Origin of the sequence: Xylanibacter rarus, assembly GCF_001275135.1 — a bacterium.
Classification (GTDB): Bacteria; Bacteroidota; Bacteroidia; order Bacteroidales; family Bacteroidaceae; genus Prevotella; species Prevotella rara.
Window position 1 is genome coordinate 1 of the sequence record NZ_LFQU01000028.1, and the last position, 42,512, is coordinate 42,512.

A 42,512-nucleotide genomic window follows, 5' to 3' on the forward strand; every position below is an offset into this window, starting at 1 on the left:
AAAGATAATAATAAAAAAATAAATGATAATCTAAATTTATCTGTTATCTTTCAATTAATCATGCAATCGTTTACACAAACCTGTCTGCATGCCCCCACCATGCTCTATTTCAAAGATTTACAAGAAGCGTAAATCCGTTGGGCATAACAGCTACATCTACGTTTTTCTTTTTCTCTCCCGTTATCAGGTCGCCAAGCCTGTAGCCGGCTTCAACAGACAGCACGCCAATGGCAGCACCTGCCACCACGTCGCCCCAGTGATGGCGGTTGCGCCTCACGCGGTCTACGGCAGTAACGGTGGCCACGGTGAATCCTGCCACGCTTATCCACGGACTTACCTTGCCAAACTCCTTATGCAGTATGGCGGCCCCGCAGAAGGCTATCGACGTGTGGCCCGACGGAAACGAATGGTCGTCGGTACCGTCAGGGCGCGTAGAATGTATGGTGTGCTTCAGCGCATAGGTTACGCCGGCGTTGATGACAAACGACGTAGCCGAATTGACAAGCAGACGCTTCCACGAACTCTGGGCGTCAACCCCTGCTGCCTTGAGCACATAGGTTGATGCCAGCGGTACATACTGCAGATATTCGTCGATGCCGTCGCCATGATAGCGCTCATACTGCTGCTGTGCGTTGCAGGCCGATGACATAAAGACTGCAAAAACAATTATTATCAGTTTGCGTAGCATGGGTGCAAAGATAGTGAAAGGTGAGAGCAATACAAAATAAAACTTGCTTTATTTTTATTGCCGAACCGCATCCTATATTATTCAAAGATAGTGAAAGGTGAGAGCAATACAAAATAAAATTTACTTTATTTTTATTGCCGAACCGCATCCTATCTTATTCAAAGATTGTGAAAGGCGAGAGCAATACAAAATAAAATTTACTTTATTTTTATTGCCAAGCCGCATCCTATCTTAAGTATCAGGGTCTGCAATCCGAAACTCATACTTAAAGTATACATAGGAAGCAAGCGGATTGAAAATTAGCTTCGCTGACCGTTGGCTCCTTATACTTTATTACGGATTTTCACTATGCTCATCAACTTGCATAAATCCGTCGGAACAATAGCATTGTTGCCATATATCCGGCATAACGGATTTCCGGCATTATGAGTAAATAATTTTGTCAGGATTTTGTGATTACGTCTATTATGCTTATCTTTGTGAACAGTGATAAAGATAATGATGAAAACTGCGATTTGCCTGGCTCTTCTTACGGCAACGCTGATATCCTGCAACGACAAAAAAGACCTAACCATATTTCCGGCAGGATGCGAGCTAAAGACGGGAGACATTGTGTTTCGCCGGGGAGGAGGCATAAGCAGTCATGCGGTGATGATGGCCGACAGAAACGGACGCTACTCGCATGTGGGCATAGTGGTCGACTCGGCCGGCAAAAAGATGATTGTGCATGCCGTGCCGGACGAACCCGACTTTGAGGGAGACCCGGACAGGGTGAAGATGGAGACGCCCGAGAAATTCTTCTCACCGATAAACGCCAACGCCGGCGAGGTGAAAAGACTGAAGGGCGACACCATTATACCGCTGAAGGCAGCAGAATATGCCATGCAGACCTACCGCCGCAACACGCTCTTTGATCACGACTATGACGACAGCGACACCACGAAGATGTACTGCTGCGAACTCGTGGAGTTTGCCTACGCCAAGGCAGGACTGACGCTGGCCGGAACGGAGCGCCACGACATAAGTCTGCCGGGCATGAAAAAAATAAGGTGCATGCTGCCGTCTGACATCTGTAACAACAAGTCGCTAAAAAAGATTATTGCATTTTAAACCTATTATTAACAAACAAAAAATTTTTGAACCATGAAAAAATTAATTGGAATTATGGCTCTTATGGCAGCCTTGTTTATCATGACATCATGCGGTGGCGGCGGAAACACTCCTAAAGCCGTGGCAGAAAAGGCTGTTAAATGCTTGCAGGACAAAGACTACGACAAATTTGCCGACCTCGTTTATATGAAGGTTAAAGAGGGCGAAGACCCTGAAGCCGGAAAGAAGATGCTGTCGGGCATGATGCAGGGCAAGGCAGACAAGATGTATGAGAAAAAAGGCGGTATAAAGTCGTATGAGGCGCTGTCTGAACAAATAGACGAAAGCGGCGAGAGCGCAGTTGTTAAGATGAAGATTATGTATGGTGACGGCTCTGACAAAGAAGACGACATCAAGCTCAAGAAAGACGAACAGGGCAACTGGAAAATAGACATGGGCAAATAATAACAGAGGCTTAATCATAATAAAAGACAGGGGGCAAGATGCTGATACATCTTGCCCCCTGTCTTTTATTATCCCCTATCGGTAATTATACCGTATATGGCTTTATTATCTTGCGTATACGTCTGAAATATAACGCCCGACAAAGGTTTATCCTTGAATGTTATTCTGTGATGTCAAGCCGTTACTTCACCACAACCTTCTTGCCGTTAACGATGTAAAGGCCTTTGGCTAGTCCGCTTACAGCCTCGTCGGCCGTAGCACCTCCCGACGTATGGCGCACGAGGCGTCCGTCTATGGTGTAGACACCTGCAGAGGTGCGTCCTTCGGCTTTGTCGGCCACGATACCGCCGATGCTTGTGGCATACTTGTCGGTAACATCGTCAACCTTATACTTGCCGCCCTCAGAGGTTGAAGAAATCTCGAAGTAGCTGTCTTTGCTGACGTTGTTCACGTCAACAGTCTGAGGCGAACCGCTCGCGGTGCTGAACACGAAGCACACGCAATCGTCCGACGAGTTCATCGTGTAGGTCTGATAATACCATGTCTTGCCGCCAACGGTCTTTGTAGTTGTAACGTTGTCGCCGGGCCATGAGCCGTTCACGGGCGAATGTGTGCCGTCGCCGCCCCACGACCAGAAGTTTACGCGGCTCCATCCTACTTTGTCGGCATTGACGCATACGGTTATCTCATGTGGCTGGAATGCCGTAACGGTGTAGTGGCGTGTTATCATGCCGCTCACTGCGCCGCCTGTCAGCAGTGCAGCCTTGAGGGTTGTGGTGGCGTCGATGCTCACTGTTGCGCCGCTGCTGACCTTCGTGCCGTTAGATGCCGTTGGTTCGCTGCCGTCCGTGGTGTAGACAATCTGTGCGCCGGCATCGGTTGTGAGTGCGCTGAGAGTTACGCTCACGCCGTTGTCGTAAGAGCCGGAAGGAACATCGGCCCATACGCTGCCGGCATTGCGCGAGATATAATATGCAAAGTTCTGCCCCTTGTCAACGAGCTGATAGTCGGCCTCCTTTACGGTTGACGAAGGCCATGAGGTTGAGCCCATAATAACAACCACCGACTTGCCGTCAGTGCCGTTCACCTTGATGGCATACTGCGCAGCTGTGCGGTTCATGGTCTCAAATGTGCTCTCGTTGTTTATGCCGGCCATGTTGCGCGCATATATCATCTGCTTTATGTCCTGCTTATATTCCTTCCAGTGAGGCAGGAAGACGCACGGAGTGCCCGGCGCAGCCAGGATGAAGGCGTTGGCAGCCAGGATGTTGGCCTTCACCTCGCCGTCGTTGCCGCGGCCATAGGTGTCGTGGTTGTCAACGAAGGTTACGGCATAGCGGCGATAATACATGTCGTTGGCCAGACAGCTGCCGCCCAGCGTACTCCAGTTTGAGGACGAGTTGCAGCAGTCGCGCAGCAGATATTTCAGCGGGAAGTCGAACGCGGCCGACTGCTTTGCGCCGTTGGCTGTGGTGCCGTCTATCCAGCTCTTTATCTGCGACACGCCGTCCCAATACTCGCCTACCGAATACTGCGGGTTGGCGGCCGTGTTGTATATGCCCGTAAACTCAGGCGCATAGCCCTTCACCATGTCGTAGCGGAAGCCCGTATATCCAAGGTCGTTGAGCAGAAAGTCGAGATATGCCTTAACCATAGCCTGCACGTTGGCGCTGTTATGGTCGAGGTCGCGCGCTCCGTCGAAGTCGTCGCCCGTGTCGGTCTGTCCCGTAGGCTTAACCTCAGCCTGCGCAGCCGTCTTGCCTCCGTCGTCGTTAGAGCAGATGTCGGCAGCCCCCATCGTGTAGGTTACGCCCTTGTAGGTCTCCTCGGGGAAGCTCATCCATGTGCCTGCCATCGACGAGCGGTGGTTGATAACCACGTCGGCTATAGTGCCCAGCCCCTTGCTCTTGAAGGTGCTGATCATGGAGCGCAGCTGCTGCTCGTTGCCGAACGTGCTCGTGTAGTTGTTAAACCAGTAGAGGTCGTTGTATCCCATGGAGTTGCCCGAGCCGCAGTTGCCGCTCTGAGGTATCCATATCAGTTTGAAAAACTCAGACAGCTCGTCGGCCTGACTCTCGAGGTTGGTCCACTGTGTGTCTGAGAACGAGTCCCAATAAAAGCCTTGCAGCATCACGCCCTGCCAGCCCGACGGCCATCCCTGTGCCGAAACCGACAAAGCCATAAGTGACGATACGATTGTGGTAAATAATTTTCTCATGGTATAAAAATGTTTTTTCACGGTGTAAAATTAAAGATATTATGAACATCTTGTTTACACGCCGCCACAAATATCAGCGAAACTTCTGTGCAAACGTTTGTCTTGAGAACTGGAATGAATAATATTAAATCATTATACCATTTGACAAACGCCAAACCAGCCAACAAATTACAATTTATCAATAAGGTAACGTTTAAACCACGACGGAATATATTCAACCCCGTCAGCCATTGTCAGTTCACCGTCATTTACCGATGCCAACAACAAAGGCTTTGAACTGCTGTTGTCAAAGATATATGCTCTATCTGACAACCGAATTGCACTCAACATGAGATTAAGACTACGGTCATAGCGTTCAACTACCTTATCATCAGGTACATCATGTCCACCCAATTTTACACGCGCCTGCACACGTTCACGGTTCAAAGAAGGATTTTCGAGCGCCACAAAATACAGATAAACACGGAAGCCTTTACTCCGCGCCTTGCGGATATACTCCAACTTTGAAGGATGAGACATCACAGTCTCAAATGTAAACTTATCACAATTATCCAATAAAGCCTCACGCAGATATGCCGACAAAAACGAAGTAAAATAATCATTCACTTCACACCTGAAATGCATAATACAACCATCCACATAACATGCATTACACATATCGTCACCTCCGGCCTTAATGAAAAGTGACGATTCCAAGAAGCTTTGCTTGAAATGAGATTCATCAAAGGTTTTTAAATAATGGCTAAAGTCGAAAGTTTTTGTTGCATTGATAATTTTCTTCATTTCGTCTGCGTTCACATAAATGCCAAGACTTACACCAGCCTCACGCACTATAGACGTAATCGTTGATTTGCCAGAGCCGTTTGGCCCTGCAAAAACACGCAGCCGTTTAACATTCATAATATTCCTCACTTCAGCTTATAAGTGTTCTGAGTCACCCGATAACGAGTCTGACCAAGCTCTTCTATTACAGAAACATCGCCACGTCCGTTAACACGACAGATTTTGTTGCCACGAAGCACAGTAGCCTCTCCACCTTGTTTTAAAGTTTCGTTATAAGCCCTGCGTCCGAATCGTTTCAGTCCGGCAACAATACGCTCTTCTTCAGAACCTGCACTGAGCAATTCTGAAACAGAAGTATTACGGTATGATGTCTGATTCTTTTTCATGTTGCTTTTAATTTAGATTATCCGTTTACAAATATAACAAATTTTCGTGATAGCATCTATAATTTCCGACTAATTTTTCATCTATAAAAAAGCATAATTCATACATGTCTGCCTCACGTGCCACCGGATGTGTTACCACAAGGCATTAGGATTTTTCACTCTTCACTTTTCGTTTTTCACTTATGTCAAAGCACGTCGAGATATTTCTCCAGAGGTATGCCGCGGTTCTTGTCAGTGTTGTCCTTGTTGAGGTCTATCAGCTTATACACCACGTCCATGGCCTTGCGCGTGCTTGGTTTCAGTTCCTTTCCGCCCAGCAGATAGCCTATGAGCACGGCTGAGAATATGTCGCCTGTGCCGGGGAAATGAACGGGTATCTCGGTGTAGGGCTGTGTGAAATACTCGCCGTTGACGTGGTTGTAGCCAACAACTGACGGCTGGCCGTCTACACGTATGCTCGTTATCAGGGCCGACTTTGTGCCTAACTTCAGAAGTGAGTCGAGCAGGCGACGGGCACCTTCGGCTGTTACTCCGGCAGCGTCATATTGGCTGTCGGTGAGATAGCAGGCCTCGGTATAATTTGGAAACACAAGATGGGCCACGCTGACCATCTCGCGCATGCTCTTTATGGCCTCATCGGTAACGCCGTTATACAGCTTGCCCTCGTCGCCCATTATCGGGTCGACATACACCACCGTGCCGTTCTCTGCCTGTTCGCGACAGTAGGCTGCTATGATGCGCGCCTGAGTCTCCGACGCCATGAAGCCTGTGGCTATGGCATCGAACGAGAAGCCAAGTTCACGCCATACGGGGAACACGCCCTTGATATACTCTGTTGTCTCGAGTATGTTGAACTTTCCGTAGTCGAGCGTGTTAGACACAAGTGCCGTGGGCAAATTATATGTGGGATGTCCCATATACGACAGTATAGGGAGCATGGCTGCCGTGGCCACCTTTCCGTAGCCTGCCATATCGTTTATGAGCAATATCTGTTTCTTTTTCATAACATTCTAAGTTTCGGCTGCAAACTTACATAAAACTGACGAATTAACGCAAACAAAATTGAAAATATGGTCAGGCACAAAGCATATTTATATGACAAGCACAAAATGAAAACCGCCAAGCCCCAGCCGGCCGTCATACCGCATACTATGTTATACACAACATAAGGCAAAGACACAGGCTGAATCATAACGCCATATTTCAGTTAAAGCCCTGCCGGATATCAGTCGTTCAATGCGAAACCATCTTCAGTCCAATTATTGAGGCTATCAGTGTGGTGATAAAGAACAGGCGCAGGAATGATGCCGGCTCATGAAAGAAAATGATGCCCAGCAGCACCGTGCCAACGGCCCCGATGCCTGTCCACACAGGATAAGCCGTGCCTATGGGCAAAGTCTGCACCGCCTTGGCAAGCAGCACCATGCTCAGGACAAGACACACAAGAAAACCGACGCACCACAGATACCACTCCGTGCCGGAGGCTTCCTTCATCTTGCCAAGACAGAAGGCAAAGCCCGACTCAAAAAATCCGGCAATAACAAGAATAATCCAATTCATCTGCTTTTATTTTTTCTGCATATACAAAATCGCAAACAAAGATACGAATTTTAATCTAATACTGACATTAAACCAACAAAATTACAAGACATAACATACCTCCACCATAACACTCACCTCGTCTCCTGCAGCCCCACTCGCCTACCAAGTATTTTTCATGCCGCGCTATTTCATTTCTGCAATATAAAACAAATTCCGGGTATCTTATACATAAAAACATAAAGGCGCTAAACCGTGGTCAGGATGTTAGCATGAAAAAGTAAAAAGTCAGGACAAAACATTTTTTCAATCTAGAAAATCAACATATAACGGATGTTAAAGAGTATGCATTGCTGCAGCAAAATATTTAACATCTGTTTGCTTTTCTCATGCAAAAATGGCGCAAAAACATGGATTTTCAGAACTAAAACGGCTGTTTTTGTGATGCAAAAGGGCAACATCCGAACGGTAAACCTATCGGTTTTGAGTGAAAAGTGGCCGAGTAATATTTTTTAACCATTGCGTTTTAGTTCCGCGAAATGTATAAAACTCTATAAATCAATGCCTTAACAAAAATGTGCAAAATCAGCCATTTTTCACGCTAAACCACGAAACTGTGATGAGCATGGCGATTCTGGAGGCGTTAAACGTTCAATTTAGGAGATATTTTTTTAGGAGTTAAAGTCAGATGCATTGTAACTTAAAAACAAACGGCATATACCAACAAAGCTAATGTGCCGGCTGATTTGTAATCTGCCGGAACTGAATATAAGGATTTTTTTATCCGCTTGCTTCCTATTTTTTGATTAAATAGGTATGAGTCTCGGATCAAAGATCCTTATACTTAATGCTGTCGGATAGCATATCCGACAGAACAATAGCCTTGCTGATTCTCTACGACAATTCCATACAAAATTTTGCATCACCACAAGGCATTTGGATTTTTCACTCTTCACTTTTCGTTTTTCACTTACACATGTATAGCATATACAACAAAAAAATACCTTGTGGATTCATAACAATGACAGAATCCACAAGATATTTGTTTTAAATCTTTAAATAAGAAGATTCTAAAGTTCAACCCTGCCGTCTGACGGATACGTGAAGTTGATTTCGTGGAGCGTGTTGTGGCTGTTTATCACGAGAATATACTTGCCGGCCTTCAACGGTCCAACCTCGTAAGAGACGTCAAAGGGACAGATGCAGTTGCAGCTTGTGTCGGTCTCCTTTTCAACAACGCTTATGCGGTTGCCTGTAACGGTCAGCGTAACGTCTATTTTCTCCGAACAGCAGTTGTAAGACACATTAGCGTGGTTGATGTAGACATAACCGTCGCTCTTGCTCTTATACTCTACATACTCTGTATCAAACGGACTGCGTGTTGTTGCGGAGCCGGCCTGTGAGGGCTGTCCTTCGGTCTTACATCCAGTAGTGTAGACATTACGGACGTTTACCGTTGTCGTTCCTTCGTCGTCGCTGCTGCATGACGAAACAACGAACGCCGCACACATAGCGGCAAGACATGAACAAATTAGATTTAGCTTCATAGACTAAGGCTTTTTAGTTGAAAAACTCTTGTTGGCTGTAACCTCAATGCACCGCCTTGAGCGCTGACCTGAGGCGAAAGACGCCGACCGCAGCATGGGTCTTTACAAATACTGACGCCGGCGAGAGAATGATGTGGCCATGAAAAATGCGCCGCAAAAAATCAAATGCGCCACGCACTTTGTATTTAAACAAGGGTGCATGGCGCATAACACAAAATCTGATATTATTCTGCTAAGAATACAAATTCAGTGGTAATGTCGTTGAAGTAGACGCTGTAGGTACCAGCCGGAACTGTCATGTTGCCGCCGTTATAGTCGGCTTTGCCATAATAGTTGTCGGCAATGTTGGCACCGTTGCCCCAGCTGTCAGCCCAGTCGTGTCCTGCACGGAACTTGAGTCCGCCGTCAGACGGGATGCTGACCTTGGCATACCAGTTGTGAGGAGTAACCTGAGTGAGGTCTACGTCGCCGTTCCAGCTGTTGAAGTCGCCGATGAGCGAGATTGAGGTGTACTCCTTCGGAGCCTGGTCGCTGAGCTTAGTCCATGTATACTTCATGGTTGTCATGTCGATGGTGAAGGTGTAATACTCGGCAGAAGGAGCAGAGATAGACTGTGCGCCGGAGTTTACGATGTTGCCGGCAGGAGAATTGTCGCCATCAACTGCACATCCGTAAGCCTTGTCCCAGTTGCCGAAGTCGGCACCTGCCCAGAACTTCAGGTCGTAAGCACCCTTCCATTTTGTAGTGTAGCTCATCACGGTGCTTGTCTGCGGATAGAACAGACATGTCATGCCTGTAGCCGGGTCGTTGTTCCATCCCTGCAGGTCGCCCACCATGTAATACTCGCCGGCCATCTCTTCGATGGTGTAAGTATAGTCCATCATGTTGACGGTGAGCTTATAGAAGCCCTGCTTCTCTATCTTACCGGCCTTTGGAGCTGTGGTTACGAGCGAGCCTGTGAGACTCGGGTCGCCGTCAACGGCAACACCCACAACACCGTCTGTTCCCTCATGCCACAAGTCGCCAGAGTCGATGTTGCCCTGCGGAACAATCTTCCAGTAGCAGTCGGCCTTAGGTGTTGTGAACACTACAGAGAACACAGGATCCTCATATACATCGGCACCTGAATGTGAGAACTTGATAGCTGCATCGGCAGCCCATCCGCACATATCGCCAACAAGATAATAAGCGTCGGCAATGTAAGGAGCCTTAGGCGTAACTGAAATCTGAATCTTGCCGGCATCAACCAGGAACGACTGGCCGCCGATGACGATATCAGAATAAACCTGAGCATCGAACACGCGGGCTGCCGGACGACGTCCGTAGAACTCAACCACGGCGTCCTGAAGCGCAGTGCTGTCGAGCATGCCGTCGGCGGTTGCCTCAAGAGTTTTCTTTGTTGCAGAAGAGCCGTCAGCCGGCAACAGTTCTACACGTGTATGCTCTATCGTGGCACCCTCTGGCAGGGTTGCAGCCGAAAGCGTAAACGCCTTGACGCTCGTGCCGGGGTTAGCCAGGTCGATAGGGTCGGCAGCCGTTGCCGTATAGCCCGGCAACGTAACTGCTTCTTCCTGCGGATTGCTCTGCGGGTCGGCCCAGTCGTCATAATCGCCGTTACATGAAACGAACGTCATGGCTGAAAGCAACAGACCGCCCAAAAATAATATCTTTTTCATAATGATATTTCTGTTAAATGGTTTAGATTATTGGTTATTTTACTTCTCCTCTGTCGTAGTCGAAGTCTACATAGAGTTTCTGACCCTTCTCGCAGGTAACAGAATAGTCGCTGCCCACGTTCTGAGCCCAGTTGTCAGGAATGTCGCAGTCGCGCCAGTAGAGGTCGCCCTTATAGAGAGTGAACTCTGTGCGCCACCAGTCGAGACCCGGCACCTTGATGCTTGCGCGGAGCTCGCCGCCGGCAAGGAAGGCAGGAGATACCCACTGAGCAGAAGCATCGGCAGGAGCTGTAAGCTGAGTTGCAGCGTCATGTCCCCATGTAACCTGAGACATAACAGTACCGATGACATAAGCCTCGCCCGGATAAACAGTGAGGGCAGACTTAATCTGGTTGTTCTCAACCGAAACGTTCATAAACAGAACATACCATCCGCCGTTGGCCACCTGTATGCCGCCGTCAGCACCCTGAGACAAGCCTGCGCCGGCCTGGTCGTCAAACGAGTTGGTCAGTGCATAGCCCTTGTCCGGTGTGTCTGTGTCGCCCCACATGAATGTTGAGCCTGCAGCAAGATAAGCCATGCCGTAGAACTGGCCCTCGAATCCGTAGACAGCAGCAAGAGGCTTAGCCTCAGAACCGTTGCGGATAGAAGAACCTGCGATATATACAGTCTTAGGCATTGTTGCAACATAAGATACAACAACCTTTGGCAGAGTGATTACGTTAGAGTTGCACCAGCCCTTGTCGCTGTTGGCGATGTGGGCACGCAGACGCACGTAAACAGGCATAACTATGCCGGATGGGTCGGCGCCGTTGTTCTTCTCCTGATACATTCTTACAATGGCATTGTTCATTTCGGTAGCATTTACGTTTATGTTGGCCTGATTGTATGTGGTCTCAAGAGTTGTGTAAGTGGCAGCCTCCACCTTGGCTGCATCGCCAGAAGCGAAGTCTGGGTCGATAGAAACCTGCACCTGATAGGTGGTTACAACAGGGAAGCCATAGTCGGGCTGCGATGTCGTAAGGTTGACATATGTAGAGTTAGCCAAGTCGTATACATTGTCGTTGGCATGAGCCGGCACGTTAAGCACAAACGATTCGGGCTGATTTAATATAGGGTTGCTCTCGTCGTCGGTCTCACATGAAGCCATGAAAGGCAGCACGCCCAACACCAGTGCCGGAACGAACAGTTTCTTTATTATATTTTTCATAATCATTTTCATTTTAAAACTTTATTGCAAACTGATTGCCATGTTATCAATAACCGGGGTTCTGTGTAAGGTTGCTGTTGTTGAGCACGTCGGTTGCCGGTATAGGATAAACATTATAGTGAGAGTCAACGGTTGTTCCGTTAGCGGCTCCGCCCTTCCAGTCCCATAGATATTTGCCTGTCGTGAAGCAGCCAAAGCGTACGAGGTCGCTGCGGCGACGGCCTTCGAGATAGAACTCGCGGCACCACTCGTCGAGGATGTCCATGTCAGATGTGATAGAGCTTATCTGCTTTGCGTTGGCACGCTTGCGCAGCTCGTTGATGTCAGAAACAGCCTTCTCGGGCTGGCCTTTGCGATAATAAGCCTCTGCACGTGTAAGATAAACCTCTGCATAACGGAACAGCGGAATGTCTATGTCGGGATATTCGGTGTCGTGTGTGGGCTGGCCGTCTGTACGGAAGTTGTTCCACTTAACGATAGAAAGTCCGTCGTTGAAGCTTGATATAGCATCTGTCTGCAGCTTGCGTACACCACCGCCACGGCCACCGTAGAACAAAGCGCGGTCGTCGCCTGCCTTAGCCACAATCTGAGCTGTTGACGAACCGTCCTGCTGGTCGAGAGCCTTGATTTCGGCCTCTGTAGCTCCGGCAGGAGCCGGCTCTGTAGAAATCGGGCAGTCAGACAGTGTGGGGAAGAACTTCTTTACCATTGCTGCACGTGCGAAGATACAGCTCCAGCCGTTAGTTGTTCCCATGTCGGGCATTCCGGCAATACGTGTCGCGCTGACGAGCATGAATGAGCCGCTGTAGCTGCGGGTCTTCTGTCCGTCCTGACGGATAGGCAGGATAATCTCCTTCATAGCCTGCGGGTTCTCGTCGTTGTCGGCCATGAACAGCTGTGCATATCCAGAATAGCCGTTCTTGGCTGTCTTTGAAAGTTCGTAGGCTCCGCTGCCAATAAGCAGGTCGCAATAGCTGATAGCCTTGTCATAATCCTTAATCTCGCCCTTGGTGTAGATCTCAGAGTTGAGTGCCAGACGTGCATGCAGCATATAGGCAGCACCGCGGTCAGCACGGCCAAAGTTCTCAGAGTTGCAGTAAGCACCAACCTCGGCCATCTGCGGCTCAATCTCTGTCAGCTCCTGGTCGATCCATGTGTAAAGGTCCTTGCCGCTCTTCTCAACAGGAAGGTCGCTGATGTTGAAGTCGAGCTTGAAAGGTGACTTGCCGAACAGGTCGAGCATGTACCAATAATGGAGAGCGCGCAGGAAGCGTACCTCGGCACGGTTGAGCTTGTTGGCCTCGTCGTCTGGCACCTGGCTCAGGTAGCTGTTGAACAGAGTGATGTCGTAGGTAAGGCGTGTGTAAACCCACTGAGTACGGATACTGCTTGAGTTCCATGCAATGTTGGTAAGCTGCGGAATGTCAGTATCTGTCTGCCAAGCCCATACACACTCGTCAGAGGGAAGCTCCATGCAGTTGAACGTTGTACGGTAGAAACCCGACTCACCCTCGTCGTCGCTCAAGTCGCCATTGCCGGCTACACCTTTCTGACCGGTAAGTCCGAGAGTGGCATAGCATTTAGCCAGCAAAGCCGTAGGATCAGCAGACGGCTTGGTCTGCGGGTCGATTGAGCTTATGTTAAGGTCGTTGGCACAACCGGTCAATCCGGCTGCAAGCACAGCGACTGCCAATGTTCTAAAAAATATCTTTTTCATTGTTATGTCCTTTATTTATTACTTTTATATAAATGCACAACCATTAGAAATTAAGGTTAAGACCGATCTGAACGCTGAATGGACGTGGGTAAGGATTTCTGTCGATACCGCCTGCAACTTCAGGGTCGAGTCCCTTATATTTTGTAATGATGAACGGATTCTGCACAGTTGCGAAAATACGTCCTGAGAAGTAATCCTGTCCTGCATACTTGAGCAGAGCCGGGAACGAATAGCCAAGCGTGATGTTGGTACACTTCAGGTATGATGCGTTGCGTACGAAATAGTCGCTGAGATAATACTCAGTACCGTTTGTTCCGCTGAAGCCGAGGTCAACGGCTGCCTGTGTAGTGTTTGTGAATGCGCTGTTAGAGTAGAGTCCTGATGCGCTTACGGCTGCCCTGTTAGACAGGAAGTCATAGTAAACATAGTTGCCGAGAGATGCGCGGAATGCTGTGCTCAGGTCCCAGTTCTTGTATGTGAACTTCATTGTAAGACCCATGAACACGTCAGCTGCCGGGCTCTTGTAGAAGTAACGGTCATCGTTGTTGATGATGCCGTTGCCGTCGCGGTCAACATATACGCCTTCGAGCGGTTTGCCGTTCTCGTCGTAAACCTGCTGGTAAACCCAGAATGAGTTGGCCGGCTGGCCTACTGTGTGTGCCTGAACGTGAGTGCTGTTACCGCGTGAGATGGTTGAACCAGACTCAACATAATAGTCTTCGTCACCGCCGATAAGCTCTGTAATCTCGTTGTGGTTCCATGCAACGTTGTACTGAACGTCCCATACAAAGTCCTTAGTAACGATAGGCTTGGCTCCTACTGTGAATTCAACACCGTAGTTCTCAAGTGAACCAATGTTCTGTGCCATACGCTGACCGAAGTTCATAAGTGTAGGAAGAGTAACCTCCTGGATAAGGTCTGTTGTCTCACGATAGTAAGCATCGATGTTTGCAGTGATGCGGTTGTTCAGGAATGCGAAGTCAAGACCTGCGTTCCATGTTGTTGTTGTCTCCCATGTCAGGTCGGGGTTGTATTTGTTCGGACGCATTGTGTAATAGTATGTGTCGCCGAAAGGATACTGAGCATAAGAGTTGCTGTTTACATAGAGCGGAGTGTAGAGGAAGTCGTAACCGATGTCCTGCTGACCTGTCTGACCCCATCCGAGACGGAGCTTGAACTCGTTCCACCACTTGATATTCTTCATGAACTTCTCGTCATTGATCTTCCATGCAAGAGCTACAGAGGGGAAGTAGCCCCACTTGTGTCCGTCGGCAAAACGTGAAGAACCGTCGGCACGGATTGTGGCTGTAAGCATATAGCGGTCGAGCAATGTATAGTTGAGACGTCCGAAGTAAGACACAAGAGAGTTGTGTGTGGCCCACTCTGTCTCGTTTCTCAGAGCCGGGTTGTTGGCCTCGCCTGTATATGGGTCTGTACCCTGTCCGATGTTGTATCCGCTGCGGTGATAGTGTGACTCCTCGGCACCGGCCATCACGTCGATGTAGTGAGCGCCGAAGGTGTGTGTATACTGTGCATAGGCATTAGCCGTGATGCTGTATTTCCAATAGTAAGTACGGCCGTCCCAGCCATAATAGTTGTTGCTGTAACCGTAAGGAGAGTTTATGTCGCTCTGACGGCTTGCAGTATATTGTCCACCATAGCTTGCATGCAGGCGCAGGTCCTCAAATCCGTGAATCTTGTAGTCAACCTCAACGTTTGCCGTGAAGTCGTTAGAGTGAGCATAGCACTCGTTCTGCTCAAGATATGCAACAGGGTTCTGAGGAGCGTTAGGATTCTTGGTGTAAGCCCAAGAAGGATCGCTGAAGTTTGCCGAAACGATGTTCTGCCAGTAGCCGCCCAGCCACTTGTAAGGCTCGCTGTCGTCCATTACAGGGCGTGTCGGGTCCATTGAAAGCGCACCGCCAATGGCTGCGCCGCTGTCAACATAGCGGTCTTTCTCGGCCATGTACTTGGCAGTGATGTTGAAGTTAAGGTGATCGTCAAGGAATGACGGCGCAAGGTTAACAGAAGCGTTGAAACGGTTCATGAAAGAGTTCTTGATGATACCCTGGTCGCTCTGATAGCCGATAGACACGCGGTAAGGCATGTTCTTGAGTCCGCCGGTCATTGACAAGTTGTGGGATGTGCTCACTGCAGTGCGGAATATCTCGTCCTGCCAGTCGGTGTTTGCATTGCCGAGCATGGCAACGCCGCTCTCGCCGATAACCTTTCCTACGAGTGTGCGGTATTCGTCGCCGTTGAGCACTTCATAGCGTTTCTGAGTTGTTGAAACGGTTACGTCGCCGTTGTAAGAGAATTTAGGACCAGAGCCCTTCTTTCCTTTCTTTGTGGTGATGATGATGACACCGTTAGACGCGCGCGAACCATAGATGGCTGTAGCTGAAGCATCCTTAAGGATGTTGAAAGTCTCGATATCGTTAGGGTTGATCATAGCCAGCACGTTGCTCATACCTGTAGCGGTGTTGTTGTCGATGGTAAGACCGTCGATAACGAGCAGCGGGTCGTTGCTTGCATTAAGAGACGAACCTCCGCGGATGCGGATCTGAGATCCTGAACCCGGGGCACCGCCACTGGTGATAACATCCACACCGGCAACCTTACCGACAAGCATGTCGGCAGCGTTGTTGGTGATACCTTTACTCATATCATCAGGCTTCATAGCAGAAACAGAACCGGTGAGGTCGCCCTTCTTGACAGTTCCGTAACCGATAACGACAACGTCCTCAAGCAACTGTGAGTCGTCCTGAAGGGCTATCTTCATATTCTGCGATGCTGCCGTCTCCACCGTCTTGTATCCGATGTATGAAACCGACAGCATGCTGCCCGGCTCAGCCTTGATACTGAAGTTTCCGTCAATATCAGTTATCACACCGCCGCCCTGACCTGCAACACGGACAGTAGCTCCGATGATCGGCTCTCCGGAAGCATCTGTAACTTGCCCGGTAATAGTACTTTGGGCAAATGCTCCCACTGATAGGAACAGACCAAACAAGATGGCCAGAATCCTAATAGAGGTTTTCATTTTTACCTGCTTCATCTTCTTGTGGTTTTAAAGTTAACATTAATGATTTATTAATTAAATTGTTTATATTTGCAGTAGTTCAAAAAATAGAGCTTTAAGGTCATTTTTTCTAGCTGCAAAAATACGTTTAGATATGATAAAATTATCTTTTTTTTAGCTAAAAAATACGTTTTGCTCTGTGCAAACGTTTACACAAATAAAACGATATAATAATAATAATGTGAAAGACAAGATAATTGTGTTTTGACTACTTTTGCTTTGTAAAATAAAATCCGATGCCAGAAAAGAACACACCCATAACGATGAAAGACATTGCCAGAGAACTTAAGGTTTCTGTGGCAACGGTTTCGAGGGCACTGAAAAACAGCCCGAGAATCAGCGCAAAAAGGCGCGACGAGATAAGACGATATGCCGAGGAACACAACTTCAGCCCCAACATAATCGCCGAGTCGCTGCGCAACAGACGGGTTATAAAAGTCATTGGAGTGATTGTACCGCAATTCACCCACTTCTATTTCTCGTCAGTTTTGAGCGGTATCGAAGAGGAGGCCGACAAATACGGCTACCGCATACTCGTGGCGCAGAGCCTTGAGCAGTATGACAGAGAGGTGGAAGTGTGCCGCTCGTTCTATGAAAACAAGGTGTGCGGCATACTTGTGTCGCAGGCTATCAACACATCAAAGTACGACCACTTTACCGACCTGATAAACAAGAACGTGCCGCTTGTGTTCTTCGACCGCATCTGCACGGGCATGAACACGTGCCGCGTGGTGGTGGACGACTACATGGGAGCGTTCTCGGCCGTGGAATATCTCATCAAGACCGGATGCAGGCATATAGCCTACTACGGCTCGAGCATGAACCTCGAGATATCGAAGAACAGATACAACGGATGGCACGATGCGCTGCGCAAGCACGGCATAGACCCCGACAGCTGCGTGAAAAGATTCTGCGACAACCGAGAACATGCCGAAAGGATTACGCCCGAGGTGCTCAACATGGAGGACAGGCCCGACGCCTTCTTCGCCGTCAACGACGACACGGCCATCGGCATAATGTACACGGCAAAGCACATGGGACTGCGCATCCCTGAGGACATCTCGGTGTGCGGATTCACCAACGGACAGCGTGCCATTGCCTGCGACCCTATGCTCACCACGGTCGAACAGAACGGAAAAGAGGTGGGCAGACAAGCTGCATCTATTCTGATAGGCAAGGCCGAGGGCAGAATACCGCTCGACAAGATTGAGAAAAGAGTGGTAAGAACAAGACTCGTGGTGCGCGGGTCGACAAAATAACAGCTGAATACACTGACGACTGCGGCACATTAGCCGCGGCAACAGCAAGCATATAATAACATAAATAAAAATAAACGCCTTAAACTATGAGTTCTAACTTGAAGAAGAAACCCGACCTGAGTTTCGCAACGCTCTGGAATCTGAGCTTCGGCTTCTTCGGCGTGCAGATTGCCTACGCACTGCAGAGCGCCAACATCAGCCGAATTTTCGCAACGCTGGGGGCCGACCCTCACAATCTTAGCTACTTTTGGATATTGCCTCCGCTTATGGGCATCATCGTGCAGCCTATAGTGGGCACGCTGAGCGACAAGACGTGGTGCCGCTTCGGCCGACGCATACCTTATCTGTTTGTCGGCGCACTGGTGGCCGTACTCGTCATGTGCCTGCTGCCCAACGCCGGCTCTCTCGGCATGGCTGTCAGCACGGCCATGGTGTTCGGTCTTATATCGCTGATGTTTCTCGACACGAGCATCAACATGGCCATGCAGCCGTTCAAGATGCTCGTGGGCGACATGGTGAACGAGAAGCAGAAAGCCCTGGCCTACTCTATACAGAGCTTTCTGTGCAACGCCGGCTCGCTGGTGGGCTATGTGTTCCCGTTCCTGTTCACGTTCCTCGGCATAAGCAACGTGGCTGCAAAGGGCGTAGTGCCCGACTCGGTGATCTATTCATTCTACATCGGAGCCGCCATCCTCATCCTGTGCGTCATCTACACATCGGCAAAGGTGAAGGAGATGCCGCCGAAGGAGTATGCTGAATATCACGGACTAGACAAGCCGCTTAACGAAGAGAAGGTGAACGTCGTGAAACTGCTGCGCAACGCGCCGAAGGCTTTCTGGACCGTAGGTCTGGTGCAGTTTTTCAGCTGGGCTGCGTTCCTGTATATGTGGAACTACACCAACGGTGCCATAGCCGAAACATGCTGGCAGACCACCGACCCTACATCGGCAGGATTTCAGGAGGCCGGCAACTGGGTCGGCATTCTGTTTGCGGTGCAGGCAATAGGCAGTGTGGTATGGGCTATGGCTCTGCCGCGCTTCTCTAACCGCAAGATGGCCTACGCCCTCAGCCTCGTGCTAGGCGGCATAGGCTTCCTGATGATTCCTTACATCAGCGACCAGTATGTTCTCTTTATTCCTTATCTTCTGATAGGATGTGCCTGGGCTGCAATGCTGGCCATGCCGTTCACCATCGTCACCAACGCGCTCAACGGCAGCCACATGGGTGCCTATCTCGGTCTGTTCAACGGCACGATATGCATCCCGCAGATCATAGCGGCAGCACTCGGCGGCGTGGTCCTCACGCTTGTAGGCAGCGCACAGAGCCACATGATGATTGTGGCCGGTGTGTTCCTCATCATCGGTGCGGCATGTGTCGGAATAATTAAGGAGACTATAGGCGAAAGCGAATAACAAGGACATGCTGCGCCACGGCGCCGGCATGAGCCAAATAATCAGTCCGCGAATACTGCACATGGGGCATACATAAATCGTAAACAGCATTATTCGCAGGCATAAACAAAGCATTTCGCGATTTTGCACTAATCGCAGACAAAATCACCTTTTAGGAGTGATTATTCAAGATTTTGCCGGAGCCGACCTGCTGTTACACTGCATAAAAAGCATGTAGCAAGCAGACCTGCTCCGGCAAATTTTATATAATATCCCGAGGTTAAACTAAAGTCTGTCATCAGTATCAGGCAGGAATGCTCTCACGGCAATGCCGAACGCAGACACAACAGCCTGCATATGCCATGCCGACAAAGCCGGCGCGGCAGGGCTGTAACAGATAAAAGAATAAAGATGTTGCAGGGCTACGGCACATCAAAGGGCATCATCGTGCATCTGCCTGCCCTCGCTGTAACCCTCGTCGTAACCTTCCTCATAGCCATCTTCATAACATTCCTGAAACTTGCCTGAGTAGTCTGAAGCGTTTTCGCTGTAGTGAGTTTCGTATTTCTCGCCCACTTCGCCGTCTTCCATGCCGTCGTTATATCCGGCCTCCATTCCTTCGCGGCGTGCAGTTTCCTGCGGCGTCTCCTCTGTACGGGGCAATTGTCTTGTAGTTACGGCAGGCTTGTCTGCGGCTGCATTATGGCGCAGCTGCCCGGTGTCGCGCATGATTATCGACGACGGCTGCTGCTGATGCACACTGTCGCCACATCGGTCGAGCGCAAAGACAGACACCAAGACCACAACAACGGCTATAATCGCAATGGTTTCGCCAGTTTCTCCATACCACGGCTTGCGGCGTTTACCATTGCGCCCACGCGTTTCTTCGTCGGCATTATTATTTTTCATAGAACTGCATTTTAAGGTTTTGTCGGTGGCAAAAATAGTTATTTTCAGCAATATACGCAACCACTTAATATTAAAACATAGTTAAATGAGAAAACTTAACATATCCCGTATATGCATCATGGGATATAATCGGCAACGATAATCAGCAACCTTCAAAACGTAAATTTTAGTTAAACCGCCATCTTTTATATTAACACTTTTATGCCTACTTTTTCATTCCGGAGTCAAAACATCGGTTCAGGATACGAAAAAGTAGGTATAAATATCGTTTACACATAAGCACCTGTATATCAGCAATTTACAATAACAAAGCCGTAAATAAGAGTCGTCTAGAACCTGAATTTGCGCCTGAAATCATGCAAAAAGCCACGTTTCAGAGCGCAAAAGGGTACGTTTTACATCACAACTTAATGCCTTTTAGAAGCTAAAATAGTGCTTTTAATAGTGCGAATAGTATATGTAATCACAGCAACTATACTTATTCTCACATTTCAACAGGCAAAATTCATAAACAGAAAGCGCATTTTTTAATTTATTAGAGGAAAAATACTGTTCATCAAAATGTTAAATACAGAAAGAATAAAATAGCCTATATGCAAACTAACGTTAACAGAATTAGGCATCAACATAATGTTTATTTTACAAGAAAAAGCATGACGGCAGCACTAATGCGGACAAATTATGCCACACTGTACACCCGTGCCATCTGTACGGACAGAAGACCGGCACGGCACTAAAGGCAAAAAATAACCTTAAAGCATGGGCTTGTCTCAGTTTTTTTTAGTAAGTTTGCACAAAACAAACAGCCTCCGCCAAACCGGACGGCAGATAACATAAAGATAACGTAAAAAGAAAAATCAATATGCAGGAAACAAGACAAAACCGCATTGCAAGACTGTTGCAAAAAGAACTGAGCCTGATATTCCAGTCGCAGACAAGAGGCATGAGGGGCACGATGGTGAGCGTTACGCGCTGCCGCATCAGTCCCGACCTTAGCATCTGCACGGCATATCTGAGCATATTTCCGCCCGAGAAGTCGGAAGAACTGATAAAGAACATCACGGCTAACGAGAAAACCATACGCTACGAACTGGGTACGCGCGTGAGAAACCAGCTGAGAATTATCCCCGAGCTGCGCTTTTTCATCGACGACTCTCTTGATTATATCGAGCACATTGACGAGCTGCTGAAGAAATGAATTTTCCATTCTACATAGCACGCCGCTATCTCTTTTCAAAGAAGAGCACGCACGTCATCAACATCATCAGCGGCATCAGCGTCGTAGGTGTGGCCGTGGCCACAATGGCGCTGGTGGTAACTCTCAGTGTGTTCAACGGCTTTCACGACCTCGTGGCGTCGCTGCTGACATCGTTCGACCCGCAGATTGAGATTGTACCTACTAAAGGAAAGACAGCCCCGGCAGACGACCCTATACTGACAAAGATACGCAACCTGCCGCAGGTTGACGTGGCAACGGAGAGCGTGGAAGACCAGGCGATGGCCATATACAAGGGCAGGCAGGCCATGATTAAGGTGAAGGGCGTTGAGGATAACTTCAGCGAGCTGTCGCACATCAACGACATTCTGTATGGCGACGGCGAGTTTTCGCTGCATGCCGCCAATCTCCAGTTTGGCGTTGTGGGCATCCGCCTTGCCGATAACCTTGGCATGACGGCCGACTGGGACGGACAGCTGAAGATATATGCTCCGAAGCGCGAGGGACAGCTCGACTTGATGAATCCTACCGAAGGATTTGTTGAAGATTCGGTGATTTCGCCCGGTGTGGTGTTTTCCGTTAAACAAGCGCGCTACGACCGCGACTACGTATTGACTTCGATAGCATTCGCACGCAATTTGTTCGGTCAGCAGGGCATGCTCTCACAGCTTGAGATCAGACTCAAGCCGGGCAGCGATCTTGATGCCGTAAAGGCTGAGATGCAGAAAATTGCGGGCAGCAAGTATCGCGTTCTCGACCGTATGGAGCAGCAGGCTGACACGTTCAAGATTATGAAGATAGAGAAGTTTATCGCCTATATCTTCCTTACGTTCATCCTTGCCGTGGCTTGCTTCAACATCATAGGCTCGCTGTCGATGCTGATTATCGACAAGAAGAACGACGTGGTTACGCTGCGCAACATGGGTGCGAGCGACAAGCAGATAGTAAGGATATTCTTGTTTGAAGGCCGCATGATATCGGCAATCGGAGCCATACTCGGCATATTAGTCGGTCTGTTGCTGTGCTGGCTTCAGCAGGTTTACGGACTTGTTTCGCTGGGACGCAGCAGCGGCTCATTCATTGTGGATGCCTATCCGGTGAGCGTTCATCCTGAAGACATCATCATAATATTCATCACGGTGCTTGCCGTTGGCTTTGCCTCAGTGTGGTATCCCGTAAGATATTTCGCCAAAAGACTCATTCAATAAAAGATTCTACACTAAGAAAAAATAAAAAAGGAAACATGAATGTTCTGGATTTTTATACCTACATTCATGTTTCCTTTTGTTTATTGTCAATTATAAAGGTCTACTGTTATTTTATTTTTCCTGCTGTAAAGCCGGCAGCAACATTCCTTATGCGCCTCCGCGCTCGGCCCAGTCGCTCCTGTCGAGGTTACGATAGCTTATGGCTTCAGCCAGATGCTGCGGCAACACACGCTCAGAAGCCTCAAGATCGGCTATGGTGCGCGCCACTTTCAGTATGCGGTTATAGGCACGTGCCGACAGGTTTAGCCTCTCCATGGCCATGCGCAGCATCTCTATGCCGTCTTCGCCGGGCTCGGCATACTGGTGTATCATGCGCTCGCTCATCTGCGCATTGCAGTGAACTCCCTTGCATTCCCTGAATCTTTCCTCCTGTATGTGGCGAGCCTTGATAACCCTTTCGCGTATTACGTCACTGCTCTCGCCCGGTGCTGCACGAGATATGTCCTTGAAGGGCACGGGCGTTATCTCTATCTGTATGTCGATGCGGTCGAGAAGCGGACCGCTGATTTTGTTCATATAGCGCTGTATCTGTCCCGGCGTGCACACACAATGGTGGGTAGGATCGTTGTAATATCCGCACGGACACGGGTTCATCGAGGCCACAAACATGAACGAGCAGGGATATTCTATGGTGTATTTTGCTCTCGAAATGGTTATCTTGCGGTCTTCCAACGGCTGGCGCAGCATCTCAAGAGTTGACTTGTTAAACTCCGGAAGTTCGTCGGCAAAGAGCACGCCGTTGTGTGCAAGCGATATTTCTCCGGGCTGCGGATTCATTCCTCCGCCGACGAGTGCCACCTGTGATATGGTGTGATGCGGCGAACGGAACGGCCGCTGTGATATCAGCGACATGTTTTTACCCAGCTTTCCGGCAACAGAATGCACCTGCGTAGTCTCAAGACTTTCGGCCAGTGAGAGCGGAGGCAATATCGACGGAAGGCGCTTGGCCATCATTGACTTGCCGCTTCCGGGCGGACCTATCATTATCATGTTGTGGCCTCCTGCAGCCGCAACTTCCATCGCGCGCTTAACGTTTTCCTGCCCTCTAACGTCTGCAAAATCAAGTTCGAAATGGCTCTGATGCTCGTAAAACTCACGCCGCGTGTCGACAACGGTAGGCTTATAGTCGCCCTCACCGTTCAGGAAGTTCACAACATCCATTATGCTCTCCATGCCGTAGACGTCAAGGTTATTCACCACGGCAGCCTCTCTTTCGTTCTGTTTGGGCACAATCAGTCCCTTAAACTTTTCCTTGCGTGCCCTGATAGATATCGGCAAGGCACCTTTCACGGGCTGTATCATGCCGTCGAGCCCAAGCTCACCTACTATCATATACTCTGACAGCATATCTGGCTTCACCTTTCCGATAGCAGCCAGAATGCCTATTGCCAGCGGCAGGTCGTAGCTGCTGCCTTCTTTACGGAGATCGGCGGGAGCCATATTCACGGTAATGTCGGCAACGGGAAACTTTATACCATTATTCTGAAGGGCTGCCACAATACGGTCGCGGCTCTCCTTCACAGCTGTATCCGCAAGGCCGGAGAGATGATAAAGCACACCTCGCGACACGCTAACCTCAACGGTAACGGTTGTTACGTCGAGGCCATTGACGGCCGCACAATAAGTTTTTACAAGCATATATCACCAATTATCCAATTAATCTTGTGTCAATTACAAATCGAGTTAGCTGCGAAAAACCGCGCTAACTCTACAAATGTATTCATATAGCAATAATGTCTGTCGCTCAGAAACAGACAAAAGTTCATGCTGAAACTCCAACTGCCGGCATCACCAATGTCACAATTTCGCACCTCACAACAGGGTGCAGACAATGGCAAACGGCAAAAGCACAGCGTTAATTAAGCAGCACCTTGAGCTTAGTTTCAAGCTCATTGATGTTCAGGCTGCGCTCTACAATTCGTCCTTGCGCATTATATACAATGTTGTCTGCCACGCGTCCAAGGCCGAAGGTCTCAAGAAGCGGACTCTCAAACATAAGCTGATCGCATATTACAGGCGATGCCGTAGAGTCACTGCGCACAGCAAAACTGCATGTACGCTTGCTTGCATCAAGGCTTATGCCCATCAGCGCAAGTTTATTTCCATACTCATTTTTCAGTCTAAGCAGCCTGTCGCGCATGTTTCGGCTTTCATAGCTCCACTCTGCCCATGTATAGACAACGGCAACTTTACCCTGAAGATATGAAGCGGAAATATTCTTTCCGTTGATATCCTGTGCAGAGAACGACGGTATTCTGGCTCCACCCGCATTGTTTTTCATCATCTTCACATAACGCACAATGCGTGCAACCTCACCGTTCTTCGGCTGTGCCTTGTAAACTATATCAGCCAAACTTGCAGCCTTGTCAAGGTTTACATCTGGAACGAGGATAAAGTATTTCTTAAGAACATACACACTGGCAGCCGTAGCCGGATTGTTTTTCACAAAATTCTCAGCATAAGACATCTCCTCAGGAGGCGACGCCTTTACGAGCTGCTGACGGAAAGCCGTCATAAGTTCATTCTCCTTTGTACCTTCAATCTCAATTTCCTTAAGGTGTGATGCGTCACCCTTTACGGAAACAGACTTGCCCGGCTCGGCAAAGACCGGCACTTCGGAGAAGTTTGGAAATACGATGACGAGCGTGCCGCTCTCCTTGCATTGCGTCTCAAAAGTGAAGCGTCCGCCCTCAACCTTTATCGTGTCAATGCCGTCGAACACACCGTCAGGACTGTAAACATAAAACTCACCTTGGTTAAGGTTGAGTAATCGGCCATCCAAGTTGAAATAGCCTCTGCGTGTTCCGCAGGCAACCAAAACCAAGGTGAGCGTAAGATATATCAATCGCTTCATGCGTCAGCGATGTTTACTTGCTTATTTTAGCCAGCTCAAGATCGTTGTTTGCGTATGTTGCAAGTGAAGGATCTTTCTGCAGAGCGCTCTTCAGATAAGAAGAAGCTGCGCTGTCGTTGCCCTGACGAGCATTCAGGATAGCCTGCAGATAGTCTGTCATAGCGTCCTTGTTCTTGATGCTGTTCAGAGTGTTAGCTGCACCGGCATAGTTTTTGTTAAGAATCTGAGCCAAAGCAGTTGTGTTGCAGTTGATACCGTTGAGGTTCTGCTCAGCTGTAGCATAGTCACCCTTAGCGAGGTTCAGAGTACCGAGAACCTTGTTGTAGTCACCAGCTCCGTTAGCCTTAGCGATATAGTTTTCAGCCTCGCTTACGTTGCCGTTCTTCAGTGCCATCAAGCCAAGGTTAGCGTTAGTCTCAGCAGCATTGCCGTTGATTGACTGAGCCTTAGCCAGATAGTTCTTAGCTTCAGCGTCGTTGCCCTTAGCGAACTCGATAGCAGCAACGTTGTTGTAAGCACGGTAATCGTTAGGATAAACCTCGATAGTCTTCTTGTAGATAGCCTCCTGAGCGTCTACGTTGTCCTCAAGAGTAGCTGAGTAAAGAAGTTCGTCAACGCTAAGCTTTGTAGCGTCAGCCTTATACTGCTCCTTAATCTGCTCGTCGCTGCGGCCGATTGTCTCATAGTTGATGATCAGACGAGAACGACGGAGTTCAGGAAGAATACCGTCAGCGAGCTCACGGAAACCTGCAGACATGTTGCGGATCTGCTGCTCACGCTCTTCAGGATCCTGATACATAGAAAGAACTCGGAGGATTACGTCCTTGTCCTGGATGTCAGAAGCCTGAACAAGCTGCTGGAAGCCTTCCCAGTCCTGTGCAGTATATTTACCGGTAACGTCAGACTGAACCTTAGCGCTCTTAAGCTGTTTCTTAGCGTAGTCTACAGAAACATCCTGACGTTTGCTAGCCAATTTGTCGTTGAAGTCGAATCCACCATCAGGAGAAGCGTAAGCCAAAACCTCTACGTTCTTGATGTTCAGACCTTCCTTATCAGCGTTGATCTTCTTAAGCAGCTCAACAAACTCCTTAACAGAGTTGTTCTTCAGCTCGCTCTTGCGCAGGTTAGCCTGGTTGATGAGGAACTTAATCTGAGCAGCCTGTCTCTGATCTCTAACACGCTGGAATGTGTCGGGAGCGATGCAAGCGCCGCTTCCGGCGAGAGTATTCTTATAAAGTTCAGATGTAGCGATAACACCTTCAGCAACCTTAACAGCAGGAATCTCTACCTTCTTCTTCTTTTTGCCAACATAAGCATCGAAAGTCATATAAAGGTCGCTCTTCTGCATTTCGGGAACATACTTGAAGTTAGACTTCATTGTATAGTTACCTCCAGCCTTGTAAGCAATTGTCTGGTCGTTGCCCTCAACCTTTTCGCCCTGGAACTTAGCAGCCTGACCCTGTGCAGCCTGTCCGTTGCCATAACGCAGTTCGGGGATAACTGTAACCATAGCCTTTTTCTTCATGTACTTCTCGGGGAATGTACCATTGATTGTTACAGCCACCTGTCCACCTCTAGACTCGAGCGGATTAGGTGTAACATTGAAATTGTCAGCAGACAACTCTCCAAGCTTAGAAGAGCAAGAAGACAGTGCAATCACTGATGCTGCCGATAAGAATAAGATAAGATTTTTTTTCATAATGAAAGGTTTTAGATATAAGTGCCGCGAGCGGGACTCGAACCCGCACAGCCATTACTGGCCAAGGGATTTTAAGTCCCTCGTGTCTACCAATTCCACCATTGCGGCTCCACTAGAGCGGAAAACGGGACTCGGACCCGCGACCCCGACCTTGGCAAGGTCGTGCTCTACCAACTGAGCTATTTCCGCATTAGAGCAGTGCAAAGATAAGTTTATTTCTCGAAAGAGCAAACTAATTTACACATTTTAATACTCTCACTGCCCATTAATGACCGAAAGCACGCCTGTCGGGCCCGTTGTACTGCATCTGTAGCGTATAAGTTTGTCTCCGGGATCGCCGCTGGATATGATTCCGCCGTTGTTCATGTCGTACACGCGCTTGCAGCTCTTGCATGTCGCCTTGCCGGTTGTGTCCATCGTAAGTCCGTAGCGCGGCAGGTTACTCTCCTTGTAGCAGTTTGGGCACTGATTGTCGTAGGCATAGAAGATGGCCGGCGAGTTTAGGTTGCCGTAGCCCACGATAATTCCGCTCTCGTTATATGCCCCGAGGATTAGCGTGCGCTGCTCGTCGACGGCATTGAATGCCACGCGCTCGGTCTGTCCGGGAGCGGTGTTTGTGTTGAACACGAAATATCTTCCGCTCACTGCCGCATGGCAGAACACGCCTGGCGAAAGCGAATTCATGGCCGTGCCGAGCATAGGACTGCGGTTGGCGCTGTTGTCGAATATGAAGTAGCAAGAGTCGCTGCTGAACTCAAACTCGGCATCGTCGCACGACACGAAGAGTGCCAGAAGGGATATTATATAATAGGTGTACTTTTTCATTTCAGTAAGTTTTTCTCAGCATTTTCCATTTTCTCGAAGTGGAAACCGTCGAGACACTGCTCCATGAGAGCCTGTATCTTGTCGTTGCAGAGGTTTCCGATAGAGCCTTCGTGGGTGTGGTGTATGTTCTTGTCGGGCACGAACTGACCTGCCTCGATGTCGAGTCCAACCTTCTTGTAGGCGTCTCTGAAGGGCATGCCGGCAGCCGCAAGGCGGTTTACTTCCTCAACGGAGAACATGAGGTCGTACATCTTGTTGTCGAGGATGTTGCGGTTTACCTCCATCTTGTTGATGATGTAGGCAGCCATCTGCAAGCAGTCCTTAAGCTCGTCGAAAGCAGGAAGGAACGACTCCTTGATAATCTGCAGGTCGCGGAAATAGCCGCACGGCAGGTTGTTCATTATCAGCACAATCTGCTGCGGCAGCGCCTGCAGCTTGTTGCATTTGGCGCGTATCAGCTCGAACACGTCGGGATTCTTCTTGTGGGGCATGATGCTGCTGCCTGTGGTACACTCCTTCGGGAGCTTGACGAACGAGAAGTTCTGGCTGTTGAACATGCAGGCGTCGAATGCCATCTTGGCCACAGTGCCGGCTATCGACGCCATGGCAAATGCCACGTTGCGCTCTGTCTTGCCGCGCCCCATCTGAGCGTACACCACGTTATAGTTCATCGTGTCGAAGCCCAGCAGCTCGGTTGTCATGGTGCGGTTGAGCGGGAACGACGAGCCGTAGCCGGCAGCGCTGCCCAGCGGATTACGGTTGGTCATGCGCCATGCAGCCTGCAGGAAGAGCATGTCGTCGGCAAGGCTCTCGGCATAGGCTCCGAACCAAAGGCCGAACGAGCTGGGCATGGCCACCTGAAGATGGGTGTAGCCGGGCATGAGCACGTCCTTAAACTGGTTACTCTTTTCTATCAGCTCATCGAAAAGCACCTTGACGAGCATTGCGATGTCTCTGATTTCATGACGGATGAAGAGTTTAAGGTCTACCAGCACCTGGTCGTTGCGCGAGCGTCCGCTGTGAATCTTCTTGCCCATGTCGCCAAGCTTGCGCGTAAGCATGAGCTCCACCTGCGAATGAACATCCTCTACGCCGTCCTCAATGACAAACTCGCCGCGCTCGCACACGGCATAGATGTTCTTCAGTTCGGCCAGAAGTGCCTTAAGCTCGTCGCTGCCAAGCAGTCCGATCGACTCGAGCATGGTGATGTGTGCCATTGAGCCCAGCACGTCATACTTGGCCAGATACATGTCCATCTCGCGGTCGCGCCCTACGGTGAACCGCTCTATCTCTTCGTTAATTCCGTAATTTTTCTCCCAAAGTTTATTTGACATCGCAATACTAATTTTATCATAATGCCCCACTGCGGCCGGCGTCTGCGCGCCCGGCCGTAATGGGGCTGCATTTATTATATAAGGTATAAGCCCTAAACGCCGCGGCCTACTCGTAAGGAATGGCTGCCAGCGCGTCGGCAATCTTGTCAACGCCGTCCTGCAGCTTGCTGCCTATCATGGGCTTCAGGAACATGGGTATGTCGGCCTTAACCGTAACCTTCATCTTGCTTGTGGTGTCGGTTACGGGCAAGAGCTGTATCCACATGGTGAAAGGCACGGGCGAGTTGGCCGTCTCGAACTTTATGCACTTGGGTTCTTCGCGCTCGATGATGTTGAGCGTTATGCTGCCCACGGGCGGCACGCTCACCGACACGCTGTCGCGACTGAACGTCAGGTCGTTGATCTTGTCGGCCGGTATGCGGTCTTTCACCTTCTCGATGTTCTCGAGATTGCTAAGCCGCTCATAAACATTCTGCTGCGGATATGGTATCTGCTTCACTCCGCTCTCATACTTGCTGCTCATGTCTCTATTTGTGTTATCCACACCGCCGCTGTCTGCGGCGTATGTGCTGTTAGTGTTATTTCTTCCAGTTAGCAGGATCCTTGCGCCACTCGTGCAGCAGCTCTACGTCGGCCTCAGAGATATATCCTGTCTCAACAGCCTCAGCCACTACGTGCTCATAGTCGGTAAGAGTTACCAGCTCTACGCCGGCATCCTCGAACGCCTTCTGTGCAACGGGGAATCCGTAAGTGTAAGATGCAACCATACCTACCACCTCAACGCCTGCCTGGCGCAGAGCCTCAACAGCCTTAAGGCTGCTTCCGCCTGTAGATATAAGGTCTTCAACGACAACCACCTTTGCGCCTTCGGGCAGCTCACCCTCAATGAGGTTGCCCATGCCGTGGTCTTTAGCCTTGCTGCGGACATAAACGAACGGCAGACCGAGAGCATCGGCCACGAGCGCTCCCTGAGCTATGGCTCCTGTGGCAACGCCGGCAACGGCATCAGCCTGCGGGAAATGCTCAAGCACTGCATGCACAAGCTCGAGCTTCACATAGCTGCGCAGGTCAGGATACGACAGGGCCTTGCGGTTATCGCAATAGAAGGGCGACTTCCATCCCGAAGCCCATGTGAACGGATTGTTTGGCTGAAGCTTTATAGCCTTTATCTTCAGCAGCTTTGATGCAAATGCTTTTTTCAGTGTGTCCATATTTGTATTGTTTTTATTGTTTTAAATTATGCCGGGCGGCGCGCCGGCCTTCATGCCTTGTTTGCCGTCGTGCCCGGCTCACCGCCTTTTCATCCTGCAAAGTTACGTTTTTTTGGGTGCAAAACCAAATTATCCGGCCTTTTTTGCCCTAAACGTGCGCATCACGACTATGTTACGCCCCAGACACCGCTGCGCATCCGGCATCGCCGGAAAGGTAATTCAGAGCATGGTTTCCATCGTCTTTCATAACCGTCTGATATTCAACGCATTGCAAAAGGCCATGTTTTAGGCTCTAAAAGGCCGTCTTTTGCAGGCTAAAAGGTGCCCTTTTGCAACGCGAAAGGATACCTTTTAGAATACGCCCGATATTCTGTCGTCTGACAGCGTGCCGCGGCATGGGTATGTCATACACGTAGTACACCCGGCACAGGGACATAGTACACCTCATACACCTTATTATATTGCATATCGCACTACCAGCCGGCATGCCTCAGCATGGCTATTGCGGCTTCATTAGCGGTATTTTTCTTAAATTCTGTTTATATCCCCGCAATATTCAGCCACAGATTGCAAACAGACGTTAAAAATTGCACCTTAATTGCATTTTCTTGTCCAAATGCTTGGAAGTTATGTTTTATTAGTCTACATTTGCAGTGTACTAATAAACTAGTACACTATAAGACATTAACAGACAAACAATTATTGACAATTAAAGACATTAACAATTATGAGTACTATTATCACAACAGCAACAATCATGGCGATGTATCTTAACGCCGCCGGAAGCGCAAACTCGCAATATGCATATAACGCAGACATTGAGAACGGACAGGTCAGCACAATGTATGTAATGAACAAGAGCGGCAAAAGCCTCAGCGGAAAGCTGAAATACAGCTACACTTACGACGCCGCAGGACGACTGACAGCCAAGACGGCAAGCCGCTACAACAGTCTGACGGGCAAGTATGTGCCTGCCTTCCGCCTCGACTTCAGCTACACGGCCGACGGATATGCCGTTGAAAGATGCACATGGAACAGTCGCAGCAAGAGCTTCAACCGCCCTGACAGCCGCACCGAATACCGCCATGAAATGAGTAATGTGATGGCCGTTACAAACTATGAATGGAGCGACGCCGAGGGCAAGATGCTCGCCGTGGACAACATGCTTGTGATGACACAGACCGACGGCTATCTGCTGGCAAGCCTGCTGTAAGAGGAGCGCGCAGCGGCAGCAATAATCACCACCACTGCCCCATCCTTCCCATTACTTCCATCTCTCCCATTAACAACAAACACCCCATAAAATAAAAAGAAACGATATGATAGAAATAAGCAACCTTAAATACAGATATGCAGGCGCAAAGCAATATGTGTTCAACAACTTCAGCCTGTCTCTCAGCGAGAACAACATCTACGGACTGCTCGGCAAGAACGGCATGGGCAAGTCTACCCTGCTCTACCTCATCAGCGGACTGCTGCGCAAGGAGCAAGGCACGATAACCATAGACGGCATCGAGACCGACCGCCACGACCCTGCCGTGCTGAGCGAGATATTCCTCGTGCCCGAGGAGTTTGAGCTGATGCCGATGAGCCTCGACGCCTATGTCAAGATGAACGAGCCGTTCTATCCGCGCTTCAGCCGCGAGGTGCTCAACAGCTGTCTGAGCGACTTTGAGCTTACGCCCGATATCAACCTCAAGGAACTTTCCATGGGACAGAAGAAGAAGGTGTACATGAGCTTCGCCCTGGCAGCCAACACCAAGCTGCTGCTGATGGACGAGCCTACCAACGGATTAGACATTCCGTCGAAGAGCCAGTTCCGCAAGGTGGTGGCAAACAACATGAGCGACGACCGCACCATGATAATATCAACCCATCAGGTGCACGACGTTGAGTCGCTGCTCGACCACATCATGATACTCGACCACTCTGAGCTGCTGCTCAACGAGTCGGTGGCCGACATCTGCAGCAAGTACAGCTTTGAGTTCCGCTCAATGGGCGAGCCGGCCGACGACGTAATATACGCCGAGCCGTCGCTGCAGGGCAACGCCGTGATAACACGCAGACGCGAGGACGAAGACGAAACTCAGCTCAACCTCGAACTGCTCTTCAACGCCGTAACAAAGAAGCTGCTGCCGGGCGAATAACAGCCTATGCAGCGCAAGACACACATAGAATATAAGACTAAAAACGATTCAAGATGAGCAACTTTAATACAAAACGATTCATACAGACGCTCAAATGGTCGGCCATGGCCACCAAGAAAGAGATTGCAACCATAGCCGGATGCATGTTTTTCCTATACATGGTGCCGTTCATAATGTCGGTTATAAGCACACAAGGCGAGCCCGACATCGTGGCAGACGCAAGCATAGAAAACGCCACCTTGGTATGCACGTTCTTCTTCGGGGTGTACACAATGATCAGCGGATGCTGGATTATGAACAACATGAAGACCAAGGAGCAGCGCATAACGTTCAAGATGCTGCCGGCATCCGACCTCGAGAAGTTTATCGTCCGCGTACTATACATCACGGTGGTATGGATGCTTATCGGCGTCGTAGCGTTCTGTCTGGCCGACTTCTGCCGCATGCTGATTTGCTTCATATCAGGCTCTCACGGAACCTACAGCACCATACCCGACGTGCTCAACATGTGGTTTGGCCCGGCAGACACACACTCAATGCGCATGACAGCCTGGGGGCTGGACTTTATAGCAGGCGTTATGGCCGTCAATGCATGGGCATTTTGGGCTCACTCGTTCTACGTTCTGGGCGGAGCCTTCTTCCGTCGCCGCCAGTTTATACTTACCTCATGCGCTCACTTCGCGCTCGGCATACTGTCGCTGATAATAATATCCTATATTCCTTTGTCAGCCAAGGAAGGTTTGAAGTTCGTGAACACCATTGCTTATGTTTATACGGCCGTCGCCATAATGGTCGGTCTGCTAAACTGGTGGCTGACCTACAGGCTGTTCAAGCGCTCGCAAGTTATCAACAATAAATGGATCAATCTATGAGCAATTTCAACTATAGCCGTTTCGGCATCACATTCAGATGGATTGAGCGATACTCACGCAATACAATGATAAGAGTATTGTTCCTCGCTCTCGCAGTATATCTGTTTATTCTTCTGATGAACACCGTCACTGCAAGCTACAAAGGCATTCCGGCCGACATGCAGCAGCTTACGCTGATAAGGGCGATAAGAAGCTGCGGCATGGCCTACTTCTTCTGGGTTATCATCAGCGGAACATGGTTTTGTCAGAACATCAAGACCAAGCAGCAGCGCATAACGGTAAAGATGCTGCCGGCAACAGCCCTTGAGAAGTTTCTCTCTCACATGGCATGGCTCGCCATACAGCTTATAGGCATGGCCCTGATGTTCTGCCTTGCCGACGTGATACGCGTGGCGCTGTTCGCCGCATTGGGACTCGACTGGATACAATGGGGCATCCCTGTGTTCTTCAACATAAGCCGCGTGGCCGGCGACATGTACATCCTTGGCGTCAAGTCGGCAGCCGTCTATGCGGCATGTGCGGCATGGCTGCTTTGGGCACAGTCGCTCTATGTTCTCGGAAGCATATTGCTAAACCGCTACAATAGCGTCATCGTCTCAGCCATACACGTCATACTCATCGTTGCACTGGTATGGATTGTATCCAAATCCAGCAGCGGTACGGCAACAGCAGATATTACAATGACGGCAGAAACCGCGGCATATACAGCAATGACGGCATTCGCCCTATTGGGCATATTCAACTGGGTTATGGCCTACAGGCTATACAGCCGCATGCAGGTGATAAACAACAAACTGATTAATTTATGAAGTTCAACAACGACAAAGCCATATACGTACAGATAGCAGACCGCCTTTGCGACGAGATTCTGACCGGTAAGTATAACGACGACGAGCGCATTCCGAGCGTACGCGAATATGCCGTGCTGCTCGAGGTGAACACTAACACCGCCGTAAAGTCGTATGATCTTCTGGCATCCGCCGGCATAATATACAACAGGCGAGGACTGGGCTACTTTGTAACGAAGGGAGCCAAGGACATGATTCTGCAGGAAAGGCGCGAACAGTTTATGGAAGAAAAGCTGCCCGAACTGTTCCGCAACATGGAGATGCTCGGCATAACAATAGCCGACATAAGCGAAGCCTGGGACAAAAGAGGCTGACAAACATCATGCGTGCCACGGCAAGCGGCAGGCGCACTGGCCGCCGGGAACGGGCATACCGCCACTCTCTCTAACCATCGAAAAACCACAATTGACGGTATCGCCGACACCTGCACACGTTTGCCGGGGCATCGCATGAAAAAAAACATTGCTCATGATGCAACCTGAAACCAGGTTATTACGTCTAATGATATAAAAGGAAAATACAATGATACATCTGAAGGACATCAACAAGACCTACAATAACGGACAGCCGCTGCACGTGCTCAAGGGCATCAACCTAGACATAGAGCAGGGCGAGTTTGTGTCTATCATGGGGGCGTCGGGCTCGGGCAAGTCCACGCTGCTCAACATTCTGGGCATTCTCGACAACTACGACTCGGGCGAATACACCCTGGCAGGCACGCTGATAAAGGATCTGTCGGAGACGCGCGCCGCCGAATACCGCAACCGCATGATAGGCTTCATCTTCCAGTCGTTCAACCTCATTGCCTTCAAGACTGCCGTTGAGAACGTCGAGCTGCCGCTGTTTTATCAGGGCGTCGGCCGCAGGCAGCGCCACCGCATGGCGATGGAGTATCTCGAAAGGCTCGGGCTGGAGCAGTGGGCAAACCACTATCCCAACGAGATGTCGGGCGGACAGAAGCAGCGCGTGGCCATAGCAAGGGCACTGATAACCAAGCCGCAGATTATTCTTGCCGACGAACCTACCGGTGCGCTTGACTCAAAGACCAGCGTGGAGGTGATGAAGCTGCTGAAGAAGCTCAACGAGGACGACGGCATGACCATTGTTGTGGTTACTCACGAGAGCGGCGTTGCCAACGAGACCAACAAGATTGTGCATATAAAAGACGGTCTGATAGGCAACATAGAGACCAACTTCGACCATCACGCTTCGCCGTTCGGCATCGACGGAATGATGAAGTAACACGGCGCAATGCGCTTGAAATGGCGGTCTGACGGCTGCCTGAACAATTAATGAAAAACATTCAATGACAATAACATGAGAGACGTTTTAGCTGAGATATGGAGCACCGTAAGGCGCAACAAGCTGCGCACCGCGCTTACAGGCTTTGCCGTGGCGTGGGGCATCTTCATGATTATCTTCCTGCTCGGAGCCGGCAACGGGCTCATCAACGCCCAGAAAATACAGAGCGACAGGTTTCTCGACAACTCGATGATGGTGGGCGCGGGATATACGTCGAAGGCTTACGACGGTCTGAAAGAAGGCCGGCGCATAACCCTCAACGACAAAGACAAGGCCCTGACCGACCAAAGCTACAAGCAATATGTGGAGGACACCGGAGCCGAACTGCAGCAAAGCGGCATAACGCTTACAAAGGACGCCAACTACGTGAGCGTCACTCTGTCGGGCGTTTATCCCAACGAGGTGAAGATAAACAAGAAGGAGATGCTCTACGGCAGGTTTATCAACCAGATCGACATAGAGCAGTCGCGCAAGTCGCTCGTGCTGAGTGAGGACGACGCAAAGGAGCTTTTGCCCGGCGACGTGAGCAATCTCGTCGGCCAGTATGTCAACGTCGGCGACATGGCTTTCCGCGTGGTGGGCATCTACGAGGCCGACAAGAGCGGCATGAACAGAGGAGCGTTCATCCCGTTCACCACATTCCGCACCATATACAACAAAGGCGACGAGGTTGGCAACATCGTTTTCTCCTTCCACGGACTTGAGACAGAGAAGGACAACGAGGAGTTTGAGACACAATACAGGGCACGCATCAACGGCAATCACCGCGCCGCTCCCGACGACGAAGGTGCCGTGTGGATATGGAACCGCTTCACACAGAACATGCAGATGAACAAGGGCATTGGCATAATACAGACCGCCCTGTGGATAATAGGTCTGTTCACGCTGCTCAGCGGCATCGTAGGCGTGAGCAACATCATGCTGATAACCGTCAAGGAGCGCACCCGCGAGTTCGGCATACGCAAGGCCATCGGAGCCAAGCCGCTGTCGATATTGCGCCTGATTATCACCGAGAGCATCATCATCACCACCTTCTTCGGCTACATTGGCATGGTGCTGGGCGTGGCTGCCAACGCATATATGGACGCTACGATAGGCCGGATGAAGGTAGACAGCGGACTGTTTGAAGCCACGATGTTCTACAATCCCACTGTCGGCATCGGCACATGCATATCGGCTACGGTAGTGATGATCGTTGCCGGAACGCTTGCCGGACTGATTCCTGCACGCAAAGCTGCCAAGATAAGACCTATCGAAGCACTGAGAGCGGAATAAGTTTTTTAATTCATAATTCACAATTCATAATGCATAATAGGGATGAGGGCAATTCATAATTAATAATTCACAATTCATAATTGTGGATGAACGAAAGCCGCAAAAGCATGTTTTCTTAATTCTTAATTCATAATTCTTAATTAGAAAAGATGAGATTTGACATAGACCGTTACCGCGAGATTCTCGACACGCTTACGAGAAACAAGAGTCGCAGCTTCCTTACCGGATTCGGCGTGTTCTGGGGCGTGTTCATGCTTGTGTCGCTTCTCGGAGGAGGACAAGGACTGAAAGAGTTGCTGCAGAAAAACTTTGAAGGCTTTGCCACCAACTCGGCGATAATATGGGCACAGCCCACCACCAAGCCTTATGCCGGATTCCGCAAAGGGCGCCAGTGGAGCATGGTTTACAAAGATGTGGAGCGCCTCAAGCAGCAGGTGCCCGAGCTCGAAGTTGTCTCGCCGGTGCTGTCCCACTGGGGAGGCAGCGCCACCTTCAGCGACAAGAAGTCGTCGTGCTCAATGAAAGGCCTGCTGCCGAACTATCAGGAGGTGGAAGCGCCCAAGATGTACTACGGCCGCTACCTAAACGACATGGACATTAAGCAGAACCGCAAGGTGTGCGTTATAGGCAAGAAGGTTTATAAAGACCTGTTTCCGGGCGGCGGCGATCCGTGCGGAAAGATGATATGCGTAGACAAGATCTATTATGACGTGGTAGGCGTCGACTACAGTTCGGGCAACATGAACATCAACGGACGCACAGAGGAGTCAGTAGTGGTGCCGCTGACATTGATGCAGAAGGCCTACAACCTCGGCGACAGCGTCCACATGATATGCGTAACGGCAAAGCCGGGCATAACCATGAACAGCATATCCGACAAGATGAGAAGCGTGGTGGCACACGCCCACCAGATTGACCCTGCCGACGAAAAAGGCATCATGGTGTTCAACACCGAGGTGCTCTTCGGCATGCTCGACAATCTTTTCAACGGCGTAAACTTCCTCATCCTGCTCGTCGGCATAGGCACACTGCTCGCCGGAGCCATCGGCGTGAGCAACATCATGATGGTTACGGTGCGCGAGCGCACAACAGAGATAGGCATACGGCGAGCCATAGGAGCCACGCCGCGCAACATTCTCGGACAGATAATAACCGAGAGCGTCATACTTACGGCCGTGGCGGGCATGAGCGGCATACTGTTCTCCGTGATAATACTCGAAATGCTTGAACTCGGCAACACGTCCGACGGCATCGTGACAGCCCACTTCCAGGTGAAGTTCTGGACTGCCATTGGCGCCATCGTCCTGCTCAGCATTCTCGGCGTGCTGGCCGGCCTTGCTCCGGCTGCAAGGGCAATGAGCATAAAGCCGGTGGACGCCATGAGAGACGAATAGGCACACACGGCCATGATGACAACAGCCCGTATTGCAAAAAGATAAATCACTGATAAAAAAGAAACAAATAATTTAAAACCATACTGAACATGAAGAAGTATTTTAAGTTCATTGTCGCAGCACTTATCGTTCTGATATTCATCGGAACATTCGTGTTCCTTTACCAAAAGTCGCAGCCCAAGCCGCTGACTTATGGAGAGTTTACTCCAAAGTTTACTGACATCTACAAGACCACGGTCATAACTGGCACGATAGAGCCACGCGACGAGGTGGAGGTGAAGCCGCAGATAAGCGGTATCATCACCGAGATTTACAAGGAGGCCGGCGACATGGTCAAGGCCGGTGAGGTGATAGCCAAGGTGAAGGTCATTCCCGACATGAGCCAGCTAAGCTCTGCCGAAAGCCGCGTACGCCTTGCCGACATCAACCTTAAGCAGGCTGAAATAGACTTCCAGCGCGAGAAGGGACTCTACGACAAGCAGCTCGTGAGCGCCGACGAATACGACAAAGTGCGCCAGACGCTCAATCAGGCTAAAGAGGAAAAGGCAGCTGCCATTGACGCCCTCGAGGTGGTACGCGACGGTGTGTCGCGCAGCAATGCCAGTGCAAGCAGCACGCTCATACGCTCAACCATCAGCGGACTTATACTCGACATTCCTGTAAAGGTGGGCAACTCGGTAATCCTGAGCAACACTTTCAACGACGGAACCACCATTGCATCGGTTGCCGACATGGGCGACCTTATATTTAAGGGCAACATCGACGAGACCGAAGTGGGACAACTCGTAACCGGCATGGAAATGAAGATTACCATTGGCGCACTGCAGAACCTGAAGTTCAACGCACAGCTCGAATACATTTCGCCGAAGGCAACAGAGAACAACGGAGCCAACCAGTTTGAGATAAAGGCCGCCGTAAGCGTGCCTGAAGGCAACAAGATACGTTCGGGCTACAGCGCCAACGCCGAGATAGTGCTGGCAAGTGCGAAGAACGTGCTGACCGTGCCCGAAAGCGCCATAGAGTTCAGTGGCTCAGACACCTTTGTCTACATCGTAAAGGGCAGCGGCGAGGACAAGACCTACGAGCGCAGGAAGGTTACCACCGGACTGAGCGACGGCGTGAACATACAGATAAAGAGCGGCCTGTCGGCCAAAGACCGTGTGCGCGGACCTAAGAAGGTTACCGATGACGGTGCAGACGAATAAAACTAACCAAAAAGCTCATTTTACATGAAAACCATAATAACCTCAATAGCTCTCATGGCAGCAACCGCCGCCGGAGCGCAGACTGAGCAGGCTGCACAGGGATGGTCGCTGCGCCAGTGCATCAGCTATGCCCTTGAGCACAACATCACCGTGAAGCAGCAGGACGTTACCAAGCAGCAGCGCGAGATAGACCTCAACACGGCAAAGAACAGCCGTCTGCCCGACCTCAACGGCTCGGCATCACAAAACTGGTCGTTCGGACGCGGTCTGACATCAGAGAACACCTACTCTGACACCAACACCAGCAGCACGTCTTTCTCGCTGGGCACAAGCGTGCCGCTGTTCAGCGGACTGAAGATTCCGCGCACCATAGAGCTCAACAAGCTCAACCTTGAAGCAGCCACGGCCGACATGGAAAAGGCGCGCAACGACATCAGCGTGCAGGTGGCACAGGCATACGTGCAGATTCTCTATGACCTGGAGATGCGCGACGTGGCACAGCGCCAGATTTCAATAGACTCAATGCAAGTAGTAAGGCTCAAGGAGATGTACCGCAACGGCAAGGCAAGCGGCGTTGACGTGGCACAACAGGAAGCCACACTGGCCCAAAGCCGACTGACATACACACAGGCCGACAACGACTACCGGCTGGCACTGCTCGCCCTGACACAACTGCTGGAACTGCCCTCGCCCGAGGGTTTCGCCATAATTCGTCCCGATGCCGGCGGCATTGATCCGTCGGCCGGGGCAGTTCCCCCGTCGCCCGACGAGATTTATCAGGAGGCCATCACCTTCAAGCCCGAAATAAAGGCTGAACTCTACAGGCTGAAAAGCACCGAGATGAACATCAAGATAGCCCAAAGCGCCCTGCTGCCCACGCTGTCGCTTAACGCCGGCATAGGTTCAAACTATTACAAGACAAGCGGATTCAAAGCCGAAAGCTTCGGCAGACAGATGCGCAACAACTTCAGCCAATATATAGGTCTGAGCCTCAACGTACCGATATTCAACCGCTTCGCCACACGCAACAGCATACGCTCGGCAAAGCTTGAACGCGAAACTCAGCAGCTTCAGCTCGACAACGTAAGGAAAAACCTGTATAAGGAGATACAGCAGGCCTACTATAACACCATTGCCGCACGCGCCAAATACGAAAGCAGCATGGAGGCCAGCCGCAGCAACAAGGCAGCCTTCGACCTCATGTCGGCAAAATATGAATACGGCAAGGCCAACATCACAGAGTTTAACGAGGCAAAGAACAACTGGCTGAAGGCCGAAAGCGACCTTGTGATAGCCAAATACGAATATGTCTACGACACAAGCCTCATCGACTTCTACCGCGGCAAGGAGCTCGACTTCTGAAATTAATTCCTAATATACCGTTATGGCCAAGCAGTAATCAGACAAAGACGGTCTGCACTGCACGCCCAAAACATCAATACCTCTGCAAAAGTTAAGGCAATACTGCCGGCAGAACCTTTGCAGAGGTATTTTTTATCCCATTAATGACGCCAAACAGTGCGAATACAAAAAAGTGCCATATCAAACTTTCATCCGAAAGTATTGATATGGCACTCAAATTATTTTAATCAGTCATTCAGGAATAAGCCGTCATCCTAAACGACAATAATGCAAGAGTCGTCTTATTATTTTACAACCTTAACAGCCTTGCTTGTTCCGTCAGCATACTTCATAACCATGATGCCTGCACCCTTCTGGATGTTGCTTATGCGGCGGCCAGAGAGGTCGAAATATTCTGTAGAAACAACGTCCTTGTTCACACCGTCATTAACAACGTTTTCAACGCCTGCTGTACCAGCCTTTGCAATCTTGCTGTTCTTGTGGCTAGTTGAGAAACCAATACCCTGCTGAGAAGCAAAAGCGTCAATCAGATCATAATTGCTGTCCTGAACATATGAATCGCTTGCAGCGTCATATGTAAAGTCGATATTGCCATCATAAAGCTGATTGCCAGACAATTTAGCCAATATTATGTCGTCTGCAAGTGTCTGGAACAGAGGGAATGTGAGTGCAGACTCGGTGTAAACAGCACAAGTCCATGCTGTAGAATAGTCAGCGAGAATGTTACCCTGATTATCTTCCATCTTTTCTGTGAAAAGACCGTTTACATAGCATACTTCCTGATTACCCAAGTTAAGGTTAATCATAGATACAGTGCCTTCATGATTCTTTCCGTCATAATCTGTATATGAATAATTATGAGTAGTAGGTGCCGGGAAATACTCTGCAGGAATATAATTTAAGCTACCAGCGATTGTATAGTATCCATTATAAGTGTCGTCAGTAATTGCCAGATAGCTGTCCTGATAATCCTTAGCATAAATCTGTCCTGTTGCTTTATCATAAGTGAGCACTAACGGATTCTCCTTATCAAAAGTAACATTGCCAGACTGATCAACATGTGCTCTGCACAAGAAGACTTCAGAACCCTGAATTGAGCCTATTTTCTGGCAGTTGTCAATGGTTATCTCTGTGCCGGCAGCATTGAGTGTTCCTGTTATCTTTGCATCAGGAAAAATGCTGGCGTATAACATATTGGAGAAAGTAACCTTGCCGTCATTTCCAAACTCAACATCGGCAGCCACATGGAATCTTGTTGAAAATCCTATATTATAGGCACAATCAACATAATCAAGATAATAGTTTGACGCATTCTTTTCAGCTGCATTGGCTTTTGCCTTTGCCATACCTGTAGAAATTCTTGTGGTCTGTGCCTTTGTTACAGTCCTCTCAGTCAAAGGATTAACGTCTACTTTTGTCATCTTTTTCAAAGGTGACTGTGCAAACATACTCACTGAAACGAACATTGCTGCTACGAGTAAAAATTTTTTCATAATAATTAATGATTTAAGTTAATAAATAAGAGCTTTTTTAAAAGTGCTGCCAAATATAATAATTATTTGCCAAAGAACAACAAGCTTATATAGTTTTAATTATTTTTTATACTTATTCGACCAGTTTTTTATACAAATTTATCAGTACGGCATTGAAGTTTATACAAAACCAGACTTCATCGTAAACATACAGAATCAGCCTAAAATATCATTATTTTGGATAAAATAACAGGAAAGATATAATAAAC

General features: G+C 49.5%; 36 protein-coding genes and 2 tRNA genes. 16 read left to right on the plus strand and 22 right to left on the minus strand.

Annotated elements, in window-relative coordinates; genetic code table 11:
- Positions 1–109: 109 nt before the first annotated feature.
- Complete coding sequence (locus tag ACU52_RS11935) at positions 110–649, minus strand: phosphatase PAP2 family protein (protein WP_239684922.1); 540 nt, start codon at positions 647–649, stop codon at positions 110–112.
- A gap of 537 nt (positions 650–1,186) precedes the next feature.
- Here ACU52_RS11935 and ACU52_RS11940 point away from each other — a divergent pair.
- Both ACU52_RS11940 and ACU52_RS11945 read left to right on the plus strand, forming a co-directional pair.
- The gene (locus tag ACU52_RS11940; protein ID WP_125104909.1) at positions 1,187–1,798 is read left to right on the plus strand and encodes a YiiX/YebB-like N1pC/P60 family cysteine hydrolase; all 612 of its coding nucleotides are present in this window, start codon (positions 1,187–1,189) and stop codon (positions 1,796–1,798) included.
- A 33-nt stretch (positions 1,799–1,831) separates the two neighbouring features.
- Positions 1,832–2,242 (plus strand): DUF4878 domain-containing protein, encoded by a 411-nt coding sequence (locus tag ACU52_RS11945; protein ID WP_082335276.1) that lies wholly within the window; start codon positions 1,832–1,834, stop codon positions 2,240–2,242.
- 181 nt (positions 2,243–2,423) lie between these two features.
- Here the strand turns inward: ACU52_RS11945 and ACU52_RS11950 are convergent, their stop codons facing one another.
- From ACU52_RS11950 to ACU52_RS11995, 10 genes are all read right to left on the minus strand, one after another.
- On the minus strand, positions 2,424–4,460 hold the full coding sequence (locus ACU52_RS11950) for a chitobiase/beta-hexosaminidase C-terminal domain-containing protein (protein WP_053398951.1): 2,037 nt from the start codon (positions 4,458–4,460) through the stop codon (positions 2,424–2,426).
- 168 nt (positions 4,461–4,628) lie between these two features.
- Positions 4,629–5,360 carry an ATPase gene (locus ACU52_RS11955; protein ID WP_053398952.1) on the minus strand — a complete coding sequence of 244 codons (732 nt, stop codon included), beginning with the start codon at positions 5,358–5,360 and terminating at the stop codon, positions 4,629–4,631.
- 8 nt (positions 5,361–5,368) lie between these two features.
- Positions 5,369–5,629 (minus strand): hypothetical protein, encoded by a 261-nt coding sequence (locus ACU52_RS11960; RefSeq protein ID WP_053398953.1) that lies wholly within the window; start codon positions 5,627–5,629, stop codon positions 5,369–5,371.
- Positions 5,630–5,814: 185 nt separating this feature from the next.
- Positions 5,815–6,633: a pyridoxamine kinase gene (locus ACU52_RS11965; protein WP_021853378.1), complete on the minus strand. Its 819-nt coding sequence runs from the start codon at positions 6,631–6,633 to the stop codon at positions 5,815–5,817.
- 229 nt (positions 6,634–6,862) lie between these two features.
- Positions 6,863–7,189, minus strand: coding sequence for a DMT family transporter (locus ACU52_RS11970; protein ID WP_021853377.1), 327 nt, complete (start codon positions 7,187–7,189; stop codon positions 6,863–6,865).
- Between the two features lie 1,049 nt (positions 7,190–8,238).
- Positions 8,239–8,715, minus strand: a complete 477-nt coding sequence (locus tag ACU52_RS11975) for a hypothetical protein (RefSeq protein ID WP_147630868.1) — start codon at positions 8,713–8,715, stop codon at positions 8,239–8,241.
- Positions 8,716–8,939: 224 nt separating this feature from the next.
- Positions 8,940–10,391: an Outer membrane protein SusF domain-containing protein gene (locus ACU52_RS11980; protein WP_082335277.1), complete on the minus strand. Its 1,452-nt coding sequence runs from the start codon at positions 10,389–10,391 to the stop codon at positions 8,940–8,942.
- A 34-nt stretch (positions 10,392–10,425) separates the two neighbouring features.
- Positions 10,426–11,601: a SusF/SusE family carbohydrate-binding protein gene (locus ACU52_RS11985; protein ID WP_162207775.1), complete on the minus strand. Its 1,176-nt coding sequence runs from the start codon at positions 11,599–11,601 to the stop codon at positions 10,426–10,428.
- A 46-nt stretch (positions 11,602–11,647) separates the two neighbouring features.
- On the minus strand, positions 11,648–13,318 hold the full coding sequence (gene susD, locus ACU52_RS11990) for a starch-binding outer membrane lipoprotein SusD (RefSeq protein WP_021854381.1): 1,671 nt from the start codon (positions 13,316–13,318) through the stop codon (positions 11,648–11,650).
- A 43-nt stretch (positions 13,319–13,361) separates the two neighbouring features.
- Positions 13,362–16,376 (minus strand): SusC/RagA family TonB-linked outer membrane protein, encoded by a 3,015-nt coding sequence (locus ACU52_RS11995; RefSeq protein WP_053398957.1) that lies wholly within the window; start codon positions 16,374–16,376, stop codon positions 13,362–13,364.
- 260 nt (positions 16,377–16,636) lie between these two features.
- Between ACU52_RS11995 and ACU52_RS12000 the strand changes: the two genes are divergently transcribed.
- Positions 16,637–17,659, plus strand: coding sequence for a LacI family DNA-binding transcriptional regulator (locus ACU52_RS12000; protein WP_053398958.1), 1,023 nt, complete (start codon positions 16,637–16,639; stop codon positions 17,657–17,659).
- A 98-nt stretch (positions 17,660–17,757) separates the two neighbouring features.
- Positions 17,758–19,071, plus strand: coding sequence for an MFS transporter (locus tag ACU52_RS12005; protein ID WP_053398970.1), 1,314 nt, complete (start codon positions 17,758–17,760; stop codon positions 19,069–19,071).
- A 411-nt stretch (positions 19,072–19,482) separates the two neighbouring features.
- Here ACU52_RS12005 and ACU52_RS12010 read toward each other — a convergent pair whose 3' ends face one another.
- Positions 19,483–19,959 (minus strand): hypothetical protein, encoded by a 477-nt coding sequence (locus ACU52_RS12010; protein WP_053398959.1) that lies wholly within the window; start codon positions 19,957–19,959, stop codon positions 19,483–19,485.
- An 862-nt stretch (positions 19,960–20,821) separates the two neighbouring features.
- Between ACU52_RS12010 and rbfA the strand changes: the two genes are divergently transcribed.
- Together rbfA and ACU52_RS12020 are read left to right on the plus strand one after the other, a co-directional pair.
- Positions 20,822–21,157: a 30S ribosome-binding factor RbfA gene (rbfA, locus tag ACU52_RS12015; protein WP_021854376.1), complete on the plus strand. Its 336-nt coding sequence runs from the start codon at positions 20,822–20,824 to the stop codon at positions 21,155–21,157.
- Positions 21,154–22,383: an FtsX-like permease family protein gene (locus tag ACU52_RS12020; RefSeq protein WP_021854375.1), complete on the plus strand. Its 1,230-nt coding sequence runs from the start codon at positions 21,154–21,156 to the stop codon at positions 22,381–22,383. Before rbfA ends, ACU52_RS12020 begins: the two co-directional genes overlap by 4 nt.
- A 147-nt stretch (positions 22,384–22,530) precedes the next feature.
- Here the strand turns inward: ACU52_RS12020 and ACU52_RS12025 are convergent, their stop codons facing one another.
- The 9 genes from ACU52_RS12025 to pyrE all read right to left on the minus strand — a co-directional run bounded on the left by ACU52_RS12025 (position 22,531) and on the right by pyrE (position 30,366).
- Positions 22,531–24,081, minus strand: coding sequence for a YifB family Mg chelatase-like AAA ATPase (locus ACU52_RS12025; RefSeq protein ID WP_053398960.1), 1,551 nt, complete (start codon positions 24,079–24,081; stop codon positions 22,531–22,533).
- 217 nt (positions 24,082–24,298) lie between these two features.
- Positions 24,299–25,297, minus strand: a complete 999-nt coding sequence (locus tag ACU52_RS12030) for a DUF4369 domain-containing protein (protein WP_021854373.1) — start codon at positions 25,295–25,297, stop codon at positions 24,299–24,301.
- Positions 25,298–25,310: 13 nt separating this feature from the next.
- Positions 25,311–26,996, minus strand: a complete 1,686-nt coding sequence (locus tag ACU52_RS12035; RefSeq protein WP_021854372.1) for a hypothetical protein — start codon at positions 26,994–26,996, stop codon at positions 25,311–25,313.
- 22 nt (positions 26,997–27,018) lie between these two features.
- Positions 27,019–27,104, minus strand: a tRNA-Leu gene (locus tag ACU52_RS12040).
- Positions 27,105–27,112: 8 nt separating this feature from the next.
- A tRNA-Gly gene (locus ACU52_RS12045) sits at positions 27,113–27,185 on the minus strand.
- Between the two features lie 66 nt (positions 27,186–27,251).
- Positions 27,252–27,821: a hypothetical protein gene (locus ACU52_RS12050; protein WP_053398961.1), complete on the minus strand. Its 570-nt coding sequence runs from the start codon at positions 27,819–27,821 to the stop codon at positions 27,252–27,254.
- Entirely contained in the window at positions 27,818–29,155 is a 1,338-nt protein-coding gene (gene argH, locus ACU52_RS12055; RefSeq protein WP_053398962.1) for an argininosuccinate lyase, read from the minus strand. The genes ACU52_RS12050 and argH overlap by 4 nt, the downstream gene beginning before the upstream one ends.
- A 106-nt stretch (positions 29,156–29,261) precedes the next feature.
- Positions 29,262–29,678, minus strand: coding sequence for an SRPBCC family protein (locus ACU52_RS12060; protein ID WP_021854369.1), 417 nt, complete (start codon positions 29,676–29,678; stop codon positions 29,262–29,264).
- Positions 29,679–29,733: 55 nt separating this feature from the next.
- Positions 29,734–30,366 carry an orotate phosphoribosyltransferase gene (gene pyrE / locus ACU52_RS12065; protein WP_021854368.1) on the minus strand — a complete coding sequence of 211 codons (633 nt, stop codon included), beginning with the start codon at positions 30,364–30,366 and terminating at the stop codon, positions 29,734–29,736.
- Positions 30,367–31,090: 724 nt separating this feature from the next.
- Here pyrE and ACU52_RS12070 point away from each other — a divergent pair.
- The 10 genes from ACU52_RS12070 (at position 31,091) to ACU52_RS12115 (ending at position 40,771) form a co-directional block, all read left to right on the plus strand.
- Complete coding sequence (locus ACU52_RS12070) at positions 31,091–31,579, plus strand: DUF3836 domain-containing protein (protein ID WP_262503071.1); 489 nt, start codon at positions 31,091–31,093, stop codon at positions 31,577–31,579.
- 106 nt (positions 31,580–31,685) lie between these two features.
- Positions 31,686–32,513, plus strand: coding sequence for an ABC transporter ATP-binding protein (locus ACU52_RS12075; RefSeq protein ID WP_053398964.1), 828 nt, complete (start codon positions 31,686–31,688; stop codon positions 32,511–32,513).
- Positions 32,514–32,566: 53 nt separating this feature from the next.
- Positions 32,567–33,385, plus strand: a complete 819-nt coding sequence (locus tag ACU52_RS12080) for a hypothetical protein (RefSeq protein ID WP_053398965.1) — start codon at positions 32,567–32,569, stop codon at positions 33,383–33,385.
- Positions 33,382–34,194 (plus strand): hypothetical protein, encoded by an 813-nt coding sequence (locus ACU52_RS12085; protein WP_053398966.1) that lies wholly within the window; start codon positions 33,382–33,384, stop codon positions 34,192–34,194. Before ACU52_RS12080 ends, ACU52_RS12085 begins: the two co-directional genes overlap by 4 nt.
- A complete protein-coding gene (locus ACU52_RS12090) occupies positions 34,191–34,547 on the plus strand; it encodes a GntR family transcriptional regulator (protein WP_053398967.1) in 357 nt (118 codons plus the stop codon). Before ACU52_RS12085 ends, ACU52_RS12090 begins: the two co-directional genes overlap by 4 nt.
- Positions 34,548–34,755: 208 nt before the next feature.
- Positions 34,756–35,475 carry an ABC transporter ATP-binding protein gene (locus ACU52_RS12095; RefSeq protein ID WP_021854361.1) on the plus strand — a complete coding sequence of 240 codons (720 nt, stop codon included), beginning with the start codon at positions 34,756–34,758 and terminating at the stop codon, positions 35,473–35,475.
- A 75-nt stretch (positions 35,476–35,550) separates the two neighbouring features.
- Positions 35,551–36,810, plus strand: a complete 1,260-nt coding sequence (locus tag ACU52_RS12100) for an ABC transporter permease (protein WP_021854360.1) — start codon at positions 35,551–35,553, stop codon at positions 36,808–36,810.
- A 149-nt stretch (positions 36,811–36,959) separates the two neighbouring features.
- Entirely contained in the window at positions 36,960–38,204 is a 1,245-nt protein-coding gene (locus ACU52_RS12105) for an ABC transporter permease (protein ID WP_021854359.1), read from the plus strand.
- An 89-nt stretch (positions 38,205–38,293) separates the two neighbouring features.
- Entirely contained in the window at positions 38,294–39,409 is a 1,116-nt protein-coding gene (locus ACU52_RS12110) for an efflux RND transporter periplasmic adaptor subunit (RefSeq protein ID WP_053398968.1), read from the plus strand.
- 24 nt (positions 39,410–39,433) lie between these two features.
- Positions 39,434–40,771: a TolC family protein gene (locus ACU52_RS12115; RefSeq protein WP_082335279.1), complete on the plus strand. Its 1,338-nt coding sequence runs from the start codon at positions 39,434–39,436 to the stop codon at positions 40,769–40,771.
- 284 nt (positions 40,772–41,055) lie between these two features.
- On the opposite strand, the gene ACU52_RS12120 is transcribed toward ACU52_RS12115, so the two are convergent.
- A complete protein-coding gene (locus ACU52_RS12120) occupies positions 41,056–42,264 on the minus strand; it encodes a hypothetical protein (protein ID WP_147630869.1) in 1,209 nt (402 codons plus the stop codon).
- Positions 42,265–42,512 lie beyond the last annotated feature (248 nt).

What these genes read in the sequence shown, in the direction of transcription:
- ACU52_RS11935 (WP_239684922.1), bottom strand. Translation starts at nt 649, where the DNA reads ATGTCATCGGCCTGCAACGCACAGCAGCAGTATGAGCGCTATCATGGC.
- ACU52_RS11940 (WP_125104909.1), top strand. Translation starts at nt 1,187, where the DNA reads ATGATGAAAACTGCGATTTGCCTGGCTCTTCTTACGGCAACGCTGATA.
- ACU52_RS11945 (WP_082335276.1), top strand. Translation starts at nt 1,832, where the DNA reads ATGAAAAAATTAATTGGAATTATGGCTCTTATGGCAGCCTTGTTTATC.
- ACU52_RS11950 (WP_053398951.1), bottom strand. Translation starts at nt 4,460, where the DNA reads ATGAGAAAATTATTTACCACAATCGTATCGTCACTTATGGCTTTGTCG.
- ACU52_RS11955 (WP_053398952.1), bottom strand. Translation starts at nt 5,360, where the DNA reads ATGAATGTTAAACGGCTGCGTGTTTTTGCAGGGCCAAACGGCTCTGGC.
- ACU52_RS11960 (WP_053398953.1), bottom strand. Translation starts at nt 5,629, where the DNA reads ATGAAAAAGAATCAGACATCATACCGTAATACTTCTGTTTCAGAATTG.
- ACU52_RS11965 (WP_021853378.1), bottom strand. Translation starts at nt 6,633, where the DNA reads ATGAAAAAGAAACAGATATTGCTCATAAACGATATGGCAGGCTACGGA.
- ACU52_RS11970 (WP_021853377.1), bottom strand. Translation starts at nt 7,189, where the DNA reads ATGAATTGGATTATTCTTGTTATTGCCGGATTTTTTGAGTCGGGCTTT.
- ACU52_RS11975 (WP_147630868.1), bottom strand. Translation starts at nt 8,715, where the DNA reads ATGAAGCTAAATCTAATTTGTTCATGTCTTGCCGCTATGTGTGCGGCG.
- ACU52_RS11980 (WP_082335277.1), bottom strand. Translation starts at nt 10,391, where the DNA reads ATGAAAAAGATATTATTTTTGGGCGGTCTGTTGCTTTCAGCCATGACG.
- ACU52_RS11985 (WP_162207775.1), bottom strand. Translation starts at nt 11,601, where the DNA reads ATGAAAAATATAATAAAGAAACTGTTCGTTCCGGCACTGGTGTTGGGC.
- susD (WP_021854381.1), bottom strand. Translation starts at nt 13,318, where the DNA reads ATGAAAAAGATATTTTTTAGAACATTGGCAGTCGCTGTGCTTGCAGCC.
- ACU52_RS11995 (WP_053398957.1), bottom strand. Translation starts at nt 16,376, where the DNA reads ATGAAGCAGGTAAAAATGAAAACCTCTATTAGGATTCTGGCCATCTTG.
- ACU52_RS12000 (WP_053398958.1), top strand. Translation starts at nt 16,637, where the DNA reads ATGCCAGAAAAGAACACACCCATAACGATGAAAGACATTGCCAGAGAA.
- ACU52_RS12010 (WP_053398959.1), bottom strand. Translation starts at nt 19,959, where the DNA reads ATGAAAAATAATAATGCCGACGAAGAAACGCGTGGGCGCAATGGTAAA.
- rbfA (WP_021854376.1), top strand. Translation starts at nt 20,822, where the DNA reads ATGCAGGAAACAAGACAAAACCGCATTGCAAGACTGTTGCAAAAAGAA.
- ACU52_RS12020 (WP_021854375.1), top strand. Translation starts at nt 21,154, where the DNA reads ATGAATTTTCCATTCTACATAGCACGCCGCTATCTCTTTTCAAAGAAG.
- ACU52_RS12025 (WP_053398960.1), bottom strand. Translation starts at nt 24,081, where the DNA reads ATGCTTGTAAAAACTTATTGTGCGGCCGTCAATGGCCTCGACGTAACA.
- ACU52_RS12030 (WP_021854373.1), bottom strand. Translation starts at nt 25,297, where the DNA reads ATGAAGCGATTGATATATCTTACGCTCACCTTGGTTTTGGTTGCCTGC.
- ACU52_RS12035 (WP_021854372.1), bottom strand. Translation starts at nt 26,996, where the DNA reads ATGAAAAAAAATCTTATCTTATTCTTATCGGCAGCATCAGTGATTGCA.
- ACU52_RS12050 (WP_053398961.1), bottom strand. Translation starts at nt 27,821, where the DNA reads ATGAAAAAGTACACCTATTATATAATATCCCTTCTGGCACTCTTCGTG.
- argH (WP_053398962.1), bottom strand. Translation starts at nt 29,155, where the DNA reads ATGTCAAATAAACTTTGGGAGAAAAATTACGGAATTAACGAAGAGATA.
- ACU52_RS12060 (WP_021854369.1), bottom strand. Translation starts at nt 29,678, where the DNA reads ATGAGCAGCAAGTATGAGAGCGGAGTGAAGCAGATACCATATCCGCAG.
- pyrE (WP_021854368.1), bottom strand. Translation starts at nt 30,366, where the DNA reads ATGGACACACTGAAAAAAGCATTTGCATCAAAGCTGCTGAAGATAAAG.
- ACU52_RS12075 (WP_053398964.1), top strand. Translation starts at nt 31,686, where the DNA reads ATGATAGAAATAAGCAACCTTAAATACAGATATGCAGGCGCAAAGCAA.
- ACU52_RS12080 (WP_053398965.1), top strand. Translation starts at nt 32,567, where the DNA reads ATGAGCAACTTTAATACAAAACGATTCATACAGACGCTCAAATGGTCG.
- ACU52_RS12085 (WP_053398966.1), top strand. Translation starts at nt 33,382, where the DNA reads ATGAGCAATTTCAACTATAGCCGTTTCGGCATCACATTCAGATGGATT.
- ACU52_RS12090 (WP_053398967.1), top strand. Translation starts at nt 34,191, where the DNA reads ATGAAGTTCAACAACGACAAAGCCATATACGTACAGATAGCAGACCGC.
- ACU52_RS12095 (WP_021854361.1), top strand. Translation starts at nt 34,756, where the DNA reads ATGATACATCTGAAGGACATCAACAAGACCTACAATAACGGACAGCCG.
- ACU52_RS12100 (WP_021854360.1), top strand. Translation starts at nt 35,551, where the DNA reads ATGAGAGACGTTTTAGCTGAGATATGGAGCACCGTAAGGCGCAACAAG.
- ACU52_RS12105 (WP_021854359.1), top strand. Translation starts at nt 36,960, where the DNA reads ATGAGATTTGACATAGACCGTTACCGCGAGATTCTCGACACGCTTACG.
- ACU52_RS12110 (WP_053398968.1), top strand. Translation starts at nt 38,294, where the DNA reads ATGAAGAAGTATTTTAAGTTCATTGTCGCAGCACTTATCGTTCTGATA.
- ACU52_RS12115 (WP_082335279.1), top strand. Translation starts at nt 39,434, where the DNA reads ATGAAAACCATAATAACCTCAATAGCTCTCATGGCAGCAACCGCCGCC.
- ACU52_RS12120 (WP_147630869.1), bottom strand. Translation starts at nt 42,264, where the DNA reads ATGAAAAAATTTTTACTCGTAGCAGCAATGTTCGTTTCAGTGAGTATG.